Source organism: Bacteroidales bacterium, from assembly GCA_014860575.1.
Classification (GTDB): Bacteria; Bacteroidota; Bacteroidia; order Bacteroidales; family JAAYJT01; genus JAAYJT01.
This window is the reverse complement of record JACZJK010000010.1, coordinates 1-46,486: the sequence shown is the minus strand read 5'-3', so window position 1 is coordinate 46,486 and position 46,486 is coordinate 1. Positions and strand designations below refer to the sequence as shown.

Genomic DNA, 46,486 nt, shown 5'->3' with positions numbered 1-46,486 from the left:
CTATAAAAGAAGTAGTTAAAGAGAAATATAGCCACATTGCACGCCACAGTGATAAGAACCCCGAAAGCTGCTGTGGAGGCGGATGCGCTGACGATTTCACAACCTTCAGCGATAGTTATGAACACCTTGAAGGCTATGAACCCGATGCCGATCTTGGTTTAGGCTGTGGCATTCCTACACAACATTCGGATATCAAACCGGGCGACACTGTTGTTGATCTGGGTTCGGGTGCAGGCAATGATTGCTTTGTTGCAAGGGCATTAGTTGGCGAAAATGGCAGGGTAATAGGTCTGGATTTTTCGGATGATATGTTGGCCAAAGCTAACAAGAATGCACTGAAAATGGATTACACAAACGTGGAATTTATTCAGGGCGATATTGAAGACATGCCACTCAATAGCACTATTGCAGACGTGGTTGTAAGCAATTGTGTACTGAACCTGGTTCCCGACAAGCAAAAAGCCTTCAGTGAGATTTTCAGGATTCTAAAACCCGGTGGCCATTTCTGCATTAGCGATGTGGTGCTTGAAGGTGAATTGCCAGATGTATTAAAATATGTGGCTGAAATGTATGCCGGTTGTATTTCCGGAGCATTGCCCGCCGAAGATTACATGAAATTGATTGAAGAAAACGGGTTTACCAACATCAGAATTGCTGCTGTGAAACCTATTCATGTTCCTGATGAAATACTACTTGAGTACATTAGTAATGCAGAACTGTTCGACTACAAAACCAGTAACAAAGGCATTAAAAGTATTACTGTTTATGCAGAAAGACCTTTATAAAAACTAGTCAGGTGATTGTTATTTGTCATTCTTCTCCGCCGCGGCGGAGAAGAATCTAATTTACAGACAAGTACAGATCCTTCACTACGTTCAGGATGACAAGATACAAAATTCAAAATATCCGAGACCATCATTTGTAAGCTGAACCATCATGACCGAAAAGAAAACCATTGGGGTATTTGAAAAATACCTGACCCTCTGGGTTGCACTGGGAATATTGGCCGGAATTGGCATCGGGCATTTTGCCGGTGATAGTATCGATGCAATCAGCAGCCTGGAAATTGCCAAAGTCAACATTCCTGTTGCGGTTCTTATATGGCTGATGATTTACCCCATGATGCTGCAGGTTGATTTCACCAGCCTCAAACAAATAAGGAGAAAACCAAAAGGCATAGTTTGGACAGTAGTCATCAACTGGCTGATCAAACCATTTACGATGGCTTTTTTTGCATGGATATTTTTCTCAAAATTGTATGCAGCCTGGATTGATCCGGCACTGGCCGGCGAATACATTGCCGGCGCCATTATTTTGGGAGCCGCCCCGTGCACTGCTATGGTGTTTGTATGGTCCTACCTTGTTGATGGCGATCCTAACTATACGTTGGTTCAGGTTTCTGTGAATGATTTGATCATTCTTGTAGCATTCGTTCCTATCGTTGGCCTGCTTCTAGGAATCACGGATGTTGTTATCCCATATGACACGCTGGTAGCCAGTGTAGTCATTTTTGTTGTCGTTCCTTTGGTTGCAGGTGTGATTACACAGCGCATCCTTTTAAAATCGCGCGGTGAGGAATGGTTCAAAAACACATTTTTGCCGAAGTTAAAACCTGTTAGTATCATTGCATTGCTAGTAACGCTTGTATTGCTTTTTGCTTTCCAGGGGCAAAATATCATCAACAATCCGCTTATTATCCTTCTTGCAGCGGTTCCTCTTGTTATCCAAACCTATTTTATCTTTTTCCTGGCCTGGTTCGGAGGACGATGGCTGAAGCTAAGACATAATGTTTGCGCTCCAGCAGCCATGATTGGCGCAAGCAATTTCTTTGAATTGGCTGTTGCCGTAGCCATTGCACTTTTCGGATTACAATCACCTGCTGCGCTCGTAACGGTCGTTGGTGTGCTGGTAGAAGTTCCGGTAATGTTGTCGCTGGTGTATCTGGCAAATAAATGGAAATATTAGTTTTGCAGCAAGTGCAAACGTTGGATCATTATAAGTTGGAACTACAAATACTGAGTCTTCTCTATCATTTCCCAAAACCCTAAGAACTGATACTTTTTAGCTGATCCTTTCAGCTTGCTTATTCCTTCCATGCATTCCTATCATTCATTGGATTGTGAAATCTGGTTTCAGTAAAATATTCGCAGCCAACACTCCTTCAGCAAGAGAAAATACACTTTCAGCTTGCAGAACCGCGCTTCCACCAACATCACTTTTACCGGCGAATGGGTAGCCTCTACTTTTGCATCGAATTTTTAACAAATACCTACCCATTATTACAATGAAAACAAAACAAACCACAGGCAAGATCATCTTCTTGATTATGATCCTGGCTTTTAACTCTTTTAGTGCTTTTTCGCAAAGTGTTCTTAAACAAACAGTCAGAGGCGAAATAATTGATGCTGATACAAAAGCTCCCCTAATCGGAGCCACAATCATTGTTGAAGGCACAGATCCATTGACAGGAACCATTGCCGATGCTGATGGCAATTTCCGCTTTGATGCTGTACCGCTTGGGCGTCACAATTTCAAAGCTACTTATGTTGGTTACGAACCGTTTACGCTTTCCGAAGTATTGGTTGGTTCAGGCAAAGAGGTTGTGTTGAAAATCGAACTGAAAGAATCCTCCTTATCACTTGGCGAAGTGGTGGTCAGGGCCAATACAAGCAAGGATAAACCCGTAAATTCAATGGCAACATTGAGTGCACGGACATTCAGCGTTGAAGAAACCAGTCGCTATGCAGGAGGAATGGATGATCCCGCCCGACTGGCAGCCTCATTTGCCGGGGTCACCACCACCCAAACCACCAGCAATGCTATCATCATCAGGGGAAATTCGCCCAGAGGAGTGCTATGGCGTTTTGAAGGGCTTGATATTCCCGCCGCTTTTCACTTCCCGAATGTTGATTTTATCGGAGGTGGCGGTTTCACAGTGCTGAGCAATCAGATGCTCAGGAATTCCGACTTTTTCACAGGCGCATTTCCGGCAGAGTATGGCAATGCCAGTTCGGGTGTGTTTGATATTAAAATGCGAACCGGGAACTCTGAAAAGCGAGAATATACGGCGGGAATCAGTTTGATTGGAACGGATTTCTCTGCCGAAGGACCTTTTGTAAAAGGCGGGAAAGCAACCTACCTTTTCAATTACCGCTATTCAACCCTCGGTATTCTTGGGCCATTGTTGAATTTCCCAAACCTCCCTACCTATCAGGATTTGAGTTTCAAAATGGATTTTCCAACTGAAAAAGTCGGCACTTTCTCATTCTGGGCACTGGGCGCTCATGATATCAACAATAAAACCGAGGAAAGCGATTCAACAAAATGGGAAAACGATATCAGCCGGATGAATCAGAAATACTACAATCGTTTTGGCGCGATTGGCCTTTCACATCGCATCTCATTGGGTTCTAAAACTTTTGTTCATACCACACTGAGCGCAGATGGAATGAGGTACGGCCTCGACAAAAAGGAACTTACTATGGATCTTGTGCTTTTACCTACCGATTACATAAAAAGTACTGAAGGTAAGTACACGCTCCGCTCTATTGTGAACCACAAGTTTAACCAACGAATCAGTTCACGCAGTGGAATTACCGTTAACAGTCTCTTCTTCGACAACACGCTGAGAAAAGCATTCCGGGACAATCCTGAAGAGATGATTACATTCGTAGATAACAGCGGAACGGGCTTCTCAACACAGTTTTTCTCGCAATTCAGAATTGAGCTTTTGCCTAATCTTTCAACCAATGTCGGTTTTCACTCAATGTATCTTAACGTAAACGACAAAATTACTTTTGAACCACGCCTGGGATTTAATCTGAACCTGACTGAAAATGACGAATTGAGTATTGCCTACGGTTTGCATTCTCAAATGGAAGAACTGCGCACTTATTATTCTCAAACCACTGAAGATGGCATCGTTGATATGCCGAACAAAGGACTTGATTTTATGAAATCTCATCATATCGTTCTGGGATATAGCCGAAAAGTGTGTGATGTGATGCGCATAAAAATTGAACCCTACTACCAGTTATTGTTGGATATTCCTGTAATACCGAATAGTTCATTTTCAATTATCAATATTACCTCTGATTGGGCAATCAATAAAAAACTGGAAAACACCGGAACCGGAACAAATTACGGTATTGATATAACCCTTGAGCGGTTTTTGAAAGACGGCTATTACTACCTTTTCACAGCCTCCCTCTTTGACTCAAAGTATGTTGGGGGTGATGGCAAAAAATACAGCACCCGTTTTAACAGGGGCCATGTTGTGAACCTGCTCGCCGGAAAAGAATGGATGCTGAACGACAGAAATATCCTTAGCATTAGTGCAAAAGTTACCTATATGGGAGGTTTGCGTTACACACCCGCGCTGTATGACGAATCCATAGCTGCCAAAATGTACAAGCCTGATGTTGCGCAGATGTGTGCTAGTCAGTTCCCCACCTCCACCGGAGTTGACTTTACGATCAGTTACCGGGTAAACAAAACAAGATATACAGGGGTATGGACGCTCATGGTTAAAAATGCACTGATGCAACCTGATTATTCCGATCCTTTCTATGATCTCATTAGCAAAGATGTGATCATTGACCAAATGAAAATGCCCATCCCGTCAATTGGTTATAAAATCGAGTTTTAGGTAAGCATCTAACAAATTTCAGGGATGTTCAGGTTCGAAACCAGGCTCAAAGAATAAGCAAAATGATAACTTTTAAGAAGATGAATCAGGTTTTGATTGTTATGCTGATCTTTGTTTGTGGATTGTTCATCTCCCTGCTGGTTTACCTGATTTTGATCAGTCCGGGCAAACCAGAGGCTTTTAAAGATGAGCAAGGAAATATCCTGTTGGGAAGTATTTCAGAAAAAGTATTTGTTCGCATCGGTGGTACAAAGCAGGGCATGTACATTCGAAGTAAAAATGTAAATAATCCTGTTTTGTTATTCGTACACGGCGGACCAGGCTTCCCGAATTACTTCCTGTTTGAAAAATATAATCCGGGGCTTGAGGAGTTTTTTACGGTTTGCTACTGGGAGCAACGTGGTGGCGGGTTATCGTACGATCCTGAATTGAGCATTGAAAGTATGACCCTTGAACAACTGTCTTACGATGCTATTGAAGTAAGCAATTATCTGAGGGAACGGTTCGTAAAGGAAAAGATTTACTTGCTGGCATGGTCGGGTGGAACCACCATTGCATTGCCGGCAATATCGAAGGCGCCGGAGCTTTTCCACGCCTATATTGCTATGGGACAGATAAGCAGGCAGCGTGAATCGGAGAGAATGGCCTACAACTTTATGTTGAAGCACTACACTGAACTCAACAACCAACAATCAGTGTTGCGGTTGAAAAAGTTTAATGATTTGAAAACAGAATCTGATGTGATCTCTTTTTACAACTCGCTTACCCGTGACAAGCTAATGCATGAGTTGGGTATTGGAACAATGCGCAATATGAAGTCTGTTTTTAAAGATATTTTTCTGCCTGTCTGGACATGCAGGGCTTACACGCTCCGGGAGAAATTCAACATCTGGAAATCGAAGATAAAGTTCCTGCCAAAAACAAACCTGAAAAACGAAACCCTGATCACCGACTTCTTTGAAGCTTATCCTAAAATAGATGTTCCCATATATTTTATGAGCGGTAAGTACGATTTGACTGTTAATGTGGATTTGTCAAAGGCGTACTGTAATCATCTTAATGCTCCGCTGCATGGGTTTTACACTTTCGAAAATTCCGCTCACGGCCCGTTGTTTGAAGAACCGAAACGGTTCATGGAAATACTGGAAAAGGATGTTTTGAGATTTAAAACCACGCTGGCAGACTAAGATTAAGCAGCAACGGAATCTGCGGGCTGACCACTTTTCTTACTAAACGTACACTAAAAATGCATAATTTTGCACCCTAGGATATAACATCCTGACAAGCATCAATATCTTCTAAATCAATTACTATAAATCAAATATTATTATGCAATCCCAATACAAATGCCCAAACTGCTCAAACATTTTTGAAGCTGAAGGCGAGAAATTTGAATATCATAGCCCGGTTTACGGCCCCTGTTCAAAAAATGTGAGTGAAAGCCCATGCTGCAAGGTTCAAAGCGATGAATACCGCGAACCCCATCCCGGAAAGAAATCATCAGAACCAGTGCCCATGCCGGCTGGTGGATGTTGCTGCGGTGGCGGAGGCTGTGAGTTTTAGCAAATACAACCATGAGAATTTCAATCTTTTTAATTTTAGTGCTTATATTGCATTTTCATGTAACAGCGCAGCCACCGCAAGGTTACTATAATGAAGCTGCCGGTCTTACGGGCACAGATTTACAGGAAGCTTTGCACGAGATCATCAAGGATCATCAGGTTCAGACCTATGGTTCGCTTTACGATCATTTTGAGTCAACGGATCGCAAACCCAATCTGAGTGTGTGGGATATGTATTCTGATGTTCCGGGCGGCACGCCTCCGTATTCTTTCTATTACAACTCGGGAGATGAATGCGGCAATTACAATGGAGAAGGCCAGTGCTACAACCGTGAACATAGTTTTCCACAAAGCTGGTTTGGCGGGAGTGTACTGCCCATGCACACCGATCTGTTTCACCTTTATCCAACCGATGGTTATGTGAACAACCGCCGTTCAAATTATCCGTTCGGCGAAGTTTCAAATGCCACATGGACTTCACAGAATGGCAGCAAGGTTGGTAACAATGCATCACCTGGCTATAACGGTCTTGTGTTCGAACCGATTGATGCCTACAAAGGCGACTTTGCACGCAGCTGTTTTTATATGTCGGTTCGCTATTACGAGCAAGACAATAGCTGGCCGGGAAGCAATATGACCAATGGTTCACAACTAAAACCCTGGGCGCTGGCCTTGATGATGGAGTGGCACGAAAATGACCCTGTAAGCGCAAAGGAAACCAGCCGTAACAATGCAATTTACACTATTCAGGAAAACCGCAATCCGTTTATTGATCACCCGGAGTATATTGAAGCAATCTGGGGCGATCCTTCCGGAATAATTGCACAGGACAAAAACACAACTTTATCGGTTTACCCGATTCCTGTGGTTGATTATTGTCAGTTTGTTTTTTCTTATCCGATTGAAGGCAATATTTCAGTGGACGTTTATAACCAGCTTGGCCAGCAAATCAATTCCACCTATAGCTTCGCAGAAGGAACAATTACGCTTGAAACTGCTAATCTGCCCAAAGGTTTTTATTTGGTTACAATTGGTTTGGATAGCCAATCACCTTTATTTGTCAAGATCCTGAAATAATTTCTGGCAATCGCTTCTGACGAAATCGCCCGTAAATAAATGTGAAGGTAAATGGGAAATCAGCCCTGTTGCTTTTTATACACCAGCACTTGAACCTTTTCAGTTGTTATTAAGCCACCGTACTTGGGATGATCGAAAAACTTCTCCACTTGTTTGATGAATCCGTCAATCTTCGAGGCTTCGTCAACCATCTCGATAACCATGGGTAAATCTTCCGATAAGGCCAGAATTTTTGCGGTATGTACAAAACTATTGGCGCCATATCCCATCACGCCGCGTAAGACAGTTGCCCCTGCAACACCGTATTTCTTTGCCGCCAGAACAATGGCTTCATAAAGAGGCGTATTTCCTATTTTATCTCCCGAACCAACAAAAATTCGCAACAATTTTGCTTCACCATTCAGTTCCATACAATTGGTATTTAAAGTGAGCGGACCATAGACATTCCGAAAAAGCATGCTGCCAGGCCTGCAAAAATACTGATCATCGCATACATAAGAACATTAAAGTATTGCCCATCGCGAAGCATCAAAATCATTTCAACAGTAAAGGTTGAGAAAGTTGTGAACCCGCCGAGTAAACCAATGGTTAGAAAAAGCTTCCATTCATCAGACAATATTCCACCTTTTTCGCTTAATGCGTAAACGATGCCAATAAGAAGTGAACCAAGAACATTCACGACCAAGGTACTTATTGGAAAAACCGGTTCGAACCAGCGATAAATCAGATGTGCAAACAGATAGCGGCCTATGCTTCCGAAAAAACCACCAATGCCGACAATTAAAAGACTCTTGATCATGCGCGTTATGATTAATCATATTCCAGGAGTCATCAGCCATTGGCGGCGGTTAAGGGCGAACTCCATCGCCGGAGCAAAGATACGCAACGAGACTACTTTATCATTCCCAAGCCCTCCAATGCCGAAGCATCTTCCGGACGGATCAACAAAACTTTGTTGAACAGGGCGCTTGCCTCCCGCGTTTTCCCAAGCCGATAATTGGCCCAGGCAAACATGATCAAGGCATCGTAATCAAATGGGTACATATTGGCAATGCGTTCAAAATGGTCAAATGCGTTCTTATAGTCCACGCGGTTGTAGTAAATCAATCCCATTCGATAGTTTGTGAGATAATGGTTGGGGTCAATCTTCAGGATTTCCTGGTACCGCGTCACAACCTGATCCCAGTTTCCGATGGCAGATGCCGGCAGGGCAAATCCCAGCCGCGCTTCAACGCTATAGGGCATAAGCTGGATGGCCTTGTTGTAATAAGCCGCCGATTCGGTAAAAGATCCATTGTTATAAGTGAGCCATCCCAGGCGGAGATTTATCTCATACGAGTTTTCATTGTATTCCTTGCGCAGTATTTCAATGGCCCGGGTGTACTCACCCGAAGTTTCTGCCTTATAGCTTGCGGCAAATGCTTCCTGCAGGGTTTTACCATTTTGGGCTGTAAGTTGCAACGATGCAATGAAAAGCAAAACCATAACTGCTATGAATCTTCTTTTTATAGTTTCCATTTGAGTCCTCCCATAAAGTTGTAATTGTTATAATTAACGGGTCGCGTTATAAAAGTATTGTAATCAGTGAATTCGATGTATTTATCCTGTTGTTCAGTAAAAGTATACTCAAGCTGAAACGTGAGTTTTTCAGTAATTAGAATATATGCTGTAGCGCTAAGCCGTGAAACAATTTTAGCAGAAGTATTGAAAACCAGCAAACCATTTTCGTCGTGAGCATTTGTAAGATCGCCCCAGTGGTAGCTCCCCTGCAACCAGAGTTTTGACAAAACTTTACCCCCCAGGGTTTGCTTGAAATGCCACCGGTTTTCCTCAATTGCCGTGAGTGTTGAAATACGAGAATAGCTGTATAAATCCAGGTTCGCAAAAGGGTAAAGCTTCAGGATGAAAGTACCTTGCCACTGGTTTTCGTTATTCAGGTTTGAATTGCCTGCCATTGCTCCCAGATCAAAATATGGCATGGATTTGAGAAGTTTCATTGAAACGATATAGTTTGTAATGGTAGTGTCCATTTGCCTGATCACATATTCGTAATCAACTTCATCATAGCCAATAATAAGAGGTTTATCCCTGAAATTCAGCATGGTTAATGCAGGCACAATTTGCCAGCCTTTGGCTAACCTCAGCGGCAAATTTGCATGCAACTGATGTTGTATCAAATGATACCGGTTGTTGATTGAATCAGCGCCCTCCATCACAATACGCTGGTGTTTATCTAATTGCAGATGGGTGTAACCTAGGTACAATAAGATATGCTGAACTGGTGCAACGGTTATACCTGCATGGCCATAATACATATCACCGTTGGCATTAATTTCGCCATAAATGTCAGCCTCTCCATCAAGATCGGTGTTTTCAAGCTGCGTTGAACTGCCTGAAACTGCAGCACCTCCAAAAACCGAAATTCCTCTTATAAAAACAGGTTCAACGCTTTCTTTCTTTAGAACCTTGAAACGCTGCACGAGGGCAGCAGATTCCGTTTCCATGACTCCCCAATCGTAACATTGTCGCAGGTATGGCAACGCAACCATGTCGTTTGAATTGAACTCCAGCGCTTTCTCAAAATGAACCGCTGCCGAACGATAGTGGCCAAGCATATAATAAGCAATTCCAATTCTCATCCGCAGAAAATAATAATCCTGTCCCTGTTGGATGGCAGACTTTCCGCTATTGATGAGTTCCTGCCAGTTTCCTTTGTCGTATAATTGAAATGTCAGACTGTCTGCGGTTTTAAAATCTATTCTTTCCTGTGCTTTGAGATAGGAGCCTGTTACAGTAAAAAGTACCGCTATAATCATCAGAAGGAATTTCCTGATTGCAGCAGAATTTGATTCTCGTATGCGAAATGATGCTTTCATGATTCAACCTCTTTTGCTGACAGTTCAAGATCATCGCGTTTAACTTTGAAAAGCTCAATCCTACCTCCGCTCACCGTAATTTCAAAACTGTATGATTCGAACACTTTTCGGGCTATTTTCAATTGTGCATCCGAATGAAATTCAATACGGCTTGTTGACAAATCATCTTCAAGGTTAAAATATTTCAAACTGAAGTCAGCATGCATGAACATGTAAAATGGGGCAATAAAATCCTGGAGGAAAACCAGCAGTCCGGTTCTGAGGGAATTAAGCGGGAAGGTGTCTTTGACTTCCAGGTGATGATAGTAGCCGAGCAGCACCTTGTAAGCGCCCAGATAAAAATAATAAAGCAGCGATTTCTTATCCCCTGAAAAACCTGTAAAGTAGAACAAGTTCCCATTGTTGCGAAAATATGCTTTTGATTCCGTGCCGCTGCACTCAAGAAAGGTATAGTTATACATATCCGATTTCACTTCCCATTCAACTTTCTCAGGGTCCGATTCTTCGCGGCTAACTTCAAAGCTGATCATCTGGCCAGGAACAAAATTAAAAGCCTTAAACAAAGAGTCATTTTTTACCACATTGCTAATGGTTTGACCCTTCGTGGGGCGGTCAAAAATCTTCAGTTCAGAGTTTCCACCCGTTTTTACAAGATAATTGGCAACGGGGTAGTCTTTAGTTTTTGACCCAATAAACGGATCGGACTGAACCTGAAAATGAAGGTGCGGAACCACTGACCGCCCTGAGTTACCGCAATGGGCAATGATTTCGCCCCGCTTCACATATGTGCCCTTGTAAACCTTAATACTGCCGATTTTAAGGTGAGAAAGTTTTGTGTAAAGATTTTCGGCATGTTTGATCACAATGGTGTTGCCCCAGTTGTTGCCCAGGTTCATTTCGCCAATAGGATTATCGGGAATCCCATCCTGTATTTCCTGCACAAAACCATCGGCTGGGGCAAGAACGGGTTTTCCAAAGCAATAATAATCTTTCGGTTCGAGCCCATTGTTGCCAAAATTTTGCCCTTCATCATCAAAAATTTCAAAATCCCAGGCATGCCGCCAATCTTCCCGGTGTGTATGTTCACCGCTGTGGCCTTGTGTAACTTTCCACTCGCCCAACAGAGGAAGTGTAAGTTCGATCCAGGCGTTTACATCAAACCTCGTTTTATAATTCTGCTGCGCGTAAAGATTTTGCTCAGGCGAAAAATGCTGAACGGCCACCAATTCAGGGTTGTAATGGTTTCGCTCCCTGAATTTCAGGATATAAAGAAACATCACCACCACAATATTGAAAGCAAGGGAATAGATGGAAAGGTTCACAAGACTGAAGAATGCACTGGTTGCTGTGATGATAAAAGAAATGATGGGTGTGAGCAAAACTACCCAAAGGAATGAATATTTTGAGGGAACAATGAAGAAGCCACCAATAGCGATAGCCGTGAGAATGAAATTGAAACCGATGTAGCCATAGCTCAGGTCGGCGAGGTTCGCGCCAAACAAAATATAGAAATAATAGGCCGAGAAGAACCCAACAACCGAAAGCAAAAAAGCGATCCGTGAATAAATCAGCAATCCAATGGCTACCAGCAATCCTGCCAGCAAATGATACTGGAAAAATATAGCTGCCAGCGATCTGAAATAGATTTTTATGGCTTCGTGAATCTGAAGGTCATTGGTCCAGAAATATAGCTTAACCATTTTCATTCCGCCATACTGGTAAATCTCATTCAGCATGAAGATGCCCCGTTCGCTCATGTCCAATGCCGCAAACTGCCGCGAAGCCAGGGTTACCATCCACAAACCAAACAGGAATGGCCAGCTCAGATAGGGCAAGCCATACTTGCCAAAAAAACCTTCGAGCCAGATGCTCAGAAAAAAAGTAAACAGGGAAGCAAACACCAGGACAAAGAAAAACTCAATATCAGGCTGATAAAGCATTCCAAGGCCCAAACCAACCAGCAGGCTGTTAAATCCATAAAATCCCTGCGATACATTGGTTTTCCTGAAACCGAGAACGGTGGCGGCAATGTTTGAAACCAGCACAGCGATCAGGCCGCTCAGCCCTGCAATCCAATCAAAGAACGTAACTGCCAGCAGAATAAGCGCAAAGATTTTTTGTTTCGAAAAAAACACCTGACTGTAGCTAAACAGCACACCTTCAATGAAAAGGATAAGGGATTTTTCGGTTTTGTTTATCATGCGATTTAAGTAAAAAGTTGGCAGTGGCAGTTTGCAGTAGCAGTTAGCAGTGCCTTAATTGCTATATTGCTGACCAAAAATCCAAAAACAAAAATGGCTCTTTCAACTTCAGCCTTTCTTCTTCAGACTTCAAAGTTCAAACTTTTTTAAATGCTCTGGAACTTTTTCAAGAGATTTAAACACTTCCATGGTTTCGTTTTCACGGATTACATGCACCTGGTCCTGCATATCAATCAAAACTACCCTTGGCCTGAGGTTGATAAACTGCATCCACTGCGTCATGTTGTAAGCACCCACGTAATGGATCACAAAATGATCGCCTTTGTTCAGCAGCGGCAAGGAAGCGCTTTCGCGGATCACATCAATATTCATACACAAAGGGCCGTAAACAGTAGTGTCTTCAGTGTATTGCGAAAATTCCTGTGAGGGTGTTACCTTGTGGTCGTACCAGAAAGAGGTGAACAGGATATTCACGCCCACATCAACAATGGTGATCCTTTTTCCGATAGATGAGCGCTTATTTGAAATTACGGTTCCCAGCAGGAAGGCAGCGTCATCTACCATAGCACGGCCGGTCTCAAGAATGAGCAATGGAAGATTATCGGGCGGGAATTCAGCATTTAACAGTGCTGAAGTGATTTCTTCCGCAAACTCATCAACGGATGGAATCGTATCCACGCCTGGCAGGTAAGAACCTTTCAGTGTGTTCCGCGATGGAAATCCACCTCCCAGGTCAATGTATTTCACATCGTGATTGTAACGGCGTTTCAGGCCCAGCGCCAGGTCGGCAAGTTTGGATGCCGCAATTCCGTATGCCCTTGAACTGAGCATATAGGTTCCGATATGGCAATGCAAGCCAACCAAATCCATCTTGCCCGAAGCCATGATCTTGTTCAGCGCATCCCAGGCCTGCCCGTTTTCATAGTTGAACCCGAAGCGGTCCCAGATGGGATACACGCCGGTATCCATATTCACCCTTATGGCTACACGTGGGCGTTTACTTAACTTATCCGCAAGTTCAGTAATGGTATAGAGTTCATCAAGGTGATCAATGTGGATCAATGAATCGTTGGTGATGGCTTTGGTGAGATCATCCACAGTTTTATCAGGGCCGTTGAAAATGATTTTTTTTCCATTTACCCCGTTTTGAATGGCTTTGTCGTATTCAAACCCTGAAACCACTTCTGCCCAGGAACCTTCCTGATGGTAGATGCTGCAAACGGCATCGAGATAATTGGTTTTATACGACCATGCAAACTGCACCTTTGGATAGCGCATGGTAAATGCTTTCTTTGCCTTTTTATAATTGCTCCGGATTGTTTTTTCCGAAATCACAAACAGCGGCGAACCATGATTGCTGATCAGTTCTTTCACCGCCACCCCGTCAATATGGGTTTTAGGCGCGCGTTCATGGCGCGAACCGAATTTATTCGGCATCTCGGTTTCCAGGCGTTTAATCACCGGGCGTTCATAGCGTTGTTTTTCCATCGTTTTAAATTCCAAATTCATTATTCAAAATTCCCAGATACAAGATTCATAAATATTATTCGTGAAAATCAGTCAAATCCGCGTCATTCGCGTTCCATTAAATCCAAAATCGTAAATCTGAAATCTACAATCTTCAGAGTTCTCCGTGAGTAGAAATTTGCTGAAACTCTTCAATATCCACAATCATATCCCATGCATAGCGGACAAACATTTTGCCCACTTTGTATTCCGTAAACGGCTCAACTTTTTCTCCAAGGGCAAGACGTACAAGAGCTTCCGGAATGTTCTGCCCTACCCCTACTGCAAGGTATATCCATGCCGGCATGCGTGGATTGATTTCAAGCAAATAAAAATCATTATTCTTGTCTTTCATCAATTCAAGCTCAAATCCACCGCGCCATTTGGTCTGGCTGATAAAGCTTTTGGTGAGTTCAAGTATTTTGCGGTCAGAAATTGAAACTCCGCCCCAAGCCTTGCCTTTATCGGTGATGTACTGTTTGCGCATGGGCACCGCGGCAATGGTGTTACCCTCGCCATCGCCCAGGCCGGTTACGTTGAACTCGGTTCCGTGAACAAATTCCTGTAAAATAACCGGCGATCCCCATTTGGCCGTGATCTTGTGAAAATAATTCTTTACCTGGTCAATGTTGTACGCAACATAGGCATCGTAGTATTTACCTTTTACAAGCACAGGGTATTCGAAATCTTTACCAACACTGTGCAATGCCCCCAAATCATGGTAAACTTTTCCTTTAGGAACCTTCAAGCCATATTGTTTGCCGAACTCATCCAGGTTCACTTTCAGGCGTTCTTCAAATTGCTTCATGGTTGGAAGGAAGGAGGCGATGCCCATTTCTTTCATTCTTTTTTCGAGCCTGATGAAGGGATATAGCTCCGCATCGAAATTGGGGATGATTACATCCAGTTTCTCCTGCTCATGGATGTATTCAAGCCTTTCCATCACACTTTCAGTCCCGGAAGAAGGATAAGGAATCTGGTAAGTTTTGTCCACCAGGTCGTGCATGAAAATACCGGGCTCCAGGGATTCGTAGGCCAGGCCAATGATGCGGCAACCGAATGATTTAGCTTCCTTCAAACCGCGGATCACAGCAACACCCGGTCCGGGACTGTCAATGGCATTGAGACCCGAAACAGCAATGGTTAATTCCGGCCTCTTAGTCATTTTCAAGCAGTGAATAAGTTTGCAGCAAGGCAACAAAATCCTCAAAATCTTTTTCGAAGGAAGACTTGTCAACATTGTACTTCCCTGCAATCTTCATCTCAATTTCCTGTTGCGATTCTCCTTCGGCCAGGTAACCCAGCATTTCAGCACCCATAGGGTTTACAGTAAATGATTCGCCGGTATCGGGGTTGAACACCAGGCCTGAGGCGCTTACGGCAATATTATTTTTGATTTTCATGATCCTGAAATTATTGTACAATGAATTTCCCGGATTTAATCAAGCGATTTCCGGAGTTGATCGAGAATAAATAAAAACCTTTGGGGAAGGAAGCTGTTGAAATCATCATGTTGTCTGATTGGTTCGCAATATCAAACTTACGAACAACATTCCCTTCGATATCGTGTATAATCATTTCCGCATTACTGAGCCCATCAGGAAATTCATAGTAAATGGTGATGAAATCATTGGCTGGGTTCGGAAAAGCTTGTAAAGTTTCTTCATTGAGCACTACACCATTGCTCCCCGAAACCAGTTGCCCGGGCAAATTATACACCAGGGTCTGAATGGTGTATGGCGAAACCGAATAATTATAACTGTAGGCTACAAGTTTGGTTCCGGCAGTGCCAACGCTGTGGGCATACAGGTACTGGCATCCGGGAATACTCCGCAGCTCAGTACCGTTTTCGCTGATCACCTTTGCAGTATAAGTGTAATACTGGCCTGTTGCGTTGTAGCTATAATAAATATATGCCAGGCACAAAGTATTGTCAGTTGTAAACAGGTTTTCCGAAATATACCGGATATCGTACAAATAGTTATCAGCCGGAACCGAGAGGTTGATGGTTTTCCATAAGGTGTGGTTGGTATTGTAGATCCGGCATTGATTGGCGCCAACATCCATTATATAAAATTTATACCCCGACTGCGTAAGGTTGGTAAAAGTTCCTGAATGATTGTATGTGCTTTCAAGTGTAATTTGTCCCGTGAGGAACACCGACTGGGCCATGATTGCCATGATCAAAACAAGTTGTTTCATAAACTTAATAGTTTAATTTTTTGAAGATGCAATATTAACCGTTAATGGCTGTCGAAAGTGTATAAAATTCCCTCTAAATCGTTCAAGATTTTAAGATTTTTGTCAGATCCATTCTCTTTGATATAAGTTTGCTGCGCCTTTATAGATACCTAACTAGCAAAATGGTTTATGAATACTGAAAATAAATCTGGTAACAGGATGGCATTGCCCGATATTCTCAAAGGCATTGCAGTAATCAGGATGATACTCGTGCACCTCTTTGAAGTTTTTGCTACTCCTGAAATTTACCAGGACAACACCTGGCATTTGCTTGTTTTCCTTGCCGGCCCTCCGGGAGCGGCATTGTTTATGGTCATTATGGGTTATTTCATTGCCCGATCCTCTGCCGATCTTAAAAGCAGCATCAACAGAGGCTTTAAGCTTTTACTTTGGGGACTGCTGCTAAATATCGGGATGAATTTCCATTTGTTGGTGAAAATCTTAAGCGGAGCCGTTTCATTAAATCCCTGGCCTTATGTGTTTGGTGTAGATATACTGTTTCTGGCCGGCTTCAGCATGATCCTGCTCGGGGTTCTGAAAACCTTATTCAGAAATCGGGTCTTACCCTTTGTTGTGTTCACATTGTTGATTGCTTCCATTGGTAGTTTTCTGCCCTCTTACAATGGCGATCTGACTTCCTTAAAATATGTATTATCCTTTTTCGTAGGGGGGCAACCCTGGTCCTACTTCCCGCTTATACCATGGGCGGCTTATCCGTTGGCGGGCTATGTTTTATATCAGATGAATGAAAAATTCCAATTTTCGGGGTTTTCAAGAAAAGGGATGCTGTATGTTGCATCAAGCATGTTTATCATTCTGGCCCTGTCTTTTACGTGGGGTTTCAAAACGGCTTCATCGCTGGAACTCTATTACAATCATTCGCTTTTGTTCTTCCTGTGGATATTGTTGCTGATTCTGTTTTGGGTCATCATCATTCACTTGATAACTATGAAACATACAAACACGACGGTAGTAAAATACCTTCGCTGGGTTGGCCGCTATGTGACAAACTTTTATGTATTCCAATGGTTGCTCATCGGCAATATTGGTACGGCGATTTACAAAACCCAGCAAGGAACAGCACTGCTGCTTTGGTTTCTTTTCATACTGATCACAACAAGTTTGCTGGTGTATTTGTGGCGTAAGATCAGAGTGTTGAAAACATGATTCACAACCTGAAATTAAACGTCCAGGGTAATAGAAGAAATGTATAGCTGGTCTTTCAATTTCTTATTTCCCGTTTCCGTTTCCAGATGGGTTTACATTAATGACCATTACATCATAAGATCCAATAAATGTTTCACCATTGTATGTGCTGCCTTCTAGGGTTAAGGTATTAAGCTCACCAATGTTTAACGGAAGGTTCTTAATTGTTTCAATCAGGAATTTGGCTACAAAATTTCCCTGATTATCTGCCTTCCAGTGACTGATTACAACACCATTCAGGGTCACAGTAGTTGCACTGACGCTTCCATAGGAGAGATCAGTGTGAACGGTTACAACCTGACCCTTGTTTTGAAGATTTAGCACATTTGGTGACACCTGAATGTCAACGAAGATTTGGCTGCTACTTAAAGCAGGTGCTAGAACCAAAATTAACAACATGAAAAGAATTCCTGTACGTGTGAAGTGATTTGATGGTAACATTTGAACCTCCTTTTTATGAATAAATTAATACGGATAGTTCAATACTGGAACCTATTTTTTATCACAAAGCATAATAACTGAAAATCTTTCTAATGACCTCATAAAAACATGATAAACAAAATCTTACACACCTAAAATCCTGCACGCCTAATAATTCGACGCAAAGATCAATCTCATTTTCTTGCAAAGTTAGCCTATGTTTTGCCAAATTATCCTCAAAACCTCAAATAGTTTGTAAATTATGCGAAAATGTAAAAATTCTATCCAGAGCCAAAGAATGCACTAACTAGTAAGTGAGTGATTGCGACTGATAATGAAACAGATAAAACACTCAATTATCTTGCTGGAACAAACTTTTCTTGAAGTCGCTGACTGAAATTCCGGTAATCGCCTTAAACTGGGTGGAGAGGTATTGTACGCTGCTGTAGCCCATCATGTAAGCAATTTCACTCAGGGTGAGATCGCCTTGCTGAATTAGTTCCTTCGCTTTGTCAATCTTCTGGCGTATAATGAATTTCTCAAGTGTAATGTGTTCGTGCTTTGAAAATATGCCTGAAATATGCTGATACGATAAATTGAACTTCTCTACCAGGTAATCGCTGTTGCGAACCATGGCATTGAAAGTGCTGTGGTGAACCAGATCAATTACAGCGCTTTTAATTCTTTCAATCAACTGGTCTTCCTTGTCATAGGCCAGTTCAAATCCCTCCTGCTCAATCAAAGCAATAATTTCTTCGTGGGTGATCTTTCCCGGATCAAACCTAAGCTCCACTCCTGCCGGTAACAATGCAACAATTTCCACCCCGGCCTCCCCAAGAATTCTCTTCAGGAATTTGCCGCAGCAGTGGCAATTCATGTTTTTAACGACAAGCTTTTTGCGAATCATAGCCGTGTATAGCAATAAACCATTCAGGAATGTATGATTGCAAAGTTACGATTAATACAATTGCCTTATATTTACGCCTCTTTTCATCAAAGCCTATTCAGCCATGAACCATAACCCGGCTCTCAGTTTCAGCGTTTCAGTTGTTGTGCCCTGCTATAACGAAGAAAGCGGCATATCAGAATTATACAGGCAATTAACGGATGTGCTTGATGCTTATCCGGCTTATGAAATTTTGTTTGTTGACGACGGCAGCAGCGATCAGACGGATCAAAAAATAGAAGCGATGATTGAGCAAGACAAGAGCGTAAAGCTGATTGTGCTTTCAAGGAACTTTGGCCACCAGTTTGCGCTCAAAGCCGGCCTGGACCACGCCACGGGCGATTGCGTCATCAGCCTGGACGCCGACCTGCAACACCCGCCCGAACTCATTCCCGAACTGATCAACCAATGGCAGCAAGGCTATGAAGTGGTTTATACGATCCGCAGGGACACCAAAAGCACATCTTTTTTTAAGCGAGCCACCGCCCGATTCTTTTACTGGATTGCCCGTAAATTATCTTCCGTGGAGGTACATCCCGGCGCCGCCGATTTTCGTTTGCTCGACCGTGCAGTGGTGGATGTGTTGAAAGAATGCCGCGAAAACTACCTTTACCTGCGCGGACTGGTTTCCTGGGCAGGTTTCCGCCAAACCGCTCTAGAGTATATTCCCAACGAACGCTTCGCAGGCAAAACAAAGTATTCCCTGAGAAAAATGATCCGGTTTGCGATGGCCGGTATCACCTCTTTCAGCATCCGGCCTTTGCAGTTATCGCTGGTGCTGGGCATCATCATTGCCGGGCTGGCTTTCCTGTATGGGCTTTATGTGATCTACATCTACACCTTCACCGAACAGGCCGTTGCCGGCTGGGCTTCCACCACGGCCAGCGTTCTGTTTATCGGCGGCATCCAACTGATTGTGCTGGGCATCCTGGGCGAGTATATTGGCAAAACCTTTATGGAAAACAAGAAACGGCCGGCTTATGTGGTGAGGAAGAGGGTGGGAGAGAAATAGTAGCGGAATTCTATTTTGCGTAAAAAAGATGATAAAAACCTTTGAACATTGCTCAAAACAAATGAACAACCAAAGCTTTCTTTGAATTGCATTTTACGGCCTAGCAGGAAGGTTTTAGTATGATTGAGGTCTTGCAAACTCATCTGAATTTGGGCAGGGTGGTATGATCTGGCCAGGCAAGTAAACTAATTGCTCACCAAAATTTTAAACAATGGCAAAAAAAGTATTTATAAGTTCTCCTATTGAATCATTAAAAGATGCGAGGGAAATCGTTCATAAAATGCTAGTAAAGATAGGATTTAAGGATATTTTTCTTTCTGAAGCAGATAGAAGTAGAGACCAAAGTTCATACGAAGTATGTATGAGGGAGGTGGAAAGTTCAGATCTTTACATACTCATTCTAGGCCAATATTATGGGTGGATTCCAGATGGAGAAACTCTTTCTGTCACAGAATTAGAATATGACAAAGCTCTTAAAAAAGCAATTGATATTCTTGTTTTCAGAATTCATTTCTTCGATTATGAATTATGTCAAGAGAACTTTATAAGAAAAGTTGAATCATTTCATACTGGAAGATTCAGAGCGAAATTGATAAATGGTATTGGCGAGCTTGAGGAGAGAATATTAAGTGATATACCTCAACATTTTGTAGATAAATCAGAAGCAAATAAGAAAGTTCCTTTGTCTAATCCACATCAATCGGATTTAATAATTGAATTTAAACAATCAAAGGAGATAATAATAGAGGATGAAATAAACACAGTTAATCCTTTGCTTGCAATTAAAGCAAGGATAAATTACACTCATGAAGCCGGGAATGCACAATTGATGAAATTATCATTAAATGAATATGAGTTATCAGAGAATGATTTAATCAATAAACCCAAAATTATTGTTTTAAGGAATGGTAGAGAACATGCCTGCTTTAATATTAACTCAAAATGTTGGAATCTTCCTTATAGTCCTGATTTTAAAGCTAATTATAATCATTTGATTTACAAGGTTATCAATGCGGATGCTTACATTAATATTTATTCATTACAAAACGTGAGCTTAAAGAGTAAAAATAATATTCTTAAAATTAGTCATTCTGGGGGTGAAGGTAATGAAGCTTATCAGAATCCAATTGTGATCGGGAAGTGTGAAATAATCAAATAAGTGCTTGGCACAATCAAATATACGACTGGTTAGGTGTTAGGACCCACCAAACTATCTCCGCATCCTCTGAGCAGCAACTGCATTGCCGCTCGGAACATGGCTGAATTTTCAATTCAAATAATTTTCCAGACAATGTCTGGAAAATTATCATGGTCTCACTATGCTGCCTCAACATTGTAACAGTTTGTCAATAATTGTTCAATCAAATAAACCCCACCCTGAAATAAGCCATTTCCAGAAGCCTGATAATCTCTGTACTGCCTTAGCAAGATGCTCTCATGAACTACTAATTACTACTTTTATGCGATTGCGCAGCATTCTCGCGCCTTCTATTTTTGCCTGCATAATTAAACAATGCAGGTTATGAAAATTACAACAATCTTATTTGTCCTGTTATTCACAGGCAACTGCGTTTTTTCGCAGCAAACTACACAGCCTCTGTCGAAAGCAGCCCAGGCCGGTGGCATATTCGACATCAGCTATGGCGACGATGAATCCTTATTCGTTTCATACGGCTATCTGAAAAAGAAGGAAACCATCTTTGTGACTTACTCCTTTGATAAAGATCTGAAATTCCTGAATGAAGAAGAATCCTCGGAACCCAGGCTTAAAAAAACAAGCATGCCTGACCGTACTTATGAATACATCTACACTTCTGTAGGTGGCTGTAATGCAATCGAACTACTAAGCATGAAACTGACTGCCTCCAAAATAAATCTGACTGAGACCTGGAATGACAAAAAACAGCGATACGATAGTGATATGGAGGAATCAAACATCAGCAAAAGCTTGAAAGGTTTCAATTACAAAGGTTATGTTGGTTATTTTAATGCTGAAACCGGTTCGAACCTTGTGTTGGTGAAGGAGAACAGTAAAGATGAAGGAAAGCAATACATCCTGATCAATATTGGTCTTGATATGCAGGTTAAGGAAATCAGTATCGGCGATCTCAATAAATACACCCTGGTTTACTCCGATCTTGTGAAGATTAATCCGGATGTGGAAGATGAATTTGAAAATCCAAACCTAGCTGAATACAATGCTTTGTTTGTTTTTGCCCCAAGCAAGGCAAGTGGTGGAAATGCCAAAGAATTTGTGGTGTATATTGTTGATGGAGAAGGCAATAAAGTATCACAGACTATTTTGAACATGCCGGTTCAAACCACTGTAATAACAAATATGGCACAAGATGGAAACGACCTTTACTTTTTTGGTATGACCAGTCCTGCTAAAGTTGCATTCAATAATGATGAATTCATGGACTTTTCAAATATTCCGAACCCCTGCTATCCCGACTTTTACAATTACAGGGATAACCAACGGGAAGAGAGTGTCACCCGTCTGAAACCAGAGGATCTGGTGATGGTTAAAATGGCAGGAGATAAAGTGGACTACATTACTGTGACTTCAACACAAGATATTGAAAAACGAAGGGTAGTGCCTCCCTCAGTAAAAAAGGTTCCTAAAAAAGATTTCGGAAGGTTTACAATACAAGCTTTTAAAGTCTTCGGAAACGGTGATGTGATCGTTGCCGGACAGCGTACCAGGGTGGTGATGATAGAAGGTAACGGTCGTAAAGCGTATGAAGATCTTACCTGTTTTCATTTTGACAATAAGGGCAATGTAAAAGCCGAATATTGCATTGAACCGGAACTGGCTACTCAAAAAGACGATAAGATCTTTCAGATGCAGCATAATTTTATGACTTCCAAAGATGGAAAAAACGCATACTGGGTAAGGTTTGAACCCGAAGGAAGCAAAGGCTATGATAATTTCTTTGCTGCGATGAACGGACGGTCTACGTATTATGCCAGCTTTCAGCCGGTAGTTATGAAAATTGACCTGGAGTCAGCAAAAATCCAGGATGCTAAATTGCCTCTGGGAAAAACCTACCTGAGTTACGGTAGTTTCCCGTTCATACTAAAGCCGGATTCGAATGAAGCAGTGTTTGTGGGTCGCGACAGGAAAAACAATACACTTGGCTTATCGAAATACGTGTTCGATTAAGAGAGAAAAGAAATTTTCCTAAAAAAAAGGCTGCCAGCAGGGCGGCCTTTTTTGTGAACCGCATTCTCCATTTTTGTTTAAAGCAGATAGTAGTAAACAATATTATCCCCTTGGGTAAATCTTGTTCAGGGCTTCGGTACGTGACTGGACCTGCAGTTTATCATAGATATTCCGGATGTGGGTTCGGACGGTTTCAACACTGATAAAGAGCTTAATAGCGATTTCCTTATAACGGTAACCGCGGGCCAGCAAATCGAGCAGTTCCCGCTCGCGACCCGATAGCTTGTTGTATTCAGCCTGCCCGGGATTAGCGCGTTGGAAAGAATTGATCACTTTCCTGGCGATGGAAGATGACATCGGGGAACCTCCTCTGCAAACATCATGAACAGCTTCAATCATCTGGTGGGCAGTAGTGTTTTTCAGGATGTATCCTGCAGCACCGGAGCACAGGGCATCAAATACATGGTCATCATCCTCAAAAACAGTGAACACAATCATATGAACTTCGGGCTTGAGTGGTTTGATCCATTTAATGCATTCGATGCCGGACATTCCCGGAAGGTTGATATCCATGATCACAACTTCGGGCGAAAACTGATCGTATGCCTGAATGCAGGATTCAGCGTCAGAGAAAACGGCCAGGCATTTGAGCGATTCATCACTCCGGATAACGCTACTTACCCATTCCCTGATCTCCTGATCATCTTCTACTATGATAACCCCGATTTTCATGCCCCAAAAGTATATAAACAAAGATGGAATTAAAATACCCAAAAAGTAGTAAAGTTAAATGGGAACCGATAGGATAATGCTGATTCCTTTGGGCGTATTTTCCATCACTGTAAATGAACCGCCAAGGTCGTCAATTCTTTTTTTCATAAACCGCAAGCCATTGCCATTTGAATGAATGCCAGTGAGTTCAAACCCGTCGCCATCATCAATGATGGATACTTTCAAAATATTCGGTGCAACCTCAATCCCGATGAAAATCTTACACTTTCCTGCATGTTTAACACAATTGTGAACCGCTTCCTGTATCGTATAATATATATTACGTTTGAACTCAGCCGAAACATATTTTTCGGGAATGACACCCTGTACGGAGATATTGTGACAGAGACCAGCATCCTCAAGATAATCGCCGATATTCATCCTGATATAGGCAATAAGATTATCAAGATGGTCATTCTGCGGATTAAGCGCCCAAACAATCACCCGCAGTTGATCGCTCATCTGCCGTGCTTCGCCTGATATTTTTGATAGCGAACTGCTGATGCCATTGTCATGAGAGGTTTTCAAGCGTGTACGATCGCTGATCATGGCCAGTTTGCTCAAACCGGACCCGATATCATCATGAAGATCGGAGGCAATACGTCGTCTTATATAATTAATTTCTTGTTCGCGCTTTAGCTTATCAATCTGTTTATTCATCTTTTGTACAGTTATATACCTCACAATTAACACGACTAAGGAGATCGCTATTATGAAAACCAGCACAAGAAAGAGGGTTGTCATCCAGAAAGGTTTCAGAATTATAAGCCTCAACATGGCTTCATTCACCTGGGAGTTGTCGGCGTCGTGAAAGGTTCTGACTTTAAAGATATATTTTCCAGGTTTTAATTTGGAGTATCTCGCCCGGTTGAGTTGTCCCGCCGAAATCCAATCGTTATCGTGTCCGGCCAGGAAGTAATAATATTCACGGCCGGGTGTATCATTAAAATCGAGTGCGGCAAATTCGAAGGTCAGTGTGTTTTGATTATAGGGAAGTTCAAGAAATTTCACAGCCATCGGACAGGTATCGGTTAGGAAAGGCTGATCGTTAACCAGGATACCCGTCAGGAAGATTTTAGGGTTGTGAGTGTGGTTGGCAACCGAACCGGGGTGGAAAAAATTAAAGCCGCCTATTCCACCGAAAAACATCTCTCCCTCACTGGTTTTGTAATAAGCGCCTGAGTTGAATTCAAGGGATTGAAGTCCATCGGCTAAACCAAAATTCCGGAATTTTTTAGTCTCGATCAAAAACCTGGACAACCCATTGTTTGAACTCATCCAAAGATGTCCGTTGTTGTCAGTGAGCAATCCGTAAAGGAAGTGATTGGATAAGCCATCATTTTCATTATAATTTTCCATCACCGCTCCTGTGGAATCGGTTCTGATAAGCCCATTGCCCGTTGCCAGCCAGAATCCACCGGAATTATCGGGGATCACGGCATTCACATTGAGCATCACTTTCTGATCATTATAAGTGAATGGGTTAAAAGATGTTTTTTTGCTGGTAATCGTATAACATCCACTTCGGTTGAAACCGTACAGTCCATTTTCAGTAGCATTGCAAATCACTTCCAGACTAATAGTATCAGGCAATTTTGCAGCAGTAAGTTCCGCGTTCCCATTAAAAAATTCAAGATAGCACAATCGGGAATTCAGGATAACAGCAAACCGTCCGTTTTGTAATTTTAAAATTTGTGAGATTTTTTGAGTACCACCATTTAAGCTAAGTACAGTTTGAACCTTTGATTTTATTTTATCAAATAATGCAATGCCCTTTGATGTACCCAACATCAAAATATTTTCATCCAGAGGCTGGATGCAATAAAGATCGTTAAGAGAAGGGAAGTTTTTTTCCTTTTCAGGAAGAAACTGCGTGAAATCACCTGATTTTCTGTTCCATCGGAACAATCCTTCACGGTGTGTTCCAAACCACAAAAGCTTGTCGTCATCCTCGTAAAAGCATCTTACAAAAGGAAGCAGCGATTCTCCGGAAGGTAAAAAAATCTTATTCACCAAACTGAATCCCGGTGGGTCAGCCATGAGCTGACACAGTCCCGACCCATCGGTACCGATCCACAAATTATCCGCATCATCGGTAAAGGCATTAGTAACACTCATTTCCGACTTGCTTTCGCCCTTGGTGGATTTGCTGAAGGGGATATGGCTATGCAATGAAAAATCACTGTTTAAACTGTAAATTCGACGATTTACCGTAATCACCAGTATTTTGCCAGTATGATCCATTTGAAGCGATTTAAACATGACATCTTCAGGGAAAATTTTCCACGCACTGTGATCAACGGTTCGCATAGAACCGTCCGTTTTGGAGAGAAAATAAAGCTTTGTTCCGGATGCAGCCAGGTAGCGGCTGGAATCAAGTCTCAGAACAGAAACAAAGAGTTCATGAACCTTTGAACCGGTGCTAAAATCCTGCATTGTTAAAGCTGAGTTTTCAGGTTTTGAAAAACATACCAGGCTATTAGGATAAAAACCAAACCATATTTCATCCTTGTTTGATCCTAAAGGAGATAATGACACCAGCCCGTGCTTAAGCGATATTACTTCAAACTTATGATTGTCTTGATGGATCGTGAGTACGCCCAGGCCTTTAACCAGGATTGAAACAGAATCAACCGAACAAAACAGAGGCAGACAAGCCCTGCCGTTCAATTCTTTGATTTCGGTAAATATGCCAGACAAAATCTGTTTTGACCGGTCGAGATAAAGCAAACCATAATCCGATCCCACCCACAGATTGCCGATGGGGCCGCTGATCACATTCCGCATGCTGTTGCTTTGGCCGGAAGTAGAAACAGCGGGCCAGGAATAATATTTGTCGAAAGTATAGCCGTCAAAGCTGTTTAAGCCATCGCCGGTAGAAATCCACATAATCCCGAAAACATCCTGATTAATATCCTGAATGGTGGATTGCGACAAACCATCCGCAACAGAATACTGCCGTATTCCCTGTTGCCTGCTTTGCAATTGAAGCAAACAAAGAGCAACTAAAATGACCCAAAACCGTTGAGTTGACTTCATAATTAAACCGCAATAAATTTATTACTCTTTACAATACAACATCAGTATTGAAAGAAAATATTTATTTGCAGTTGAACGAGGTCAGTGAAGGTGGAAATGCGAATTTTCCTGCAACCTCAACACCGGCAGCATTTATTTATATATTCGTGGCTGATCTCCCGGGCTAGTAACCGGAGTATCCAAGGTAAATTTTTAAATAACCCAATTACTCTCGTCGTTCAACATGAATATTATCCAAACCAACAACCTGACAAAACGGTATGGCGACACCATTGCTGTTGATAATGTCTCAATCAATGTTCAGCAAGGCGAGATATATGGTTTTCTTGGTTTAAACGGCGCCGGAAAAACCACGACAATCAGATTGCTATTGGGATTGATCAAACCTGATAGCGGCACTTGCAAGTTATTCGGTATCGAACCGAAACAGGCCACTGAAATATGGAATGATGTCGGCTATCTGATTGAAACACCTTACTCCTATCCAAATCTTTCCGTCATCGAAAATCTTGAAGTGATTTTCAAGCTCAGGGGATTATCTGACAGAGCTTTGATAGATGAAATAACAGAACGCTTGCAGCTTACGCAATACATAAACAGGAAAGAGAAAAACCTTTCGATGGGCAATAAACAAAGATTAGGATTGGCAAAGGCGTTAATGCACAAACCAAAACTGCTCATCCTTGACGAACCAATCAACGGACTTGACCCCGCCGGGATTGTTGAAATACGGGAATTGTTAAAAGAATTATCAGAAAAACACAACACTACCATTTTCTTGTCGAGCCATATCCTTTCAGAAATAGCCAAACTCACAACTCGGATTGGAGTTATTCATAACGGCGCCCTGATTAAGGAAATTAAATCATCAGAACTTCATGATCAGGTGATAAAGAAATTATGCATCTCAACCAATAACAACGGGAAAGCAATAAAAATACTTGCTGAAAATGGCTTTAAATGCAGCACACACAATGAAACAATTGAACTATTGAGCAAGGAAGCGATTGACAGCCCCGAAGAACTTGCTACAATATTGGTTCAACATCAGATTCCGCCAAAGCAACTGTATGTTTTCGAGGAAGACCTTGAACACTATTTCTTACGAATAATAAAGGAATAAAATGAAGCAACAGATCCGGGCTATATCAGCAGAATTTCTGAAAAACAAGCATGCACGTATTCGGTGGTTTAGCTTTATAGCTTTTGCACTTGCGCCAATATTCGGAGGCGTGTTCATGATATTAATGAAAGATGTTGGTTACGAAGGGCTTTCGGGGGCTTTTAAATCGAAGGCTGTAATGTTTTCGTTTGAAGCCAATTGGCAATCATTTTTAGGTATACTATCACAGGCTGTTGGCATTGGTGGCATTTTAATTTTTGGTTTTGTTGCAAGTTGGTTATTCGGAAGAGAATATTCTGATGGAACAGCAAAAGACCTGTTGGCTTTGCCAATTTCAAGAACCAAAATACTGAATGCCAAATTTATTTATTATACAATCTGGTGTTTGGCCTTGGTTATTGCTAATCTGGCACTGGGTTTAATCATTGGGTTTTTGCTGCAATTAGATGGTTGGAGCGTTGCTGTATTTCTTGGCAATCTTAAAACCTACTTCGTTACCACGGCTCTGATCATTCTATTAAATACGCCTGTCGCGTTTTTCGCAATTTGGGGCAAAGGTTATCTGACCCCACTCGGCATTGTTGCTTTGTTGCTTGTTATGGCTCAGATTATTGGTGCAATGGGAATAGGAAACTATTTTCCGTGGTCAGTGCCGGGAATATACAGTGGAAGTGGCGGAGCAGATTTGAAGATGCAATTAAATGAACTGAGTTTTATTCTCATAATAATTACAGGAATAACCGGGTATTTTGGAACCGTACTCTGGTGGAAATATTCTGACCAGAAATAAGCAAAGAGGCTGTCTCAAATCCGAGATCAGCCTCTTTATTACTCAATTACTCAATTAATTTCTGAGAAGAAATTATTTGGGGAGAACCAAACCATCAATTACGTGAACAATTCCATTACTTCCTTTTAAGTCGGTTGCAGTAACAAACGCGGAATTGCCTGATTCGTCAGTTAATTTAACCTTACCTTTATCGAGTGTAGCTGTTAATTTACCACCACTCAGAGTTGTTAATACAGCTTTACCCTTTCCACTTTTTATCGCTTCCATTACACCAGCAGCATCAATATTACCGCTAACGACATGGTAAGTTAAAATTTTGGATAGTTGAGCTTTGCTTTCGGGTTTCAGCAATGTTTCAACAGTACCTGCCGGAAGTTTGGCAAATGCTTCATTTGTAGGAGCAAATACAGTGAAGGGACCCGCACCTTTTAAAGTAACTACTAAATCTGCTGCTTTTACTGCAGCTACAAGAGTTGTATGATCAGCTGATCCTATTGCAATATCCACAACATCTTTTTTCTGACTAAATGCACTCGTTGATATAACGGAAGCCATCAGGAAAACAAATAGGTTTTTCATGTTTTTAATTTTAAGTTGTTTAACGTTTAACAACATTCATTAAACAGAACTTCTCCGTTTAAGTTCATTGGAGGTCAAAAATAGTTTTACAAATAAATGTTGAGTCCACTCCGAAAAGTTAATTTGCCTCTAAATTACTCACTTCGTTCGTGAGATCGCTTCGCTAAGTTCCCTAAAGGGGACTTTCACAAATTGCTGATTTTTAGTGTTTCTCCGCCGCGGCGGATCAGGGGCTAAAAACGATAAAAATCAGGAATTTGTGACTTTTCGGAGCAGATTCAATGTTAAAATTTCATATTTCCAAGGCGTCGGCACCCGGCTGAGCGGCAATTACATTGCTGCCCGGAAGTGTTGAATTTGTAATTCAACATTTTCAGTAAGTTTGCAAACAGCATACTAATCCTTGTAAAGCCGCTGAAAAAAATCAGTCTTAGCATCACCCATCGAATCAACCCCCTCATGAAAACAATAACTTCCAGAAGCCTGATCATCCTTATGATGGTTCTATCAGTCAGCACTGTTCGCGGGAAGGATAATGATATCCGGAAACACTCGGCGGGTATTAATCTGTTGCAGATACTGGCCACTACCATTGATCTGACTTATGATTACAGCCCCAATGCAAACTTCTCTTATTCATTCGGTGCCGGATACACATTTGATTATACGAAAAACTTCGATCTGGTTGGGTTTATCCTCTCGACACACTATAAGTGTGGGAATGATGGGTACGTTATGAAGCTGCAATCCGGCGGATTTTTAAGGGCGGGGATAAAGTATAATTTCAGAAAGACTCTGGAGAAAGAGAATTTCTTTTTTGTTGGTGGATATCTCACCGGCTCGGTAATCAGGGAAAAAGCTGAATTGGAAGACTGGGAAAACCCAGACAGCCCGCCGGAAAAACTGAGTCAAACCCTTTTCATTCCTGGTATTACAGCAAGCTTAGGTTATCAGTTCAGGATTTCCGGCAGTTTGCACTCCGCTGTGGGCATTCAATTTTCCTTTCCATCATCGAAATATGCTGACCTTTATGGCTACACCAACTATATTTCGGGAATGGGATTCAGGGAAACCTGCGACTGCGGCAACGTAGTTTTCTTTCCGATGGTTTTCTGAATGTGGTTTATAAACAATGAGCCTGCTCCGAAAAGTATCAAGACCATTTTTTAATCACAACTTGTCTCGCCGAAGGCGGATAGACACAGTAGTCCTTCATTATTATTGATGCGGCCCCAAAAATAATAACTTGAAAAACATTAAATTACTTAAGAGTATTAAAGCACTGAGACACTAAGGGTCACTAAGATTCACAAAGTGGTTCTTAGTGACCCTTAGTGTCTCAGTGGTAAAAAATATTATAGCAGTAATGTAAATTAGCCAGTGTATAAATCATTCCGAATTCTGTTTGGTTTTGCTATATATCAAATTTGACCGACTTTTATTCGGGATATCCCTATAATCTTCTCGATAGCTGAATAAAAACGCGATTATACATATACTTGCTGTCAAAAGTTCCTTCATAGTAAAATGAACAGGAAAGTTTCTTTTGGATTCTCCAGTTCAAACTTATTTCGCCGGTATGCTGCATCTGACCAAGAGTAGAGTTGACGAACCGGTAATCAAGAAACCGGTAAGTGACAGTACTGCTTAATTTATGGTCAATAATATCGCGCGACAAGCTCAATCCGAATATTTTTCCATTCATGTAACTCGTCGCCATAAGCGTTGCCGAAATGGTTGCTGAAATATCCAGGTAAGGAATCTGGCTGTAAGTTGTATATGCATACAGGTTCTTTGAAGAGCGCTGATCGCTTTTCCTGAAACGGTAACCCCCTGTGGCGCCAAATGAGAGCTTTTTGATTGGATTACAGAATGCCTGCAGTGAATAGCCCTGCTGGGTTTCCGATTCAATTAACTGATCAATAAAGTTCTTATAGGTTTCATAATAGATGATGTTTTGGCGCGCACTGTATGATAGTGCAAGCGATGCCTGGTGCGAAAACCTGTACCTGAGTGAAAAATAGATGTTCGAGAGCTTTGGTAAATAGTCTTTCACCAAATTTGTACTGTCCATCCCTGTTTCGAACCGATACCTGTATAACTCGAATTCCGCTGATGTAAACAGACTAAGATTTTTGACAAGGCTGTTCGAATGTTGCAAATAAGTGAATCGCCGGTCGGTAATACCTGTGTTTTTTTGTTCAACAAATGCAACAGAAGTCTGTGCGTTTCCTCTTTTATACGTGTGCTCATGGCTTATATAAACTCCATATTGCACAAGTGATGGGTTAATACTATAATCCCTGTAATCAGGCCTTGACCCGGCAAGAACACCAGTGGTGATTGAATTGGTTTTATACTCAAACTGAATTCCATCCACAGCACCCATGTTCGAAATTTTAGGATTTATTTTTCTTCCTGCCCAGATGCTTGCATGTTTGCCAAGTTCGTATTTAAGAGAGAGGTTGTAAATCTTCAGCCCGGTGAAAACATTATCCTGGATTTTGTTCCATTGCTTGCTCCTGTGTGAAAATGAAATGTATGATTCAGCTGACAACCTAGAGTCTCTTGTGTTCTTTGCATTCAATGATAAGGTGTACCGCATCCTTTGAGAATTGCCCTGAGGCGTATTCGACAGGTTGGTATACGAAGCCACTGAAATCCTCCCGCTAACATTTTGCTTTCTTAAAAATTTCTCTGTTTCATTTTTCTCCAACGAATATGTTTCGGGAACTATCAAAGGATCAATCAACGGTTCTGTTTCGGCTGTTTCCAGTGGTTTGCTTTCTAATGATTCTATCCCATTTTTACTTGCAGCAAAGATTCGGTCACCAATTTTAAATTGGTATGGCAGTAGAGAGGAACAAACACAAGATATAGATGAGAGGTTATCAACTACCAATGCAGATTCTAGATTACCATCTAAAAACATGAAGAGCGTATCGCCGGCTGAGATAGTCTTGGTGGACTTGAATTTTACATACACATTCTGGGTGGTAACATAAGAAACCACCCCTTCAAGCGCATTTGATTGGGTCTGACCACTTAAAGAATGCATAAAAACTAAAAGAATATAAATCAGAAATAACTTTTTCATAAGCCGCTGTTACATTTTATCTGAAATCTTGAATGTTGGTATTGCGTCTCATTACATTTTTATCACTGCCATCAGGATGGCAACTAAGACAGGCGTTGCTATTGTACACATAGCCGCTTACGCCCCGATGCTCATTGTCCATATCCGGTTTGTTGTGCTCATGACAGTCAATGCAACTGAACTGTGCATAGTTTGAAGGATTGGTATGGCAGTCGGCACAGGAATTCCACTCATCTCTATGTTTTCCTGAGTAGATTGGGAAAAATTGTGCATCATGGTTAAAGGTGGAAGGTGTCCATGAACTTTCTGTATGGCATTCAATACAGTTGGTCGGGAATTGGGCTGAAGCATGCGGTGGATCGTTTGTTTGGTTGTAATCATCGAGATGACAGCCAACACAGGTGTTGGGAGTATTTACATAATTCCCGTTATGGCAACTTGCGCAATTGTTCGAGATGGCTGCATGTGCACCATTAAATGGATAAATCTCATTGTGCATAGGAAATTCAGCTGGCTGCCATCCGGGTTCTGTTGAATGACAGCTCGCACAGTCATTTGGGATGCCTGCCGTAACATGGTTAGGATTTGTAGCCTGGTTATAGGCTGTGTTGTGGCAATCGTTACAAATCATTGTGGTACCTGCATACCCGCCTGCATGACAACTGATACAGGCTTCATCAATGTGTGCTCCGGTTAACGGAAATACTGTAGAATTATGATCAAATCCAACAGTGGCGTCTCCTGTAGGATGACATGCATAGCAGGCTGGGCTATTATAGGCATACCCTCCAATGCCATTATGCTCTTCATCCATATCTGGCTGGTTATGCTCATGACAATCAATACAACTGAACTGAGCATAGTTTGAAGGATTTGTATGGCAGTCGGTACAGGAATTCCACTCATCTCTGTGTTTACCTGAGTAAATTGGGAAAAGCTGTGAATCATGGTCAAAAGTTGAAGGTGTCCATGTACTTTCAGTATGGCATTCAAGGCAGGTGGTCGGGAATTGAGCTGAGGCATGTGGTGGATCGTTTGTTTGGTTGTAATCATCAAGATGACAGCCAATACAAGTGTTGGGAGTATTCACATAATTTCCGCTATGGCAGCTTGCGCAATTGTTTGAGATGGCTGCATGTGCTCCATTTAATGGATAAACCTCATTATGAATAGGAAATGTAGCCGGCTGCCATCCGGGTTCTGTTGAATGACAGCTTGCACAGTCATTTGGGATGCCTGCCGTAACATGGTTAGGATTTGTAGCCTGAATATAAGCTGTGTTATGACAATCATTACAAATCATTGTGGTTCCTGCATATCCGCCTGCATGGCAATTAATACAGGCTTCATCGGTGTGTGCCCCGGTAAGCGGGAATGCTGTAGAATTATGATCGAATCCAACTGAGGCATCCCCTGTAGGATGACAAGCTAAGCAGGAAGGACTATTATAGGCATATCCTCCAATTCCGTTATGCTCTTCATCCATATCTAGCTGGTTATGATCATGACAATCAATGCAACTGAACTCAGCATAATTTGAAGGGTTGGTATGGCAGTCGGAACAGGTGTTCCATTCACCATCATGTTTTCCAGAATAGACAGGGAAATACTGTTCATCGTGATTGAAAGTGGAGGGCGTCCAGGCGATTTCAGTATGACATGTCAGACACTCAGTTGAGAATTGAGCCGAAGTGTGTGACGGATTATTCGTCTGCTCATACTCGTTTTGATGGCAGCCAATACAGGTATTAGGGGTATTGGTATAATTGCCGGAATGACATGATGCACAATCGTTGGCTATTATAGCATGAGCACCGTTAAGTGCATAAAAATCATTGTGGATTTGAAAAGTGGCAGGTTTCCAACCCGGTTCAGTTGTGTGACAATCGGCACAAGCATTAGGAAATGAATTGCTTACATGTTCAGGATTAGTGGTCGCATTGAAATCTGTTTGATGACAAGCGTCGCAATTGCTGGCTGTTCCGGCATAACTGGTAGTATGGCACTCAATGCATCCCGTATTTATGTGTGCCCCTGTAAGAGGGAATTGAGTCAGGTTGTGGTTGAATGAACCCTTTTCACTGCCTGTTGGATGGCAGCCATAGCACGAAAGGCTGTTGTAGCTGTAACCGGCAACATCACCATGTTCATCATCCATATCACCCTGGTTGTGTTCATGGCAGTTTATGCAGCTGAATTCACCATAATTCGCGGGATTTGTATGACAATCACTGCAATCATTCCACTCCCCATTATGTTCTCCGGAGTATATTGGGAAGAATTGTGCATCGTGAGTGCTAAATTCCCGCCACGCATAGCTGCTAAGAAAATGACAATCGGAACAATTGGTTGAATACCCGGCTTCCACATGGCTTGGATTGGAAGTAGATGCATAGTCTGCCTGGTGGCAATCATAGCATTCGATCCCTACCGGTTCAAATTTCAATAATGATTCTGATGGGTGACAACTTGAGCATTCTGCATTTTTATGTGCCCCCAAAAGCGGGAAGCGGGTTTGTTCATGTATTTGTGCAATGTTCTGAATAAGCCAGAAATCAGCAGTATGGCATCTGGCACAGTCAGTTCCAACAGTTTGTTCGTGTATATCAGTATGACATGAAATACATGACGGTTCCGCATCTTTAAACACCAACGAAATGTGACACGACCTGCAGGAGGTTTGCTGATGTTGTCCGAGCAGGGGCATTGATGTGGTGTCATGGTCAAAAAGGATGCTGTCCGGATTGACCTTCCAGCTTTCAGTTGTGTGGCAATCTGCGCAGTTTGCCCCAAAATCCTTGCCGTGAGGATTTGTACTGACCTGGCTTAATGAGGTAAGCAGAATTACGGCTCCGATAATCAATGACAATTTTTGCATTTGATTTTTCCGGTTTTGTATAATACATATGGCTTTTCAACGCCATCCACAGATGGATGACATTTATTGCATGCAACATCTTTGTGTTTGCCATCAAGTTTGAAGCGTGCCCTGTTGTGGTCGAATGTTACCGGCTTCCATCCATCTGAGGTATGGCAGTTGCTGCAAATGGTTTTTCCGGTTTCTTCAAACTGACCAGCATGGTTGTCTGAATGGCAGCTTAGACATTCGGAATTTAATCCGGAGAACCTCAAATTGGTTTTTTCAAGCCCGGTTTTATTATCGTGGCACGAGCGGCAGGTCTGAATCTGGTGTTTCCCTTCAAGCCGGAAGGCGGTTTGGTTATGATCAAAGTTGATTTCTGACCACAAATTCATTGTATGACATTTTAAACAGTTCGATTCCGGATAGTATTTAGCATCAAGAAATGACTCATGAATATCCGTATGACAATCGTTACATTTTATTCCAATTTGCCTGAAGGACCATTCACCTGATTTCTTATGGCAGGCGAAGCATGGGGTAGCAATGTGAGCGCCCTCCAATTTGAATTGACTGTTATTATGGCGTTCTATCGTGTATGAAGAACCCTGGAAACCATTCTCGCTGTGGCATTCTTTGCAATCGGTTGTGATGTCATTTTTTGCAAATTGCCCTTTGTGGTAATCAGTGTGGCAATCGGAACATCTGTTATGCCTGAGTGGGGCAGTGAGGTTTCCTTTGTGGCATGATTTGCAGCTCACTCCACTGTGCATTCCAACAAGACTAAAGTCTGTTTTACTGTGGTCAAATGTGCTGATACTTTTGGGTGCATTAAATGACTCTTCTGTATGACAGTCGGTACAGTTTTGTCCAAACTTATTTTGATGAGGGTCCTGATGGCAGTTGACACAACTTTTATACTTAAGGCCAGTAAACTGCTGAAAGTCTTTACCATTTCGCTTAACCACTTCATGGCATTTTATGCATTCAACTGTTTTATGCTGACCTCTTAAAATGAATTTCGATTTATCATGGTTAAAGTTGGGGGCTGGTTTGAATGCCTCCTGGGAGTGACAATTCTCGCATGTTGAAGGAAGTGTCTGCTGATGGTAGTCGGTATGGCAGGTCAGGCATTGGGGGTTCAGACCGAGAAAAGTGTTCTTTTTCTTTTTTATATCCGGGTTTGCAATAAATTCTGCTTTATGGCAATCGCTGCATTCATTTTTTGCGTGTGCGCCTTCCAGCTTATATCCGGCAAGGTTGTGATCAAACAGGCTTTCATCAAAATGACGGATATCGAATTTTCTACCGTGGTGATCGCTGTGACAAGTAATGCAACTCTTTTTATAAACTTCTGAAGATGCGTGGTAGCCTTTCTTCTCATCAATCCTTGCTTTAATTTCTGTATGACAGGCCAGGCATTTATCATCTGATATTTTTGCTCCTAATGTATGGCATTTGGTGCAGTTTGATATTCCTTCGAGGTGTGCATGTGCCTCGACTAAATCGCCTGGTGATATCTGCCCTACAATGCTGCAGGTGAGAAACAGTGAAATGATAGAAATACCGATAACTTTTATTGCTATCATAACCAGGCTTTTAATTATGCTTTAAAATTGCTTCGCCAAATTTCTTTGTAATATGTATACCTAACTTCATCAGGAATTGAGTTGGAAGTTCGCCGCCTGCAAAAATATATACCAGATCGTTTTTAAATTTCAGTTGTTCTCCTGTTTTGCTGTTACTCAAAGTTATATCGTCTTTCCCAATTTCTACAATATTGGTGTTGAACCACATTTGAACCTGTCCTGTTGCTGCGGCATTGAGAATGCGTTCGCTGTTTTTAGGTTTTAAGCGGTTAAATACCTCATTGCGATAAGAAAGCACAACATTATTGTGTTCGGAAAGCAACAAGGCTGATTCCACAGCAGAGTCGCCTCCTCCCACAACCAATATTTCCTTATCTTTTATAACTTCAGGTTCAAGCAGCCGGTAAGCAACTTTTTCCTGCTGCTCGCCTGGCACCTCAAGTTTCCGTGGAGTACCCCGCCGACCAATAGCCAGTAAAATATTTTTTGTAGTAAATTTTTCGCCTTTAATCGTTTCTATTTCGAAATAATCCTCCATACTCACGATACGTTCAACCTTTGAATTTTCATGAATCGTGATGTCGTTTTTGCGAAGTGCATCCATCCATAAAGAAAGAAGTTCCGCTTTACTGGTCTCAAAAAGTTTCACTCTTCCATAAAGCGGGAGTTCCATAGCCGATGTCATCACAATTTTGGATCTCGGGAATGTGAAAACGGTTCCGCCAAGTGTATCCTGTTCCAGCGTGAGGCATTTTAACCGGTGTTTTTTTGCAGTTAATGATGCAGAGATTCCGGCAGGTCCTGCGCCCACAACAATCAGATCAAACATTGCTGTATGTTGCACCCGGCTTGATTTTGCAATGTTTTCGACAGCTTGTTTTCCTTGAGTTACAGCATTTTTTATCAGACCCATCCCTCCCAGTTCACCTGCGATATAAATTCCCGGAACATTGGTCTCAAATGATTGATTCACATGTGGTAACTCAACCCCGCGTTTTTCGGTTCCGATACACAGGGTTATTGCCTGTGTTGGGCAGGCATGAAAACAGGCTCCATGCCCGATACATTGTGAAGCATTGATGGTTTTGGCTTTACCGTTTACGATGCCCAAAATGTCTTTCTCCGGACAGGCAGCAATACAGGCACCTGTGCCGATACAACTGTTCGGATCAACCACCGGATGAAGGGAAACAGGTTCATACAGGCCTTCAAGTTTAGCCAAGGCAATTTTCTCCTCATTTATCCTCGATTTTTTCTTTTGCCTGCGAAAATATAAGAGGATGATACCAAGACTGAAGAGGAAAGTCAGGAAATAAACAACAATATTTTCAATCAGGGTTTCCATCGTTAAAAAATCCATTTATAACCAAATAGAATTGTAATTACAACATGAATGATCATGATAAAGAGCATGATCAGGGCAAAAGGCAGGTGTGCTACATGCCAGTATCTGAACAGGTTTTGCATGAAAAGCAGGCGATCAATTTTCCGGTTGAGCGAAAGCTCGTTCCTTACAAGGCCAACTACCTGATTCACTTCAACTCTTTTCAGGCCTTTCACTTTAAGCAATCTTTTTATACTACGAATGGTTGAAATGTCTCTAAAATACTTTTTAGTATAAGCCCCCAGGAGAGTTGTATTTTGAACCTCAACTTTTCTTCTTGTTGATTCAATGATCATGTTGTAGCTTAGGTCATCAAGATTGTATGAAGCCGATAAAGCCTCGCCGATATTACCTTTCATGTCGCGTACTTCGCTCAAGGAAAGTTCTCTGCCTTCAATTGAGCGGGGAATCTGTATATAAATAAACCGACCAATAATTCCACTAAAAAAAACAGCTACCATGCTCCAAAAACTGATGGCAACAATACCACCAAACTTAAAAGATGTATGAAACACTACCAGGATAGGGCCCAATGTGCATAGAAAGATATGAAACTCAAGCCAGTGTTTTAAAATTCCCAGCCTTGAAAGCGATCTCATCCGCTTTCTCATCACATAGATAATGACACCGATCAGCATCATTAACGACCCGATAATTCCGAATCCATGACCCCAAATTCCACTTGGCTTAAGTAACTTATAGTCTGGATGGAAAAAACGTTCTTCCAGGCCAACCCGGTAATAGGATATTCCACTGATAATCAGGATAGTCAGCGTTGCAATAACTATAAACGACAGCGCGAATATATAGATTTTATGAGCCCTTGACATGAAGAAATCAGATTATAAAAGTAAAGTTTCAGCAAGAGTGAATGATTCTTTTAAAGAGCTGGAGAAAGAATATTCAAAAGTAGGTTTTTTATTGACAGTTTAGTGCTGATTGCGTCAATTTAAACTGATTATAAATAGATTGCGAGGACTACATATACTGATTCAAGCAGTTCTTCTGAATCGGAACAAGGCATAAACTATAAAATAAAACTTATCTTTGCTCAGTCTTTATTGCGAAATGTACTCTCAAGATTTCCCTTGAGAAAATGAAGCAATATTCCTTTTGGCTATTCTGTACTGACAATTATTGCATTCGTAACAATCGCGTCGTAAAAATATCCGGAACCAAAATCTTTGTTCAGGGTAAGAATTCCTTCAATAGTAATGACCTGGCCTACCTTGGTTTCCATAGTTGATGTTACTGTCAAATCATATTTATCTGCGAAAGAAGAGCCGTCCTGGAGGTGTATCCAGTTCATGTTCATGATGCCTGGATTGTAATGAACCACCTGGCCCTTGATTTTAATTGTTTTGCCACTGTATAATTCCTTATTTTCAAACACATTGGCTATGTTGATCCCGTCTTCCGCTGCAGCTACCTGAATTTCATACTTTCGTACCTGTGCTTTCACCGGTTCATCACCTGATAGTGCATGCCCCTTAAGCACTTCTGCTGCAGAAGTCCCGACCGATTCGATGAAATAAACCGATTTGAAGGTTCGTCCGAGTTCCTTACTTTTAAAATTAACCATTTCATAACCTTCCTTATAATAAAATACTTCACCTGCCTGTGCTGTCATCTTGGGCAATGCAAGCCATTTGTCTGAATTATCTTCATCAACAAGAAGATAGGTGTACTGAGTTGTTTGTATAACCTCCTTCACCTTGCCCTTATGTATTCCTGAATTGTATGGAATGTCGTTTTTATTACCACCTGAATTACAAGCATTCACTAACAACCCTGCAAAAAGCAGTAAAAAGATATTTTTCATGGTTCGTGTTTTAATGAGTTGAAGCACAAAATTAACCAATTAACAAATGGCTGGACTTAGATATGAGGCATTTTTATGAGATATATTGGGGCATATGCAAATCATTTTCCAAGCGGGTAAACCTCTATCCCAACATCATCCACCCAAAGCGCTGCATTACCGTTAATCCAGAAAAACATTTTTAAGATATCCGTGGGTAATGGCTGGAACTCCGGTTCGGCAGCGAGAATGATTTTTGTCCATTGATTGTAGCTTACAACCATTTCGCTGCAGCGGAGGGTGCGTTGCCAAATGGTTTTGCCTTCACACTCTACGACCAGGTAAAGTGCGGCATCAGCGCCTGCTGATAGATTTACCTGTGCCGTGGATACAATTCTGATCGCAGCTTCAACGCCTAAATCTGCAAACGATGCAACCAGCGCCGGGCTTCCAGGTTGAGCGGCATCCAGTCGCCAGGAGTAATCGCCACTAAAGGAAATTGCGCTGTCGCGTACGCTGAGGTTACCAGTCCAGAAAGGGTATTGCTGCTCAAGATCGTTGAAAGAATGGAACAAAGGAATGCGCTTTTGCTGTTTGTCAAACACGCAAATCTGAACTCTGCCATCTTGTGGAGCTTTAACCTGATTCGGGAAATTCTTCCGGATGATTTCTTCAACCTCAAGGCCATGAAGCAAATTATATGAGACAAAAACAAGGTTTTCAATTTTGTTTTCTGAAACCATTCGATTCAGTTTGCTTTCAAAATGCAAGAGGTCAGTCTTCCGGCTAAAGCGGTGATATAGAACATGATAATTATCAGAATCAATAAAGGCGTTCATCAAATCCGGTGCATCCACATTCAGCACAAGTAGGGTAGTTTGAGGATCAGGGTTCAGAGCAGAAATATGCTTTGCGATTTTTTCAAAGCTTTTCAGCCGCTTCTGATCACTGCTTGTGATGCGGACTAAAAGCACTGCAACAAGCAATCCTGTTCCCACGGTAATAAAAATACACCAGACACGTCTTCGGTTTCCGGGTTCGTAAATTACTCTGAAAAGAATGACTGAAATGATCAGGATGAAGACAAAATAGGAAACATAAAAGGCTGTTTTCACCGTCTTATTATCGTAACTGAACTCCACAGTGCTTTTGCCTTCAGGAAGCAGACAAGAGATGAACAATTGATTGGCTGTGAAATGCTCGACCGGTTCGCCATTGATAAAAACTCTCCAGCCGGGGTAATCAGCCTGAATCAGGGTAAGCGCCTGGGCTTCGGCAATGCTCACTTCACAAAGAATGTGGTTGGGGTCAAACTTTTTCAGGATTATCTTATCATCTCTTTGTTGCGAACCAATTTGCGGACTGATGTTTTCATAAACCGTTTCATCCAGCCAAAGCAATCCTGGTTCAACAAGCGCTTCATTATATTCAGCAATAGGTTTGATGTGACCCGACAAAAACAGCGCAGGGTTTTTCAAAACGGATTCAAACATTGCAGGATAATCGCGTTGCAAGGATTCAAAGGCATCGAGCCGGAAACTGTTGAAACCATCGGCTGATACGGTTTTTGTGTAAATATTGGTGTTGCGCCAAAGCGGTTGCAATTCGGGTTTTATATCACGGTTCACAATAACCGGAACATCCAGATCGGGCAAAGGAAATCCTTCTGGCAGTTGATTAAGCGATTGCTGTAAGACCATTGGTTTGGGGTCAGAACCCACAGTAACAGGGAAATTCAACCTGACGGCCACTGTCATTTCCAGGGCCATAAAAACCAACAATAGTGCAATAAGTCCTTTGCCCTTCTTTTTGGTAAATACCAGTGCAACGATCAGCAAGGTCAGAAAAAGCAGTTGAATAAGCCCTTGCACGATGATGTGTTCATGCCGTGTAGAAGTTTCAAGCGTTTGGTTCAGGTTCAGGAAAAAATTGAGCGGGTTGAAGGTTTCAACATCAACAAATGGCCTGCTAAACAATACCAATGCTGCGATGATAACCGCAAAGAGCGCGATCATGATGGAGAACCTTTTGTAATACTTTTCCGGGCGCTCAAACATCCGGCTGATTTCAGCAGCGCCCAGCAGCACCATGGAGATCACCGTAAAGTATCTGAAAAACGCCGACATTCGGAAGAGGTTCATCATGGGCACATAATCGTACAACCATTCCCTGACCGGAGAGTGGCTACCAAAAGCTGCAAAAAGACAAACCAGGCCAAACAGCCAGAATATATTTTCCAGCGCAGATTTCTTCCTGAACCAGGCAATCAGATAAAACATTAGCATCACCAGACCAACGTAGGCATTGTTCATGCTGAGGTCGGTGTCGAAATATGCGGTGTCTTTCACCGAGGCAAAAGGCAACAGAAACGAAATCATGGAACGGGGCGAAAATGGCATAAACTGTGCTTCGGCCAGGCTGGTGCCACCAAATCTGCCAATGTGCGGGGAAACCTGCATAAAAGTAACGATCAGTACCGATGCAGATACCAGCACCAGAAGCGCCAGGCTCGCATTCATCAGCAGTAAACGCTTAAAATCATCATAGTTCTTATGGTAAATAAGACTGATGGCCCGGGTCAGAAAAATAATCAGCAATAAATAAAATAACATGATCGTCAGTGCCTGGTAGCCACCCGTAAGTTGCAGAAACATGAAAAACGAAAGTTTCCACAGCTCATCCCATTTCAAGTCCTGTTGCAGCCTGATGAAGAAATAAAGAATGTATGGAATCCAGGTTGCTGCTATAATCCCGAACATTTCCTGCCCGTGGCTCACAAAGAAACCCGAAAGCATATATACGATTCCTGCCAGCAGTCGTGCATATATATTTTGTGTAAAATGCCCGGCCAGTAAAAACATTCCCAAACCCGCCAGCGAAATGTAAGTGATAAATAAAAAGTGCAGGGTGTAAACGCTGTAACCACCAAAAAGCCCGACAATGATGGCCTCAGGATAGAAAACCGATCTGAGATCGGCATGAATAGGATAGCCCAGATGCTGGTATGGGTTCCAAAATGGAAACACCCCGTTTTGTATGCTTTCGCCAACGAAATAACGCCAGGGAAGGTAACAATCCAGCATGTCCCATTTCAGGCTGTATTGCAGCAGTGCGATGCCGGCGTAAGCAACAATGCTCACTGCAAGAAAAAAGATGTAGGTTTTAAGCAACACTATTCCAGAGCCGGTTCTGCCTGCTTCGAACGGATCAAGTTTAAAAAGATTTCTGAAATTCATCATTAAGATTATGCGGTTCCAAAAGTAAGTAACCCATTTCAGCCAGGCAAATGAAATCATCAAAACTGCGCTGATTAAACAATATTTAGCGGTTCGGGCAGTTAATAATTCATCAGGTTTATAAACAAATACACCATCATGCGTTACAATACACTACTGTTCATTTCAACCATGCTGTTTTTGACCCAAGCTGCCTTATCTCAAAGTGTTGGCATTGGAAAATGGCGCGAACATCTTCCCTACCATCAGGTAACCCATGTAGCTGAAACCGGCGATTTGATTTATGCAGCCACACCTTATAGCATTTTCTCTTACGATAAAGAGGATGCAAGCATCACAAGGTTGAATAAAATCAATGGTTTATCGGACATTGGTGTCAGCACTATCATATCTAACCCCAGCCAGTCAACCCTGATAATCGCATACAACAATACAAATATTGACCTTATCCAGGACGGAAAAATTATCAATATCAGCGATATCAAACGCAAGCCCATCCTCGGCAACAAAATAATCAACAACATTTCCTTTATTGGCGATCTGGCTTACCTGGCCTGCGGTTTTGGGATCGTAGTTATGAATGTGGAACGCCATGAAATAGTTGACACTTATTTTATCGGACCCGATGGCAGCAATATCAATGTACTGGATGTTGCCTTTCATGAACCAAGCAGGTATATTTATGCTGCCACAGAATCAGGCATTTACAAAGCAGATATTGATACATCAAACCTTGCTAATTTTGAATACTGGGCCGTGGATGAAACCATGGGCGACAAGGCATACAACCATATTGAGCAATTCAAGGACATGTTAATCGTAAACAAACCGGGAACCAACGATACTTCCGACACACTTTTTGCCTACAACGGCAGCTCCTGGGATTATTTTAATGTGAGCGAAACTTCAAGAGTAAAAAGCATCAAAGCCAATAGCGATCATTTACTGGTTTCACATTTGTATTTTGTTTACCAGTACAATCAATCTTTGCAGGAAGTAACAAAAGTATGGACATATAATCCAGGCTCTCCGAATCCAGAGGATGCGCTTATAAGCAAAGAAGGCCTTATTTATGTCGGGGATCGCAACAATGGACTCGTAAAGCGAACTGATGAATGGACTTATGAATTTATAAGGCCCTCAGGGCCGGCGACTACTGATGTTTTTGCCATGCAGGCACACCAGAATTATCTGTGGGTTGTTCCGGGCGGCAAAACAAGTTCCTGGGGAAGCATGTGGAAAGGGGGATTGGTTTACGGTCTGGATGATGGAAACTGGAGGGCATTTAATCGCTGGAATACTCAGGGGATGGATCATTTATTGGACCTGCTTTGCATTGCTGTTGATCCCAACGACCCAACACGATTTTTTACAGGTTCATGGGGCGCCGGACTCATTGAAATGAAGGATGGCGTAGTTACCGGTACTTACGATGATCAGAACAGCTCCCTTGAATACAGTGTTTACAACCCAAGCTGGATGGGAATTGGAGGTGTCGCCTTTGATGCGCAAGGAAATCTTTGGGTCACAAACAGCAGTGCGGCAAACCTTCTTTCAGTTAAAAAAACTGATGGAACCTGGCGCTCATTCAGCCTCAGTCCGGTTGCAAGCGCTATTGACCTGGGAGGAATAACAATTGACAAATCCGGGCAAAAGTGGATGCTGGTTCGTGACCATGGCCTCATCGTTTTCAGCGATATGGGCACAATTGATAATACAGCCGACGATAAAGTTAGACGCTTGTCGGGCGCAACAGGCAACGGAAGCTTGCCAGGCGCTACGATCATGAGCCTGGCAGTGGACCAGAACGGCGAGCTTTGGATCGGAACCAACGAAGGCGTGGCAGTGATCCGTAATCCTGAAAATGTTTTTACCGGTGGCAATTTCGACGCTTACCGCCCCATTATTGACCAGGATGGTTATGGTGCCTATTTACTGGATTCAGAGGCTGTAACAGCTATTGCTATTGATGGTGCGAACCGTAAATGGTTCGGCACCGACAGGGCAGGGGTTTTCCTGATGTCAGCCGATGGCCTTGAAAAAATCTACCATTTCACCGAAGATAACAGTCCTTTGTTGTCGAACTCAATTACCTCTCTGACCATTGATGGAAACGGTGAGGTTTTCTTCGGAACTTCACGAGGCATCATAGGTTACCGCGCCGAAGCGACCCCTCCCCCTCCGGTGTTTACCGATGTGGTTGTTTTCCCTAATCCGGTAAGGCCCGAATATGAGGGCATCATCGCGGTACGTGGGCTTGTGAAAGATGCTGACATTAAAATCATGGATATTGCCGGCAACCTGATTTTCAAGACCCGGGCGTTTGGCGGACAGGCCATCTGGAATGGACGGAACTTCGATGGCCGCAAGGCTCAGTCGGGTGTTTACCTTGTTTTTATTTCTAATAACGACGGCAGCGAAACCCTGGCAACCAAGATATTATTCATGAATTAATGCCATGTTGCATCATACCCGCGGCATTGTACTTCACCATCTTCGTTATTCTGAAACCAGCGTAATTGCCCGGATCTACACCGAGAAATTTGGCTTGCAATCCTACCTGATCCGTGGAGTGCGATCGCCAAAAGCCAAAATCAGGCTGGGATCACTTGAACATCTCACTTTGCTTGAGATGGTAGTCTATTACCGTGAAGGCAGGAGCTTACAGAATATCAAAGAGCTTCGTCCGGCTTATGCTTTCCGATCCATGCACAGCGATATCAGAAAGAGTTCGCAGGCTTTGTTTATCAATGAAGTGATATTCAAATCGGTGAAAGAGGAAGAGTGCAATACGGCTCTTTTTGATTTCCTGTTTGCTTGTATTGAAGAATTGGACAATCCCCAGGTATTTTCCCCGCATTTCCATCTTGCATTTATGGCAAGGCTGGCTGGTTTTCTCGGATTCGCACCACGATTAAATTATACTCCACAGTCCTGGTTCAACTTGCAGGAAGGCCATTTTGAAGAAATGCAGCCATTGCATTCGCATTCTATCGCGCCAGAACATGCAGGATATTTTAATTTTTTACTCAACAAGCCTGCACCTGAAGATCCTCAAATCATGATCCCCGGCAGTTCAAGAAAAGTATTACTTGAAAAACTGATAGAGTTTTATGAACTCCATCTACCATCTTTTGGCGGATTGCGTTCGCCGGAAATATTGCATGAAGTGCTGAAGGATTAGCCTTAACCCCGCCAGGATTCAGTTTGCAGACTCACTAGTGTCCCATTAAAATTGGGACGCTATTAAAAATTAAACAAATTTGGCTCATTAAGCCTAAATCGTTCTTTGTCATTTTGAAATTTAGTTCTATGGAATAGGTCACGAAGATGCGTTTTATCGGTTAATGATATAC

37 protein-coding genes are annotated in these 46,486 nt (G+C 42.2%); 15 read left to right on the top strand and 22 right to left on the bottom strand.

Annotated elements, in window-relative coordinates; translation table 11 throughout:
- From arsM to IH597_01905, 6 genes are all read left to right on the top strand, one after another.
- A partial coding sequence (gene arsM, locus IH597_01930; protein MBE0661200.1) for an arsenite methyltransferase occupies window positions 1-785 on the top strand: 785 nt, incomplete at its 5' end.
- Window positions 786-936: 151 nt separating this feature from the next.
- Window positions 937-1,965, top strand: coding sequence for an ACR3 family arsenite efflux transporter (arsB, locus tag IH597_01925; GenBank protein MBE0661199.1), 1,029 nt, complete (start codon window positions 937-939; stop codon window positions 1,963-1,965).
- 319 nt (window positions 1,966-2,284) lie between these two features.
- Window positions 2,285-4,648 (top strand): carboxypeptidase-like regulatory domain-containing protein, encoded by a 2,364-nt coding sequence (locus IH597_01920; protein MBE0661198.1) that lies wholly within the window; start codon window positions 2,285-2,287, stop codon window positions 4,646-4,648.
- Window positions 4,649-4,710: 62 nt separating this feature from the next.
- Entirely contained in the window at window positions 4,711-5,835 is a 1,125-nt protein-coding gene (locus IH597_01915) for an alpha/beta hydrolase (protein ID MBE0661197.1), read from the top strand.
- A 142-nt stretch (window positions 5,836-5,977) separates the two neighbouring features.
- Window positions 5,978-6,211 carry a hypothetical protein gene (locus IH597_01910; protein ID MBE0661196.1) on the top strand — a complete coding sequence of 78 codons (234 nt, stop codon included), beginning with the start codon at window positions 5,978-5,980 and terminating at the stop codon, window positions 6,209-6,211.
- Window positions 6,212-6,222: 11 nt separating this feature from the next.
- Entirely contained in the window at window positions 6,223-7,287 is a 1,065-nt protein-coding gene (locus tag IH597_01905; protein ID MBE0661195.1) for an endonuclease, read from the top strand.
- A gap of 59 nt (window positions 7,288-7,346) precedes the next feature.
- Here IH597_01905 and IH597_01900 read toward each other — a convergent pair whose 3' ends face one another.
- The 9 genes from IH597_01900 to IH597_01860 all read right to left on the bottom strand — a co-directional run bounded on the left by IH597_01900 (window position 7,347) and on the right by IH597_01860 (window position 16,072).
- Window positions 7,347-7,697, bottom strand: a complete 351-nt coding sequence (locus IH597_01900) for a DUF190 domain-containing protein (protein MBE0661194.1) — start codon at window positions 7,695-7,697, stop codon at window positions 7,347-7,349.
- A gap of 11 nt (window positions 7,698-7,708) precedes the next feature.
- Window positions 7,709-8,086 (bottom strand): fluoride efflux transporter CrcB, encoded by a 378-nt coding sequence (gene crcB / locus IH597_01895; protein MBE0661193.1) that lies wholly within the window; start codon window positions 8,084-8,086, stop codon window positions 7,709-7,711.
- Window positions 8,087-8,178: 92 nt separating this feature from the next.
- Window positions 8,179-8,805 carry a tetratricopeptide repeat protein gene (locus IH597_01890; protein ID MBE0661192.1) on the bottom strand — a complete coding sequence of 209 codons (627 nt, stop codon included), beginning with the start codon at window positions 8,803-8,805 and terminating at the stop codon, window positions 8,179-8,181.
- Window positions 8,793-10,163, bottom strand: a complete 1,371-nt coding sequence (locus IH597_01885) for a hypothetical protein (GenBank protein ID MBE0661191.1) — start codon at window positions 10,161-10,163, stop codon at window positions 8,793-8,795. The genes IH597_01890 and IH597_01885 overlap by 13 nt, the downstream gene beginning before the upstream one ends.
- Entirely contained in the window at window positions 10,160-12,364 is a 2,205-nt protein-coding gene (locus IH597_01880; GenBank protein MBE0661190.1) for an urea transporter, read from the bottom strand. Before IH597_01880 ends, IH597_01885 begins: the two co-directional genes overlap by 4 nt.
- A 129-nt stretch (window positions 12,365-12,493) precedes the next feature.
- Window positions 12,494-13,852, bottom strand: coding sequence for a diaminopimelate decarboxylase (locus IH597_01875; GenBank protein ID MBE0661189.1), 1,359 nt, complete (start codon window positions 13,850-13,852; stop codon window positions 12,494-12,496).
- Between the two features lie 133 nt (window positions 13,853-13,985).
- Window positions 13,986-15,035 (bottom strand): ATP-grasp domain-containing protein, encoded by a 1,050-nt coding sequence (locus tag IH597_01870; protein ID MBE0661188.1) that lies wholly within the window; start codon window positions 15,033-15,035, stop codon window positions 13,986-13,988.
- Window positions 15,028-15,273 carry a PqqD family protein gene (locus IH597_01865; protein ID MBE0661187.1) on the bottom strand — a complete coding sequence of 82 codons (246 nt, stop codon included), beginning with the start codon at window positions 15,271-15,273 and terminating at the stop codon, window positions 15,028-15,030. Before IH597_01865 ends, IH597_01870 begins: the two co-directional genes overlap by 8 nt.
- Before the next feature lie 10 nt (window positions 15,274-15,283).
- Window positions 15,284-16,072, bottom strand: coding sequence for a T9SS type A sorting domain-containing protein (locus IH597_01860; GenBank protein MBE0661186.1), 789 nt, complete (start codon window positions 16,070-16,072; stop codon window positions 15,284-15,286).
- Window positions 16,073-16,240: 168 nt separating this feature from the next.
- On the opposite strand from IH597_01860, the gene IH597_01855 reads away from it, so the two are divergent.
- On the top strand, window positions 16,241-17,278 hold the full coding sequence (locus IH597_01855; protein ID MBE0661185.1) for a DUF1624 domain-containing protein: 1,038 nt from the start codon (window positions 16,241-16,243) through the stop codon (window positions 17,276-17,278).
- Between the two features lie 63 nt (window positions 17,279-17,341).
- Here the strand turns inward: IH597_01855 and IH597_01850 are convergent, their stop codons facing one another.
- Together IH597_01850 and IH597_01845 are read right to left on the bottom strand one after the other, a co-directional pair.
- On the bottom strand, window positions 17,342-17,758 hold the full coding sequence (locus tag IH597_01850) for a hypothetical protein (protein ID MBE0661184.1): 417 nt from the start codon (window positions 17,756-17,758) through the stop codon (window positions 17,342-17,344).
- A gap of 331 nt (window positions 17,759-18,089) precedes the next feature.
- Entirely contained in the window at window positions 18,090-18,614 is a 525-nt protein-coding gene (locus tag IH597_01845) for a helix-turn-helix transcriptional regulator (protein ID MBE0661183.1), read from the bottom strand.
- Between the two features lie 133 nt (window positions 18,615-18,747).
- Between IH597_01845 and IH597_01840 the strand changes: the two genes are divergently transcribed.
- The 3 genes from IH597_01840 to IH597_01830 all read left to right on the top strand — a co-directional run bounded on the left by IH597_01840 (window position 18,748) and on the right by IH597_01830 (window position 22,861).
- Window positions 18,748-19,695 (top strand): glycosyltransferase family 2 protein, encoded by a 948-nt coding sequence (locus IH597_01840; protein ID MBE0661182.1) that lies wholly within the window; start codon window positions 18,748-18,750, stop codon window positions 19,693-19,695.
- A 211-nt stretch (window positions 19,696-19,906) separates the two neighbouring features.
- Window positions 19,907-20,854, top strand: coding sequence for a DUF4062 domain-containing protein (locus tag IH597_01835; protein MBE0661181.1), 948 nt, complete (start codon window positions 19,907-19,909; stop codon window positions 20,852-20,854).
- A gap of 363 nt (window positions 20,855-21,217) precedes the next feature.
- Complete coding sequence (locus IH597_01830) at window positions 21,218-22,861, top strand: hypothetical protein (protein MBE0661180.1); 1,644 nt, start codon at window positions 21,218-21,220, stop codon at window positions 22,859-22,861.
- 102 nt (window positions 22,862-22,963) lie between these two features.
- On the opposite strand, the gene IH597_01825 is transcribed toward IH597_01830, so the two are convergent.
- Together IH597_01825 and IH597_01820 are read right to left on the bottom strand one after the other, a co-directional pair.
- Window positions 22,964-23,593 (bottom strand): response regulator transcription factor, encoded by a 630-nt coding sequence (locus IH597_01825; protein ID MBE0661179.1) that lies wholly within the window; start codon window positions 23,591-23,593, stop codon window positions 22,964-22,966.
- 54 nt (window positions 23,594-23,647) lie between these two features.
- The gene (locus IH597_01820; protein ID MBE0661178.1) at window positions 23,648-26,671 is read right to left on the bottom strand and encodes a hypothetical protein; all 3,024 of its coding nucleotides are present in this window, start codon (window positions 26,669-26,671) and stop codon (window positions 23,648-23,650) included.
- A gap of 223 nt (window positions 26,672-26,894) precedes the next feature.
- Between IH597_01820 and IH597_01815 the strand changes: the two genes are divergently transcribed.
- Window positions 26,895-27,794, top strand: coding sequence for an ABC transporter ATP-binding protein (locus IH597_01815; GenBank protein MBE0661177.1), 900 nt, complete (start codon window positions 26,895-26,897; stop codon window positions 27,792-27,794).
- Between the two features lies 1 nt (window position 27,795).
- The gene (locus IH597_01810; protein MBE0661176.1) at window positions 27,796-28,584 is read left to right on the top strand and encodes an ABC transporter permease; all 789 of its coding nucleotides are present in this window, start codon (window positions 27,796-27,798) and stop codon (window positions 28,582-28,584) included.
- A 72-nt stretch (window positions 28,585-28,656) separates the two neighbouring features.
- Here IH597_01810 and IH597_01805 read toward each other — a convergent pair whose 3' ends face one another.
- Window positions 28,657-29,163, bottom strand: coding sequence for a fasciclin domain-containing protein (locus IH597_01805; protein ID MBE0661175.1), 507 nt, complete (start codon window positions 29,161-29,163; stop codon window positions 28,657-28,659).
- 459 nt (window positions 29,164-29,622) lie between these two features.
- Here IH597_01805 and IH597_01800 point away from each other — a divergent pair, with 459 nt between their 5' ends.
- Window positions 29,623-30,279 carry a hypothetical protein gene (locus tag IH597_01800; GenBank protein ID MBE0661174.1) on the top strand — a complete coding sequence of 219 codons (657 nt, stop codon included), beginning with the start codon at window positions 29,623-29,625 and terminating at the stop codon, window positions 30,277-30,279.
- Between the two features lie 337 nt (window positions 30,280-30,616).
- On the opposite strand, the gene IH597_01795 is transcribed toward IH597_01800, so the two are convergent.
- The 7 genes from IH597_01795 to IH597_01765 all read right to left on the bottom strand — a co-directional run bounded on the left by IH597_01795 (window position 30,617) and on the right by IH597_01765 (window position 43,133).
- A complete protein-coding gene (locus IH597_01795; GenBank protein MBE0661173.1) occupies window positions 30,617-32,260 on the bottom strand; it encodes a hypothetical protein in 1,644 nt (547 codons plus the stop codon).
- Window positions 32,261-32,276: 16 nt separating this feature from the next.
- Window positions 32,277-35,138: a hypothetical protein gene (locus IH597_01790; GenBank protein MBE0661172.1), complete on the bottom strand. Its 2,862-nt coding sequence runs from the start codon at window positions 35,136-35,138 to the stop codon at window positions 32,277-32,279.
- Window positions 35,120-36,709 carry a cytochrome C gene (locus tag IH597_01785; GenBank protein ID MBE0661171.1) on the bottom strand — a complete coding sequence of 530 codons (1,590 nt, stop codon included), beginning with the start codon at window positions 36,707-36,709 and terminating at the stop codon, window positions 35,120-35,122. Before IH597_01785 ends, IH597_01790 begins: the two co-directional genes overlap by 19 nt.
- 10 nt (window positions 36,710-36,719) lie before the next feature.
- A complete protein-coding gene (locus IH597_01780) occupies window positions 36,720-38,054 on the bottom strand; it encodes an NAD(P)-binding domain-containing protein (protein ID MBE0661170.1) in 1,335 nt (444 codons plus the stop codon).
- 2 nt (window positions 38,055-38,056) lie between these two features.
- A complete protein-coding gene (locus IH597_01775; protein ID MBE0661169.1) occupies window positions 38,057-38,923 on the bottom strand; it encodes a hypothetical protein in 867 nt (288 codons plus the stop codon).
- Window positions 38,924-39,210: 287 nt separating this feature from the next.
- On the bottom strand, window positions 39,211-39,915 hold the full coding sequence (locus tag IH597_01770; GenBank protein ID MBE0661168.1) for a hypothetical protein: 705 nt from the start codon (window positions 39,913-39,915) through the stop codon (window positions 39,211-39,213).
- A gap of 101 nt (window positions 39,916-40,016) precedes the next feature.
- On the bottom strand, window positions 40,017-43,133 hold the full coding sequence (locus IH597_01765; GenBank protein ID MBE0661167.1) for a hypothetical protein: 3,117 nt from the start codon (window positions 43,131-43,133) through the stop codon (window positions 40,017-40,019).
- Window positions 43,134-43,268: 135 nt separating this feature from the next.
- On the opposite strand from IH597_01765, the gene IH597_01760 reads away from it, so the two are divergent.
- The gene (locus tag IH597_01760; protein MBE0661166.1) at window positions 43,269-45,584 is read left to right on the top strand and encodes a T9SS type A sorting domain-containing protein; all 2,316 of its coding nucleotides are present in this window, start codon (window positions 43,269-43,271) and stop codon (window positions 45,582-45,584) included.
- Window positions 45,585-45,588: 4 nt separating this feature from the next.
- On the top strand, window positions 45,589-46,314 hold the full coding sequence (recO, locus tag IH597_01755; protein MBE0661165.1) for a DNA repair protein RecO: 726 nt from the start codon (window positions 45,589-45,591) through the stop codon (window positions 46,312-46,314).
- A 62-nt stretch (window positions 46,315-46,376) separates the two neighbouring features.
- Here the strand turns inward: recO and IH597_01750 are convergent.
- Window positions 46,377-46,486 (bottom strand): IS4 family transposase (locus IH597_01750; protein MBE0661164.1); only part of this gene is annotated, 110 nt, incomplete at its 5' end.

Coding starts and splice junctions, on each gene's coding strand:
- arsB (MBE0661199.1), top strand. CDS start 937: ATGACCGAAAAGAAAACCATTGGGGTATTTGAAAAATACCTGACCCTC.
- IH597_01920 (MBE0661198.1), top strand. CDS start 2,285: ATGAAAACAAAACAAACCACAGGCAAGATCATCTTCTTGATTATGATC.
- IH597_01915 (MBE0661197.1), top strand. CDS start 4,711: ATGATAACTTTTAAGAAGATGAATCAGGTTTTGATTGTTATGCTGATC.
- IH597_01910 (MBE0661196.1), top strand. CDS start 5,978: ATGCAATCCCAATACAAATGCCCAAACTGCTCAAACATTTTTGAAGCT.
- IH597_01905 (MBE0661195.1), top strand. CDS start 6,223: ATGAGAATTTCAATCTTTTTAATTTTAGTGCTTATATTGCATTTTCAT.
- IH597_01900 (MBE0661194.1), bottom strand. CDS start 7,697: ATGGAACTGAATGGTGAAGCAAAATTGTTGCGAATTTTTGTTGGTTCG.
- crcB (MBE0661193.1), bottom strand. CDS start 8,086: ATGATCAAGAGTCTTTTAATTGTCGGCATTGGTGGTTTTTTCGGAAGC.
- IH597_01890 (MBE0661192.1), bottom strand. CDS start 8,805: ATGGAAACTATAAAAAGAAGATTCATAGCAGTTATGGTTTTGCTTTTC.
- IH597_01885 (MBE0661191.1), bottom strand. CDS start 10,163: ATGAAAGCATCATTTCGCATACGAGAATCAAATTCTGCTGCAATCAGG.
- IH597_01880 (MBE0661190.1), bottom strand. CDS start 12,364: ATGATAAACAAAACCGAAAAATCCCTTATCCTTTTCATTGAAGGTGTG.
- IH597_01875 (MBE0661189.1), bottom strand. CDS start 13,852: ATGGAAAAACAACGCTATGAACGCCCGGTGATTAAACGCCTGGAAACC.
- IH597_01870 (MBE0661188.1), bottom strand. CDS start 15,035: ATGACTAAGAGGCCGGAATTAACCATTGCTGTTTCGGGTCTCAATGCC.
- IH597_01865 (MBE0661187.1), bottom strand. CDS start 15,273: ATGAAAATCAAAAATAATATTGCCGTAAGCGCCTCAGGCCTGGTGTTC.
- IH597_01860 (MBE0661186.1), bottom strand. CDS start 16,072: ATGAAACAACTTGTTTTGATCATGGCAATCATGGCCCAGTCGGTGTTC.
- IH597_01855 (MBE0661185.1), top strand. CDS start 16,241: ATGAATACTGAAAATAAATCTGGTAACAGGATGGCATTGCCCGATATT.
- IH597_01850 (MBE0661184.1), bottom strand. CDS start 17,758: ATGTTACCATCAAATCACTTCACACGTACAGGAATTCTTTTCATGTTG.
- IH597_01845 (MBE0661183.1), bottom strand. CDS start 18,614: ATGAATTGCCACTGCTGCGGCAAATTCCTGAAGAGAATTCTTGGGGAG.
- IH597_01840 (MBE0661182.1), top strand. CDS start 18,748: ATGAACCATAACCCGGCTCTCAGTTTCAGCGTTTCAGTTGTTGTGCCC.
- IH597_01835 (MBE0661181.1), top strand. CDS start 19,907: ATGGCAAAAAAAGTATTTATAAGTTCTCCTATTGAATCATTAAAAGAT.
- IH597_01830 (MBE0661180.1), top strand. CDS start 21,218: ATGAAAATTACAACAATCTTATTTGTCCTGTTATTCACAGGCAACTGC.
- IH597_01825 (MBE0661179.1), bottom strand. CDS start 23,593: ATGAAAATCGGGGTTATCATAGTAGAAGATGATCAGGAGATCAGGGAA.
- IH597_01820 (MBE0661178.1), bottom strand. CDS start 26,671: ATGAAGTCAACTCAACGGTTTTGGGTCATTTTAGTTGCTCTTTGTTTG.
- IH597_01815 (MBE0661177.1), top strand. CDS start 26,895: ATGAATATTATCCAAACCAACAACCTGACAAAACGGTATGGCGACACC.
- IH597_01810 (MBE0661176.1), top strand. CDS start 27,796: ATGAAGCAACAGATCCGGGCTATATCAGCAGAATTTCTGAAAAACAAG.
- IH597_01805 (MBE0661175.1), bottom strand. CDS start 29,163: ATGAAAAACCTATTTGTTTTCCTGATGGCTTCCGTTATATCAACGAGT.
- IH597_01800 (MBE0661174.1), top strand. CDS start 29,623: ATGAAAACAATAACTTCCAGAAGCCTGATCATCCTTATGATGGTTCTA.
- IH597_01795 (MBE0661173.1), bottom strand. CDS start 32,260: ATGAAAAAGTTATTTCTGATTTATATTCTTTTAGTTTTTATGCATTCT.
- IH597_01790 (MBE0661172.1), bottom strand. CDS start 35,138: ATGCAAAAATTGTCATTGATTATCGGAGCCGTAATTCTGCTTACCTCA.
- IH597_01785 (MBE0661171.1), bottom strand. CDS start 36,709: ATGATAGCAATAAAAGTTATCGGTATTTCTATCATTTCACTGTTTCTC.
- IH597_01780 (MBE0661170.1), bottom strand. CDS start 38,054: ATGGAAACCCTGATTGAAAATATTGTTGTTTATTTCCTGACTTTCCTC.
- IH597_01775 (MBE0661169.1), bottom strand. CDS start 38,923: ATGTCAAGGGCTCATAAAATCTATATATTCGCGCTGTCGTTTATAGTT.
- IH597_01770 (MBE0661168.1), bottom strand. CDS start 39,915: ATGAAAAATATCTTTTTACTGCTTTTTGCAGGGTTGTTAGTGAATGCT.
- IH597_01765 (MBE0661167.1), bottom strand. CDS start 43,133: ATGATGAATTTCAGAAATCTTTTTAAACTTGATCCGTTCGAAGCAGGC.
- IH597_01760 (MBE0661166.1), top strand. CDS start 43,269: ATGCGTTACAATACACTACTGTTCATTTCAACCATGCTGTTTTTGACC.
- recO (MBE0661165.1), top strand. CDS start 45,589: ATGTTGCATCATACCCGCGGCATTGTACTTCACCATCTTCGTTATTCT.